Annotated in this window: 48 protein-coding genes and 1 riboswitch (1 of these 49 cut by a window edge); all 48 genes read right to left on the bottom strand. The window is 48.8% G+C overall.

Annotation, left to right across the window (positions count from 1 at the left end; translation table 11 throughout):
* Nucleotides 1-2,588, bottom strand: partial view of a stalk domain-containing protein gene (locus tag ACAN54_RS16420; protein ID WP_379157212.1) — the 5' portion only. It extends 142 nt beyond the left edge of the window; 2,588 of the gene's 2,730 nt are visible here — the first part of the coding sequence; it begins with the start codon at nucleotides 2,586-2,588; its stop codon lies beyond the left edge, outside the window.
* A gap of 208 nt (nucleotides 2,589-2,796) precedes the next feature.
* Nucleotides 2,797-6,828: an Ig-like domain-containing protein gene (locus tag ACAN54_RS16415; protein WP_379157209.1), complete on the bottom strand. Its 4,032-nt coding sequence runs from the start codon at nucleotides 6,826-6,828 to the stop codon at nucleotides 2,797-2,799.
* Nucleotides 6,829-7,014: 186 nt separating this feature from the next.
* On the bottom strand, nucleotides 7,015-8,217 hold the full coding sequence (gene metK / locus ACAN54_RS16410; protein WP_379157206.1) for a methionine adenosyltransferase: 1,203 nt from the start codon (nucleotides 8,215-8,217) through the stop codon (nucleotides 7,015-7,017).
* 255 nt (nucleotides 8,218-8,472) lie between these two features.
* Entirely contained in the window at nucleotides 8,473-8,742 is a 270-nt protein-coding gene (locus ACAN54_RS16405) for an alpha/beta-type small acid-soluble spore protein (protein WP_379157203.1), read from the bottom strand.
* A 178-nt stretch (nucleotides 8,743-8,920) separates the two neighbouring features.
* On the bottom strand, nucleotides 8,921-9,472 hold the full coding sequence (locus ACAN54_RS16400; protein WP_379157200.1) for a hypothetical protein: 552 nt from the start codon (nucleotides 9,470-9,472) through the stop codon (nucleotides 8,921-8,923).
* Between the two features lie 87 nt (nucleotides 9,473-9,559).
* Nucleotides 9,560-12,352: a hypothetical protein gene (locus ACAN54_RS16395; protein WP_379157197.1), complete on the bottom strand. Its 2,793-nt coding sequence runs from the start codon at nucleotides 12,350-12,352 to the stop codon at nucleotides 9,560-9,562.
* A gap of 510 nt (nucleotides 12,353-12,862) precedes the next feature.
* Nucleotides 12,863-13,204 (bottom strand): hypothetical protein, encoded by a 342-nt coding sequence (locus ACAN54_RS16390; RefSeq protein WP_379157194.1) that lies wholly within the window; start codon nucleotides 13,202-13,204, stop codon nucleotides 12,863-12,865.
* 288 nt (nucleotides 13,205-13,492) lie between these two features.
* Entirely contained in the window at nucleotides 13,493-17,326 is a 3,834-nt protein-coding gene (locus tag ACAN54_RS16385) for an S-layer homology domain-containing protein (protein ID WP_379157191.1), read from the bottom strand.
* A 290-nt stretch (nucleotides 17,327-17,616) separates the two neighbouring features.
* Nucleotides 17,617-18,744 (bottom strand): glycosyltransferase family 4 protein, encoded by a 1,128-nt coding sequence (locus ACAN54_RS16380; RefSeq protein ID WP_379157188.1) that lies wholly within the window; start codon nucleotides 18,742-18,744, stop codon nucleotides 17,617-17,619.
* A 116-nt stretch (nucleotides 18,745-18,860) separates the two neighbouring features.
* On the bottom strand, nucleotides 18,861-19,616 hold the full coding sequence (locus ACAN54_RS16375) for a WecB/TagA/CpsF family glycosyltransferase (RefSeq protein ID WP_379157186.1): 756 nt from the start codon (nucleotides 19,614-19,616) through the stop codon (nucleotides 18,861-18,863).
* A gap of 7 nt (nucleotides 19,617-19,623) precedes the next feature.
* Entirely contained in the window at nucleotides 19,624-20,760 is a 1,137-nt protein-coding gene (gene csaB, locus ACAN54_RS16370) for a polysaccharide pyruvyl transferase CsaB (RefSeq protein WP_379157183.1), read from the bottom strand.
* Nucleotides 20,736-22,772 carry a DUF5693 family protein gene (locus ACAN54_RS16365; RefSeq protein ID WP_379157180.1) on the bottom strand — a complete coding sequence of 679 codons (2,037 nt, stop codon included), beginning with the start codon at nucleotides 22,770-22,772 and terminating at the stop codon, nucleotides 20,736-20,738. The genes csaB and ACAN54_RS16365 overlap by 25 nt, the downstream gene beginning before the upstream one ends.
* 115 nt (nucleotides 22,773-22,887) lie before the next feature.
* Nucleotides 22,888-24,606, bottom strand: coding sequence for a phospho-sugar mutase (locus ACAN54_RS16360; RefSeq protein WP_379157177.1), 1,719 nt, complete (start codon nucleotides 24,604-24,606; stop codon nucleotides 22,888-22,890).
* Nucleotides 24,607-24,655: 49 nt separating this feature from the next.
* The gene (gene fabZ, locus ACAN54_RS16355; RefSeq protein WP_379157174.1) at nucleotides 24,656-25,078 is read right to left on the bottom strand and encodes a 3-hydroxyacyl-ACP dehydratase FabZ; all 423 of its coding nucleotides are present in this window, start codon (nucleotides 25,076-25,078) and stop codon (nucleotides 24,656-24,658) included.
* 283 nt (nucleotides 25,079-25,361) lie between these two features.
* The gene (locus ACAN54_RS16350) at nucleotides 25,362-25,601 is read right to left on the bottom strand and encodes a DNA-directed RNA polymerase subunit beta (RefSeq protein ID WP_379157171.1); all 240 of its coding nucleotides are present in this window, start codon (nucleotides 25,599-25,601) and stop codon (nucleotides 25,362-25,364) included.
* 8 nt (nucleotides 25,602-25,609) lie between these two features.
* Nucleotides 25,610-26,425 (bottom strand): flagellar hook-basal body protein, encoded by an 816-nt coding sequence (locus ACAN54_RS16345; RefSeq protein WP_379157168.1) that lies wholly within the window; start codon nucleotides 26,423-26,425, stop codon nucleotides 25,610-25,612.
* Between the two features lie 17 nt (nucleotides 26,426-26,442).
* Nucleotides 26,443-27,318, bottom strand: a complete 876-nt coding sequence (locus ACAN54_RS16340; RefSeq protein WP_379157165.1) for a flagellar hook-basal body protein — start codon at nucleotides 27,316-27,318, stop codon at nucleotides 26,443-26,445.
* A gap of 50 nt (nucleotides 27,319-27,368) precedes the next feature.
* Entirely contained in the window at nucleotides 27,369-28,367 is a 999-nt protein-coding gene (locus tag ACAN54_RS16335; protein WP_379157162.1) for a rod shape-determining protein, read from the bottom strand.
* Between the two features lie 130 nt (nucleotides 28,368-28,497).
* Nucleotides 28,498-28,785, bottom strand: coding sequence for a sporulation transcriptional regulator SpoIIID (gene spoIIID / locus ACAN54_RS16330; protein WP_019915029.1), 288 nt, complete (start codon nucleotides 28,783-28,785; stop codon nucleotides 28,498-28,500).
* A gap of 210 nt (nucleotides 28,786-28,995) precedes the next feature.
* Complete coding sequence (locus ACAN54_RS16325) at nucleotides 28,996-29,739, bottom strand: peptidoglycan DD-metalloendopeptidase family protein (protein WP_379157159.1); 744 nt, start codon at nucleotides 29,737-29,739, stop codon at nucleotides 28,996-28,998.
* A 61-nt stretch (nucleotides 29,740-29,800) separates the two neighbouring features.
* A complete protein-coding gene (gene spoIID / locus ACAN54_RS16320; RefSeq protein ID WP_379157156.1) occupies nucleotides 29,801-30,766 on the bottom strand; it encodes a stage II sporulation protein D in 966 nt (321 codons plus the stop codon).
* Between the two features lie 375 nt (nucleotides 30,767-31,141).
* Nucleotides 31,142-32,524, bottom strand: coding sequence for a UDP-N-acetylglucosamine 1-carboxyvinyltransferase (gene murA, locus ACAN54_RS16315; protein ID WP_379157152.1), 1,383 nt, complete (start codon nucleotides 32,522-32,524; stop codon nucleotides 31,142-31,144).
* 190 nt (nucleotides 32,525-32,714) lie between these two features.
* Nucleotides 32,715-32,972 (bottom strand): DUF1146 family protein, encoded by a 258-nt coding sequence (locus ACAN54_RS16310; RefSeq protein WP_379157149.1) that lies wholly within the window; start codon nucleotides 32,970-32,972, stop codon nucleotides 32,715-32,717.
* Between the two features lie 268 nt (nucleotides 32,973-33,240).
* Nucleotides 33,241-33,657, bottom strand: coding sequence for a F0F1 ATP synthase subunit epsilon (locus tag ACAN54_RS16305; RefSeq protein WP_379157146.1), 417 nt, complete (start codon nucleotides 33,655-33,657; stop codon nucleotides 33,241-33,243).
* 59 nt (nucleotides 33,658-33,716) lie between these two features.
* Complete coding sequence (gene atpD / locus ACAN54_RS16300) at nucleotides 33,717-35,114, bottom strand: F0F1 ATP synthase subunit beta (RefSeq protein ID WP_379157143.1); 1,398 nt, start codon at nucleotides 35,112-35,114, stop codon at nucleotides 33,717-33,719.
* A gap of 131 nt (nucleotides 35,115-35,245) precedes the next feature.
* Entirely contained in the window at nucleotides 35,246-36,121 is an 876-nt protein-coding gene (gene atpG, locus ACAN54_RS16295) for an ATP synthase F1 subunit gamma (protein ID WP_379157140.1), read from the bottom strand.
* Between the two features lie 193 nt (nucleotides 36,122-36,314).
* Nucleotides 36,315-37,826 carry a F0F1 ATP synthase subunit alpha gene (gene atpA, locus ACAN54_RS16290; RefSeq protein ID WP_379157137.1) on the bottom strand — a complete coding sequence of 504 codons (1,512 nt, stop codon included), beginning with the start codon at nucleotides 37,824-37,826 and terminating at the stop codon, nucleotides 36,315-36,317.
* Nucleotides 37,827-37,837: 11 nt separating this feature from the next.
* Nucleotides 37,838-38,389, bottom strand: a complete 552-nt coding sequence (locus tag ACAN54_RS16285) for a F0F1 ATP synthase subunit delta (RefSeq protein ID WP_379157134.1) — start codon at nucleotides 38,387-38,389, stop codon at nucleotides 37,838-37,840.
* Nucleotides 38,386-38,874, bottom strand: coding sequence for a F0F1 ATP synthase subunit B (gene atpF, locus ACAN54_RS16280; RefSeq protein WP_379157130.1), 489 nt, complete (start codon nucleotides 38,872-38,874; stop codon nucleotides 38,386-38,388). The genes ACAN54_RS16285 and atpF overlap by 4 nt, the downstream gene beginning before the upstream one ends.
* A gap of 99 nt (nucleotides 38,875-38,973) precedes the next feature.
* Nucleotides 38,974-39,198, bottom strand: a complete 225-nt coding sequence (atpE, locus tag ACAN54_RS16275; RefSeq protein ID WP_025709067.1) for a F0F1 ATP synthase subunit C — start codon at nucleotides 39,196-39,198, stop codon at nucleotides 38,974-38,976.
* 105 nt (nucleotides 39,199-39,303) lie between these two features.
* Nucleotides 39,304-40,146: a F0F1 ATP synthase subunit A gene (gene atpB, locus ACAN54_RS16270; RefSeq protein ID WP_379157127.1), complete on the bottom strand. Its 843-nt coding sequence runs from the start codon at nucleotides 40,144-40,146 to the stop codon at nucleotides 39,304-39,306.
* A gap of 31 nt (nucleotides 40,147-40,177) precedes the next feature.
* Entirely contained in the window at nucleotides 40,178-40,555 is a 378-nt protein-coding gene (locus ACAN54_RS16265) for an ATP synthase subunit I (protein ID WP_379157124.1), read from the bottom strand.
* Nucleotides 40,548-40,802, bottom strand: a complete 255-nt coding sequence (locus tag ACAN54_RS16260; RefSeq protein WP_379157121.1) for an AtpZ/AtpI family protein — start codon at nucleotides 40,800-40,802, stop codon at nucleotides 40,548-40,550. Before ACAN54_RS16260 ends, ACAN54_RS16265 begins: the two co-directional genes overlap by 8 nt.
* A gap of 194 nt (nucleotides 40,803-40,996) precedes the next feature.
* Complete coding sequence (gene wecB / locus ACAN54_RS16255; protein ID WP_379157117.1) at nucleotides 40,997-42,151, bottom strand: non-hydrolyzing UDP-N-acetylglucosamine 2-epimerase; 1,155 nt, start codon at nucleotides 42,149-42,151, stop codon at nucleotides 40,997-40,999.
* 79 nt (nucleotides 42,152-42,230) lie between these two features.
* Nucleotides 42,231-42,860, bottom strand: a complete 630-nt coding sequence (upp, locus tag ACAN54_RS16250; protein ID WP_087918508.1) for a uracil phosphoribosyltransferase — start codon at nucleotides 42,858-42,860, stop codon at nucleotides 42,231-42,233.
* Nucleotides 42,861-43,334: 474 nt separating this feature from the next.
* Nucleotides 43,335-44,585, bottom strand: coding sequence for a serine hydroxymethyltransferase (glyA, locus tag ACAN54_RS16245; protein ID WP_379157532.1), 1,251 nt, complete (start codon nucleotides 44,583-44,585; stop codon nucleotides 43,335-43,337).
* An 84-nt stretch (nucleotides 44,586-44,669) separates the two neighbouring features.
* Nucleotides 44,670-45,263 (bottom strand): TIGR01440 family protein, encoded by a 594-nt coding sequence (locus ACAN54_RS16240; RefSeq protein WP_379157113.1) that lies wholly within the window; start codon nucleotides 45,261-45,263, stop codon nucleotides 44,670-44,672.
* Nucleotides 45,264-45,418: 155 nt separating this feature from the next.
* Nucleotides 45,419-45,501, bottom strand: a riboswitch (ZMP/ZTP riboswitch).
* A gap of 51 nt (nucleotides 45,502-45,552) precedes the next feature.
* The gene (locus ACAN54_RS16235) at nucleotides 45,553-46,140 is read right to left on the bottom strand and encodes a low molecular weight protein arginine phosphatase (RefSeq protein ID WP_379157110.1); all 588 of its coding nucleotides are present in this window, start codon (nucleotides 46,138-46,140) and stop codon (nucleotides 45,553-45,555) included.
* Between the two features lie 61 nt (nucleotides 46,141-46,201).
* Nucleotides 46,202-46,774, bottom strand: coding sequence for a manganese efflux pump MntP (locus ACAN54_RS16230; RefSeq protein ID WP_379157529.1), 573 nt, complete (start codon nucleotides 46,772-46,774; stop codon nucleotides 46,202-46,204).
* A 177-nt stretch (nucleotides 46,775-46,951) separates the two neighbouring features.
* Nucleotides 46,952-48,169, bottom strand: coding sequence for an L-threonylcarbamoyladenylate synthase (locus tag ACAN54_RS16225; protein ID WP_379157106.1), 1,218 nt, complete (start codon nucleotides 48,167-48,169; stop codon nucleotides 46,952-46,954).
* A gap of 156 nt (nucleotides 48,170-48,325) precedes the next feature.
* Nucleotides 48,326-49,084, bottom strand: a complete 759-nt coding sequence (spoIIR, locus tag ACAN54_RS16220; protein ID WP_379157102.1) for a stage II sporulation protein R — start codon at nucleotides 49,082-49,084, stop codon at nucleotides 48,326-48,328.
* A 93-nt stretch (nucleotides 49,085-49,177) separates the two neighbouring features.
* The gene (locus tag ACAN54_RS16215; protein WP_379157099.1) at nucleotides 49,178-50,344 is read right to left on the bottom strand and encodes an FtsW/RodA/SpoVE family cell cycle protein; all 1,167 of its coding nucleotides are present in this window, start codon (nucleotides 50,342-50,344) and stop codon (nucleotides 49,178-49,180) included.
* A 234-nt stretch (nucleotides 50,345-50,578) separates the two neighbouring features.
* Nucleotides 50,579-51,763: an FtsW/RodA/SpoVE family cell cycle protein gene (locus tag ACAN54_RS16210; RefSeq protein ID WP_379157096.1), complete on the bottom strand. Its 1,185-nt coding sequence runs from the start codon at nucleotides 51,761-51,763 to the stop codon at nucleotides 50,579-50,581.
* A 418-nt stretch (nucleotides 51,764-52,181) separates the two neighbouring features.
* On the bottom strand, nucleotides 52,182-53,270 hold the full coding sequence (locus tag ACAN54_RS16205) for a N5-glutamine methyltransferase family protein (RefSeq protein ID WP_379157093.1): 1,089 nt from the start codon (nucleotides 53,268-53,270) through the stop codon (nucleotides 52,182-52,184).
* 4 nt (nucleotides 53,271-53,274) lie between these two features.
* Nucleotides 53,275-54,342 (bottom strand): peptide chain release factor 1, encoded by a 1,068-nt coding sequence (gene prfA / locus ACAN54_RS16200; RefSeq protein WP_379157090.1) that lies wholly within the window; start codon nucleotides 54,340-54,342, stop codon nucleotides 53,275-53,277.
* A gap of 362 nt (nucleotides 54,343-54,704) precedes the next feature.
* Nucleotides 54,705-55,805 (bottom strand): redox-regulated ATPase YchF, encoded by a 1,101-nt coding sequence (gene ychF, locus ACAN54_RS16195; RefSeq protein ID WP_379157086.1) that lies wholly within the window; start codon nucleotides 55,803-55,805, stop codon nucleotides 54,705-54,707.
* A gap of 221 nt (nucleotides 55,806-56,026) precedes the next feature.
* Nucleotides 56,027-56,497: a GNAT family N-acetyltransferase gene (locus tag ACAN54_RS16190; protein ID WP_379157083.1), complete on the bottom strand. Its 471-nt coding sequence runs from the start codon at nucleotides 56,495-56,497 to the stop codon at nucleotides 56,027-56,029.
* A 40-nt stretch (nucleotides 56,498-56,537) separates the two neighbouring features.
* Nucleotides 56,538-57,665: a type 2 isopentenyl-diphosphate Delta-isomerase gene (gene fni, locus ACAN54_RS16185; protein ID WP_379157080.1), complete on the bottom strand. Its 1,128-nt coding sequence runs from the start codon at nucleotides 57,663-57,665 to the stop codon at nucleotides 56,538-56,540.
* Between the last annotated feature and the right edge of the window lie 6 nt (nucleotides 57,666-57,671).

Here is a 57,671-nt window from a genome sequence, read left to right as displayed (position 1 = left end):
AGTATGAATTCCTTCTTGTTAACCGTCAGATCAAGCGCTTTGGCCCCGCGAAGCACCAGAATCTTTTTGGTCATCTGATCCCAAGAGGCACTCCCGCCAAATGCATCCAGGACTACTTTTATCGGCACATAGGTACTTCCATTTTTAACAATAGGAGCCACATCAATCGCCTTCTTTACACCGTTGACCGTTATGGACTTAGACCCGATACTCATCGCAGCAGTTCCCGTTGGAAGTCCGGCTTCACTGGACAGAGAAGGCATTACGAATGACAAGTTGTCAAAAGCAACCGTTCCTGTCTTCGCCCGTTCATCCTGGCCTTCTTCTACATTCACTACATACAAGCGTTTCAGCGTTGCCGGGAACTTGATCCCTGAGCCTGACAGATCAATATTGAGACTCTTCCAGCCGTTCCAGTCTATTACTTTGGCCAAATCAATGTAGGAGGTAGTCCCACTACCATCTACAACTTCAGCCCGGAGCCAGTTAAGACTCATATCACCCATCACATCAAGTGACATCGACGTTGCCGTTGCTGGAATCTGTTTACCACTCGTCCCGTTCAATTGGGCATAGGCATACATCTTCCCACTGCCTGCAGTCATATCATAGCTGAGTGACAGTACCTTAGAGCCAGCCTTTTCAGCGTTACCGGCCACAACTGCAGCCGTTCCGGTCACACTGCCCACATTGGATGTGAAGGCAATCGGATAACCTACACTTTCGAAGTTCTCCCATGGCGTAGCCGCTGCTGCAGACAATACAACTGCCGTGCTGAAGCCGTCATAACGGGCGATTGCATATCCTGTCGTGACACCTGCATCTACCGAATCCACCTTCAGTTTGCCATCCTGAACACTACCCTTGAAACCGATAAGCTCCCATTTCAGTGATGCTGGCGGAACGGTAAGCGACGCGCCGTTTTTAGCCAAAGCAGTCACAGGCACGTATACTGATGTCCCGACCGTCAGCGGCGCTGTAGCTGTGGCTACCGTTAGACCTGACAGGTCTTCTCCACCCAGTACTGTAATCCTTGTCGAGGCTGTGGCGGCACCGCTGGCAGCTGTCAATGTAGCTGTACCTGCTTTGACCCCGGCAGCAATCCCTCCGCTTACAGTTACACTGCCATTACTAGAAGTCCACGAAGGATTCCCTGCAGCTACATCAATAGGATTGTAATACGTATCATAGCCCTTTAGAGAATAGGATGCCTTTTGTCCGATCAGCATTACCGTGCTGCCGCTAATCTTGATCCCTTTCACTTCGCCTTGCGGAGCGGAGGTGTAGACACCCACTCCGTTGACAATACTCCGCTGTTCGGTGCCATACTCGGTATTGAAGGTCAGGCTCGTAGAGGTTTCGGCAAGCGGCCGGTCTACCATAGTTGTAGATCCGCCTCCATCCAGATTTAATCCTTTCCAGACCCCAATATTCTTCATGAAGGATTGAAGCTCGGTCAGTGACATGCCCGCACTGTTGGCATTGTCCTCGACAGCAATCACGTACACATATCTTCCATCTTGTGAATAGCCGAGTGCTGTACGTGCGCGGTAGCCCCCAATACTGGAGATGGAGCGGGAAAACGTTGCCGCTTGGCCGTTATTCACCAGAATGGTATGCCCGCCAATCATCATCTGCAGACTGGCAGGGTCAAGCTCCTGCTGGGTGGTTTTGGAACGAAGGGTATAGACACTGCTCAGCTTTTGTCCTACAGTCAGATGAGCTTTGACGAACTGGGCTCCCAGCCCATGTGTCCGCAGAATGTAGGCTCCCTTGGGCACCGCTATAGGTAAAGCTTTGTCTACTGAAATCTGGGTAATGGTGTCATTCTCCACAAGCACCTCGGTAGGTGTAGTCGAGCTGTTCTTTGGCCGGTCCAGAGCAGACCAGGCATCCGTATAGATATAAGCCGCATTGGCATGGCTATAAGTCGAACTACCGCCTTCTGGGCTGTATGCGCCTTTATTGATACCAGACAATGGAAACTGAGCTCCGTCCTCCGCAGTAACCAGCCCTTCGAACGAATACTCATCGATTACAGGTTTGCGGTCTTTGGTAACGGCAAAAGCATACATGCCTTCAAGCTGTGAAGGTGTGGATACCACAACTCCGCCAGAAACCTGACCACCGATAGGAGCACCCTCTCCTCCTGTATTAAAATAATCTCCGTTCACTGCGGCTACCGCCCCATTCTCTGCCGCCATTCCACCGGTGCTTTGCCGTGTGGTTAATTGGCCTTTCTTGCCTGTCATTACATCCAGAGATACATAGGGATTATTAAGATCTACGCGGATAACATCCGCAAGACCTGTTACGTTCTTTCCGGAACGGGCTGTTGTATATTTGTATTTCATCATAATAGCGCCTGAAGTAATTACTTCTTCACCCAGCTTGGTCACGGCAAAGGATGAGGCCGCCTTCGCGATAGGTGCCTTTCCTAAGCTTAATTGCGGCAAACCTTCACTGCCCAAAACAGGCATGATCCATAATACTCCTGCTAATGATGCCGCAATCCACTTTTTGGCTTGCAGCTTCTTCATTCCCTGCAACTGCTCTTTACTCTTCTTCCTCATGAAAACTTCATTCATTTCAGCGTAACTCTCCCATCTCTTTTGTACTCACAAACTTCGTAATCAAAGTCATACTATTAGTTCCTGTGTTACCATTACATCTTTAATAGACTGATTCCAGACCAGAAAGTTGCGATTCTGATAGATTCTTCAAGAAACTGGACAAGGTAAAATAAGCGTCCAGGGACCATTCCCCGGACGCCATAGCAACAATAGTCTTTTGAATTTATAGAGATTCTGCTTGCTTCAGCATACGTTCTAACATCACAGCTGCCTGGGCACGTGTAGCATTGCCTTGCGGTTGGAACTCCGTGGGGGTCATACCCAGGATAATACCTGCTTGTATGGCCTTGGCTACGAATGCTGTATTTTGACTATGAATCTTAGAACTATCCTTGAACTTTAACAGAGAGGATGAAGCTGTTCCGTTCAATGTAATCGGATGTTTCGTATAATCCATAGCTCGGACCATCATGATGGCCATCTGTTCCCGGGTAATATAATCTGCCGGCCGGAACGTACCATCTGTATTCCCCATGATGATACCTGCTGTAACAGCTGCATCAATGAAATCACTGGTTTGATTAAAGGGCTGAACATCTCTGAACTGCTGCACTGATCCACGCACCGTCTGTAGTCCAAGGCCCCGGCTTAGCATCACAGCAAACTCGGAACGGGTGATTTTTTGATCCGGCTTGAATGCTATCCCATAGCTACTATCAATGATGTTCTTGGCAGCCAGCTCTGCTACAGTTGTTCTGCTCCAATGCGAAGCCATATCTGAAAAGGTGCGTAAGGATATAAATATTCCAACAACCTGATTTCCGTTTGTACGTGTACCAATCACAGTATAATTGCCAACTCTACTGATTTGGGCCGGTAAATGAATAGCATCATTATACGTTGAATCTACACTGGCAGCCATCGTCTGCGCACTATTCAGGATAGCTGCATTACGCACTGTATAGTCAACTTTTACATTCGTTTCCTTTGCATTGGAGTAATTATCTTTAAGGGATCCCGTCAAACGCAGATCGACAAGACCAGTAACGCTGCGTACAGCCTGACTTTCAATTTTTTGTTCAAATGAATAGAACGTTCCGCTCGGTACATTCTCCATCCGCATAACAAGTGATACTTTATTAATATCTGATCCCAAATTAGTAGCTAGTGCATTCATATCAATATCGCTTAGCGCTACTTTAAACATATTGTCACCATAACGGATGACCAGCTTGGCATTTTTATTGCGATTCACCGCATCAGATAAAGTTTTTAGCGCTACGGTAACATAGGCCGACTTTTCGGTAGAAGGAACCTCAAATGCTAATGTGTCCGCCCCGGTAAGATTCAAATATTCATAACTGGCGGCCACCCGATCGGCATTCAGATCATATCTTTTAACCAATTGCTTGTAGACGGAAAGATCGGATACTGCCAGTGCAGAATCGCTTTTCAGAAGTGGATACTCCTGACCAAACTCACCGGATGCCAGACTTCCAAGATAGGACGGGCGTCCTCCATTCCCGGAAGATTCGGTTGTCAGATTTTGAACAGTCAGTGTGTTAAAGGAGGGAAGTGAATTGCCGCTTGAGTCTGTAATCATCCCCGCACCAGACAGGTAAGACAGATCAACCTTCTGCCCCGCTTTCACTGCTTTTGAGAGCTTAATCTTCAGGGTGGTTCCTGACAAAGTGAAATCCTGAATATCCACACTGCTGCCATCTGCTTTTATGCCAAATTGATTAGCATATAATTTCGAAGAAGCCTGCATGCTCTTGCTGAACGTAACGATAAGTTCATCGGCATTCACCACAACCCCGCTAATTTGAGATACTGCCGTGTCTGAAGTTACCGTTACTGGCTGCAGATCAACATATGCTGCACGATTTCCGTTTAGATCACTTAGCCCCAGAGTACCAGGAACATAAGATATAGTAACTGCCCCGTTAAGCGGCAAATTACTTTGAAGAGTTAAGGTAACCTGCGCACCATTCACTGCTACATTGGTTACATAGTTTGCTTTGCCGTCGACAAGTACTGAAAATTGACTATTCATCGGCAGATTACTGCTTGCCAGACCCTCATTATAAGTCAGAGTCATTTTATTCCCGGCTCCGGAAGCACTTTGGAAGACAGGTGCGACGGTATCATTACTATTCCGGATGTTAAAGTCTGAGAAATTGGCGATATTTTGACCTAGTGTACTGAGCAAAGGATAAGAACCGGCATAATAGGACACCTTCACAGGCTCTCCGTTACCCGCCTCACTACCAACTGTTAAATATACATTACTCCCGCTTGATCCGATAGAATCCACTCTGAGGGAATATCCACCTGATGTCACCACAAATTGTTCTCGGGCATAGGTAGAGACTGTTTTCAACGAATCATTAAAAGTCAAGGTTACGGTTCTGCCTGAGATCCTGCCTTCTTTTGGAGTAGGAAGTGCTGAATCTATACTATTAGTAACCTGTTTTGCTGAAAATGTAGAAGCTGCATTCCCGCTAGTATCTTGGATCGTTCTTAGTCCTCCAGCATAGCTTACTTTTACATTTTGACCAACTGCTATACCTGTACCAAGAACGACTAAGACACTGTCACCCTGGACATAGGTACTGTCTATTGTTCGGCTTTCATCATTTACCGTAACTCCAAAACTCGAAGTAAGCAAAGCTATGGATGGATTGAGTGTCTCATTATATTTCAAGCGGATCGTCCGATTATTGTCCAGTGTAGCTGAGGTAAACACCGGAGCCGTTTTGTCTACTGCCACTGTCCGGAAACTCCAGGCTTTCGCACCTGACAGCCCTTCATATTGCGAGGTAGAATCAATTGCATCCGAGAAAGCGCCTTTGGCAATATCCACATAATATATGGTATCCGGTTCAAGCGCTGCTGTCGGCTTAATCACAAAGTCTTTAGCCGTGGCACCCGCCAGTACAGATGCAGCAACTTTTGTCCCACTGCTTTTATACAGATTAACTCCATTGGCAACTCCACTATTGAATACTGCATCCCGATTGAAGCTAAGGGAGATGGTTTTTGAGATGTCTACCGATTCGCTCCGGTCCGCCGGGGTCATCGAAGTTATCAATAGACCTGTAAGGGAGGCCGTTGTGAACGTCCATTTATACGATCCCGAGGCAGGAAATACATTTCCATCCTGATCATAAAAGGCCCCCTGCGGAATTGTAACCGTATATAATGTACCGTTTAAAAGCGGCGAGGTGGTGGTGGCAGGAAGAAGTGTAATGACCGTACTTCCGCCGCCCGTGACACTTGTTGAGTTAACATTAAGCCATCTCGTTCTGGAGTCATCCTGCGCACCTGGGGAGACAGAGATATACCCGGATGCCGGGCTCATTGGACGATCAAAATACAGTTTTAATGCTCCACTGACCGGTACGCCAGAAGATGCATTCACTGGAGAGGTCGATGCCGAAATGGCGTTGCTGCCGATCGTCGAGAAGCTCCAGGTGCTCCCGCTGGAAATTCCCTGGAAAGTCTTATTGCTTGCATCTTTAAACGCATAGGAATCGATTAATACATAGTAATTCCCGCCCGCCGGAAGTTTGTTGGATAACGTTAGTGTAACTGTAGTTGAAGTGGCGTCGCTCTGCAAATCTACTTTGGGTTCGCTATCCTTAATTATAAATTCCTGAATGACTGAGTTATCCGCAGAAGATAGCAGTTTAACAGAACCTCCGCCTCTCGTAAGGACTCCTGTCAATTTCATTGTCAGCTGTGTTAAAGTCCCCGCATCTACTCTAGTATTGGCAGCAGGGGCATAGCTGGTTGCTAATATAGCAGGATTGATTTCTGGAGCGGTAGTGAAGGACCAATTGGTCTCCGCTGAAACATTCCCTGAAGCATCTATGAACAACCCTTTAGGAATGTTTACACTATACGTCATATTTGGAGCATACTTCAGTGCAGCGTCTAATTTTATCTCATATCCTGTCGAATTCCCAATCAATCCAGAACTGCCTACAGGGATTTCTGCAAAAAGAGCGCCTGAATCGCGGGTAGTGATTGTTATTTTTCCGTTTTGCGGTATAACCTGCCGGTCAAAGCTTAGTCCCAAGGGTGATCCCACATTCACAAAAGATGCACCTGCAGTTGGCGATGTGTTTATTCCAAATTCAGATGCGGCGAATACTGCTGATGTATGTACTCCGATAGTTGGACTGCCCAAACCGAATAGCAAATTGCTTGCAATGATCATAGCTGCCCCTATTGTTACCTTCTTCTTCATCCCGTAAAAAGCTCCTCTCAAGCCATTCTATCATCCAACCTATATTGTTATATTTCGGCTGATGGGCTTCCAAAGTTTAGAAAGGGGAGATCAGCGGTTAGTGAAATCTACCATAACACAAATAAGCCCGCTTGAGCGGCCCTCATCTGTGAGGTCCGTTCGGCGGGCTTACTTATAAATTTATGATTAAATACCTGCTTGAGCTTTCAGCATATCCGCTCTGTCTACGCGTTCCCAAGGAAGATCCACATCAGTCCGTCCAAAATGGCCGTAAGCAGCAGTTTGTCTATAGATCGGCTTGCGCAAATCCAGCATCGAAATAATACCAGCTGGACGAAGATCAAAGTTGTTGCTGATTAACTCAACCAACTTTTCTTCACTGATTTTGCCTGTTCCATATGTATCCACATTAATCGATACAGGACTTGCTACACCAATGGCATAAGCCAATTGAATCTCACATTTTTCAGCTAAGCCGGCAGCGACCAGATTCTTAGCCACGTAACGAGCTGCATATGCCGCAGAACGGTCGACTTTGGTTGGATCCTTACCAGAGAACGCACCGCCACCATGACGGGCATAGCCACCATAAGTATCGACAATTATTTTACGTCCGGTCAGACCTGCATCACCTTGTGGGCCACCAATGACAAAACGGCCTGTAGGATTAATAAAATACTTTGTATTCTCATCAAGCAACTCAGCAGGAACTACCGGCAGAATTACATATTCCTTAATGTCCGCTTGAATTTGTTCGAGAGAGATTTCTTCTGCATGTTGTGTAGACACAACAATAGTGTCTACCCGAACCGGTTTTTCATTATCGTATTCAATGGTTACCTGTGTTTTGCCATCGGGACGCAAATATTCTAAAGTACCATTCTTACGGACCTCAGACAAGCGGCGGGCAATACGGTGAGACAAGGCAATAGGTAGCGGCATTAATTCTGGAGTTTCATTGGTAGCAAACCCAAACATCAATCCCTGATCACCCGCACCAATATTAGCTGTCTCTTCAGCAACCTGTGCAGGGTCGCGATTCTCCAGTGCAGCATTGACTCCTTGGGCAATGTCTGCGGACTGTTCATTCAATGAACTCAATACAGCACATGTATTATAATCAAAACCGAATTTTGCACGAGTGTAGCCAATTTCCTTGATGGTATTGCGAACAATTGCTGGAATATCCACATATTCCGATTTGGTACTGATCTCCCCAATGACCAACACCAGACCGGTTGCAACAGCAACTTCACAAGCCACACGGGCATTAGGATCATTAGCCAAAAAAGCATCAAGCACTGCATCGGATATCTGATCACAGATTTTATCCGGATGCCCTTCGGTTACGGATTCTGAAGTAAATAAATGACGTCCTTTAATAGACAATACAACAACCTCCCATATGGTTGATCTGACACTGTAAGGGGATTATTCGCGGATACCAGACCAAATGATTTCCAGATAACATTAAGACCGGTTTGTCCACCTAGACTAGCATTAGCAAATCTTCCGGCTCCATAATCATAGTTAATCTTGTCAGATAAGTTCAAAAAATGAACCTTTCCCGATTGGAAAAGGTTTATGTCTTTCCTCAAAAGTCATATTATCTTATTTGCAAGATGGTGTCAATTAAAGGCACTCTTATTTGAAAAGAGACTGCTCGGCCTGCTTCACAAGCCTCTTGGTTATTTCTCCACCAACAGATCCATTATCGCGGGAACTAAGATGTCCCAGATAAGAAGATCCATATCCCATTGAACCACCTGTTACACCAAGCTCAGACGCAAATTCAGTATCTGCCCCCCCACTATTAGGAACACTATACAACCCAAACTCCGAAGCAATTTCATACTGCATTTGTTTGAGCATTGCCCGGCTTTCCGGTACTACTGTGCGATTAGCACGTGTCATATTCAAGCACCTCCTGATAATTTTTAAGATTACAGGAAGTATTGTGCGCCTGATCCACCGCTTTGAATCGCCTCAATGTTTGTCAGACGTGGTAATCCGTTCCGAAGGTATGATCTAACCATTGCTGGGGCATTCTATTCTACAGATAGTTTATTTTGAAATTCAATTTATTCTTACATTATTTCAAAGTATAAGTGCCGCGTACCATTACAACCAGCCCTAAAGTCTGCCCATCTTGAACTGTTATACCCCGGCCCGCACGTGGAAAAGATAATAAATGGTTGGTCGGTGCTGAAGCACCATTGGTAAGATCTACGCCATCTGTTAAATCACCTACGCCATTGCTATCCTGCGTAGTGATTACTGCTTTGCCAGCCCGAACTATAAATTCAGCCCCTGCTCCGGCAATAAGAGTTTGACCAGGTTTTACATCAACGATAACAAAGGCAGTAGAAGCACTCTGTGCAGGAGTACTTGTTGGAGCGCTGGTTGGAACGCTTGTGGGTGCAGGAGTAGCTGTTGCTGAAGGAGCTTGAGTGGCAACAGTTCCTCCTTGTAGTGCTTTCTGAATCTGTTGATCCACATAACTTTTGGTGACAACTGGATCATCTGCCGTACCTGGTTGAGAACCAATACTTGCACCTTCGGCCGTAAGATTAAGTAAAGACCCTGCCCATACTCCACCAGCGACTACCATCGTAGTCATTGTAATTTTCCATGCTGTTTTCAACAAAGTTCCTCCTCTTATAGGGATAAATGGCTATAAAAAAAGAATAGCCTCCGAAGAGGCTATTCTTTGCTTCGGTAAGGAAGCTAATTATTTACCGGATACTTCAGTTCCAGTAGTAATTACATTTCCTTCAAGGTCAACAATGGTGTTGGTGATAGTGTCATTAACCTTAACAGTGATAGTGTTAATATCGTTAGCGTTAAGATCCTTAGCACCAGTGTCAGTAGCTACACCAGTAATAAGTGCTTTACTGAATGTGAAGTATACTTTGCCTTTATCTGTTCCACTTGCAACTGGAGTAATTGTACCAGTTTGCAGCGGAGATACGAGTTTGTCGTTGATTTTGAAGACAAGGTTACCAATATCGAACGACTTAACATCTTCAGAGAAGGATACTACCAGTACTGTAGAATCGCCGGAAGAAACTGCAGCGGATGCAAGTTTAGGACTTACTCTGTCTTTCAAGTAAGCTTTTGTTGCTACAGCTTCAGCGCCGTTACCTGCAGTATCAGCGATACCGTTGATAACAAAGTCATATTCCTTAGATTCACTGATTGTGGATTTAGGAATATTTACAGTAGCTGTTGTGCTAGTACCACCAGCAACTGTTCCAGCACTCAATGTTACATAAGCACCAGATGGAAGTGCTTTGCTGTTCAATGTGTAGCTGTTGATATCGCGGATTGAGGAAATGTTCAATCCACTAGCATCGTACACATTAAAGGTAAAGGTGATATCAGCAGGTGCTGCATCAGTGCGAAGAGGCAGATAAGTTACACCAGTAACAGAAGGTCCAGTAGTGTCTGCATTGGTTGCAGAACCAAACGTTACAGGAACAACTACAGATGCCAGAGCATTAGTTGCAAAGGAATCATCTGTTACAAAACCGGAATCAAAACGCAGGGAGTGCGATCCAGTCAATCCAACCAGACCAGCTGTAGTTGGAGCAAAAGTAACAGTGTCACCGGATACAGCTCCAGCACTGGAATACAGTGTAGCTGTAACAACACCAGTAGCATCGTTAATTACTTTAATTTCTTTGCTAGTTCCCTTAATAACTGCTTCAGAGAACTTCACAACCAAACCTCTGCTAGTTGTGTAAACAGCACTTGTTACAGTAGGTGCAACACTGTCTTTAGTGAATGTAACTGCTTGAGATACGGCAGTTCCCAAAATGTTACCCAAAGTATCCTTCACACTTGTTCCGAAAACGATAGAACCAGTGAAAGTACCAGTGCTAGGCAGTGAGCCCAGTGGGGATCTCAGTTTGAAAGTAGTACCATCAGCCGTTGTAACAACTGTGAACACGCCTTTGCTTTCTCCGTTAGAATCAAGCAAACGAACATTACCTACCAGGGAATCGCGGGTAATTTTCTTGTCAAATACTACTGAGACATAACGATCGCCAACTGGTGTTACGCTCTTGATTACAGGAGCCGCTACATCAGAAACAACTGTTACAGTAGTTTTGATTGGGTTAGGGTTTGCACGGTTTCCTGCAAAGTCAGTAGCGTTCAAGAGTGATACATCATAAGTTTGACCGCTTGTCAAAGTACCAGTAGTCAGAACGTATTCAGTATAAGTACCACCAGTTGCTGTCACTGGAGCAACAGAAGCTGCGGAACCATTAACATAAGCAATCAGGCCGGCAGTTTTCACTGGCTCGCTGAATTTAACATACACTTTAGTAGTTGTTGCTTTTGCAGTAGAAGTTACAGATGCCAAAGTTGGGGCAGTTGTATCAGCTACAGTCAAAAGAGTTGTGTAAGCTGGAACCGTTTCGCCTGCTGTTGTTTTAACATCATCGCTTACGATTACAGTATACTGACCTTTAAGGTATTGAAGGGAAGAGAATGTGATAGTTGCTGCTGTTCCATCAGCATTCAATTCAGTTGTAGCACCGTTAGGTGTTACAGCCAAAGCACCACTAAGCGGAGTAACTTTGACGATATCGTCAAGCAATACACCATCAGAGATCAAACTATCTGCATCAACAGCACGGTTGAATTTAACAACCAGTTGTTTAGCGTTAGGAGCTTCTACAGAAACAACCTTAGGCGCTTGAAGAGTTACTTTTGCAGTGTAATCTTTTTCAAGGTGTTTGAAGTTGATTGTAGTCTCAACGCCTGCTACCAGAGCAGTTGTCAAAGTTACAGTTTGTGTTGTTTTGTCAGAGAAAGTTACTACAACGCTTGTTGGGCTTACTGCTTCAGCAGAAGCAACAGTCAGTGTAGGAACAGAAGATTTCTGATCAACTGCATAAGCTGTTTCTACTACCAAAGAACGAGTAGCGTTAGCTTTGAAGTTAGTTGTTTGAGCAACCAGACCAGCGTTGATTACTGCTTGAGCATAGCCCTTAGCCCATGCGGATGCAGTGTTGTCAGTTGTAGCAGGAGTTTCAAGTTTCAAAGCGCGGAACAATACAGCCGCAACTTCTTCAACTGTTACTTTGCCGTTGTAATCGAAGATACCTTTAACAGTATCTTTACCTTGCATCAAGTTAGCTGCGGTAACAGCTTCGATGTAAGGAACTGCCCAGTTGCTGGCTGTGTAACCTTTGTCTTTGTAAGAAAGTTTGCCAGTTACTTCAGTAAGACCGAACAATTTAGTTACGATCTTAGCGAATTCAGCACGAGTCAGATCTTTTTCAAGATGAGCTTGACCGTCTGGGTATCCGTTAAGAATACCTTTAACTGCCAAAGCATCAAATTTCGCTTGCGGAGTTGTTGCAGTTTCACCAAATGCTACAGAGGCAAACATCGAGAATGCCATTGCTGTAGATAATGCTACGGATAAAATTTTCTTCATAACCTTTTTTTCTCCTCCTTGGACGTTCATGAACTGAGTTTCTTCTTTAGTTGGGTAGCTCATGTTACTCATTAGCCGATGCACCCCCTTTCCCGAGTTGAGCATGTTAAGTATAAATAATGTCTGTGACGGGTATCACAGAAACTTGTAAACAGGTTTTGGACAGAGTAATACTAGATTCCTAATTCTACCTAAGTATTATACAATGTGCCTCAAGTCACGTAAAGCTAATTTTTCCATTCGGCATTTTCTTTCACCCTTTTTAGGTGATTATTCCAATGCCTTGTGTAAATGACTCTACACCTTAAACGCAGAAGTTTCGAGAAAGTTGCGCTTTACCGAAAAATTATTTTTTTATCTTATGCCCTGCCCCGTTCCAATAGAAGATACTTATGTATTTTCTACTAAGTATTGTTAATGCTCAGTGTCTACGGGAATCAGTATAGCATAGACAGTTTCTAACCGTCATTAAGCAATATTTGTTAAGTAAATAAACACAGTTATCCTATTTTAAACCATTACTTTTCCCTTCAAGACAAACAAAAAGCGCCGTTGCCGGCGCTTTTCTCTATAGATATTGGTCTAACGAATTTTCATCGATAGTTGAATCAATTCCTGACGCTTCTCAGGGCTGGCATTTACGTTCTCGTACATAGCATCAATTGCCTCTCGATTCTCGCGGTAGCTCTTCTCATGCTTGATTGTAGTATGCGACCATTCGATTAGAGCATTCTCGGCAATGACAAGATCATTGTATGCATCATGGAACCCTGTAGCCTGCACAAGCTCCTCCATAACCTCTTGCGTGATCTCCTGCAGTGCACGTTTTGCAGCAATTTCCTTTTCCATAACCTTTGCTCTATTCTCAAACGAATTCTTTGCTTTCATGTAATCCAGCTGTGCTTTTGATAAAATCGGTTTCATCGATAGCAAACACCTTTCAAATAAATATTATTTTCTATAATTATTGTAACGTAAATGGGAGCGAATTACAAAGATGTCTATATGGTAATTAACCTGTGTGAAGTCATATCCCCCAAAAACAACAAGAACCGTAATTCATTATATCTAAAGAGGTTTGATTAATAAAGCTTATCCTGAACATAGTTGATCATAAACAAACGGAGGGCGATTAAATCGCCCCCCTGTAATCCAATTGAATCCATTAGATTTTGCATTTGAGTACAGTATCTGCTTTTATGAAATGATTCTTTAGCTTAGAGTTTTAGGGAAGATAGTGGTACTCTTCTTCAGCAACTCAACGGCAATTTTACCAGCCTCTGCTCTAGTCATGTTGGACTTAGGATTAAAGTTGTAAGATGGCTTCTTTTGACCGCTGATAGTTACTTCAGTTCCGTTCATAATCTTAGCCTTCGAAACCGCTTGGACTGCGGACAAGGCGTAAGATTCGATTTTACCGGAGTCTACAAACGATTTGGCTACCGCATCTTTTAATTTCTGATCGTTAGTCGCAAGCTTCAACTTCAGCGCTCTGGCAATCATTACGGCTGCCTGCTCCCGTGTAATCGGCTGATCCGGACCAAACACACCATCGGTAAGACCTGTCACTATACCTGCTCTGGATGCCGTTTCAATATGCGCATAGTCCCAAGTAATTGAACTTGCACCAGGAACCAGGTCAGCATAAGTCTTGTTATCGTCATAGTTAAGTGGAAGATTCAGGCCCTTAACAAGCAGGGTAGCGAATTCACCTCTTGTCGTTTGATCATCCGTTCCGAATTGCTCAAAACGAAGATTGTTCATAATACCTTTGGAGTACAAGGCGTTCAAGATATTTCTTGCCCATTGATGATTAGTAACGTCATTATAGCCGCGGCTCATTTTCATAACCTTGTAGTAACCAAATTCATCAAAAGGAACCGAGATCGTATGCTTACCGGTATCTACTGTACCGCCGATATTTTCCCATTCCCGTTTATTGCTGTACTTGAATACCGTAATCACAGTTCCTGCTTCATCAACAACATTGGGATCAAAAGCCAATTTCAGCGTCCCGCGTTTAGAAGGTGTAATAATACGCTCTGCAGGAGTCGCTGGATCACCGAACAATCCATCTACTGAATAAGGCGCTAAACCATTCGTAGCTGGCACATAGCCTGCTGCTGATGAGCTCCCCAGTTCGCCCAATCCCCCGCTGATCCAATACACATTCGAAATGCGGCCAAAGTTGCTGCTCTCATAATTTGAACCGAAGCGAAGCATAAATTCATCTGGAATACTCCAGGTTGGTATGCCACTCTCTGTAAAGGTTTCCGGGAAGCCGATGACGTTCCCGTAATCATTACGCCGCTCAACGACACCACTGGTTGGCTCCGCTATCCCGAACCGCAGCTTGGTATTTGGATAGAACTTCGTCAAATTACGTGTATCCGTAGTTTCCATGACTGTTCCTTTAGGGAAGCTTAATTCTAACGCCTTATCGAACACACTGTATTTATCCGCTACCTTAGGTGCCATATACTGTGCATCAACTGCTACTGTACCGGTATAGAATATTGAAATCGTATCTGTACTTGTGGTAGCACCGCGGACAATTTGAATTTTGATCGTGTTCGCCTTATTTGGCTTCAATCCTACATAGTCGAGTGCAAATCGTCCTGGTCCCAAATCCGTACGTCTGACTGCTGGATCTTTATCAATAATGACACCAGTAGCTCCCTCAGCATCAATATCAAAATGAACAAAGTTTTTATTGACAACATACTGAGTACCAACAGAAGGTTGCGGAGAAAGAATACGATAGGCACTTACCTCTCTGACAATCTCCAACTTCTGGCTGGTCTTGGCTCCTGTACTATTAATAAGCTCAAGTGTATAAATGTACGTTCCTGGTGTTTCGTTCACAAAATCCTGAATCCGCATGACAAAGTCTTTTTGGCTTCCGGCAAAACTCGTGGTATAGGTTGTACCTGAAAAAACCGGGCTTGGTGTAGTTGATGTACTCGCATTCGCTGGAATATCGAGTGAGAGTATATTTTTGGTTCCCAAGTTCAAATTGAGTTTAACCGCACCGCTACCTCTGAACACCAAATCATATGTTTTCAAGCTGGTAGTATACTTATTGTCTTTATAAATAAAATCAGGAGTTAAGTTAAAGAGCTTGGTCAGTGCAATATCGGTAGGTCCATAAGCCGGGTCAGGGAATGTACTTCTGCCCGTACTCACAGCCGGTTGAAACTTACTGATCGTAGATACGTTCTCGTCGAGAATGTAAATGATCAATTCCTTGCGCACTTCACGGGTTTGCCCTTTGGCGTCCGTCCCTGTGCCTGTAAGGACAATTTTATTCTCCCCAAACACTAAGGGTCCATTGGTTGCATCAATAGCTAAAGGAACATCAAATCCACCTTTAGGATCAAGCCAGCCGGTGGTAGCACCTGTAGCAGAGTTAATTTTTATTCCATTTACAAACATTTCAGCTAGGAAATGGGTGCTAGTCAAATTAAAATCAATGTATTGGCCCTTAACATTTAGGATTTTGCTGGCTTTAGAATCAATAACAATAGTCTGTCCATCTGTAAGGTTGGATACATAAATATAATTCTTAGAAGCAAAGGAAATATTAACATCTTTATAGGCAGTTGAACCTTTAATATTGAATCGGACGGTCTGGTTACCATTTTGGAAATCCGATATTTTAAAGATATGCTGCGTAGCGGTTAAAGACTGCACCAGTACCGGTGTCAATCCTGTAGTGGAAATAGGCAGATAGCTTGCAACCAGTTCCGCTGGAGCTGTAACTGCGGTATTTGTTGTAACCTTGATGTAGAATGAGCTGGAATCGACCTTCGCTCCATTCAATGTAACTCCGGGTGGAATAACACCTGTTCCATCGTATCCATTCAGATATTTCATATCTGTGATTACGATTTTACCCTTCATATATTGAAAATCAAAAGATCTGTTAACGGTCTTGGTGCCATAGCCGACGGAAAGATTATGTGTCTGTGTCTCTAATCTGTTGCCTGAAGCATCTTTGTTGAGGGTCAAAGGAATCTCAAAAGACACCAGCCGATAAGAAGGGGCGTTCTTGATTGGAGAAGGCACCATAACTTCTGTTCCGGGAGTTAATGATATCAAACCAGTGGAACTATCAATTGTAATTCCGCTCCCATAAGTTACACTTGTTACCACTGCACTATCCAAATTCACCCCTGCAGACCCTTCAAATGGAATCCCTGCATTGTCAGGCCACATCATTTGAACCATTACCTTCGCAGTATCCTTATCTTCAGTCATCACCGGCTGATCCCCGTACAGCAGATCTTGCCCTTGTGCTAACGAATCCACCAGATACATTTTGACTATGGGATTCTTGTCATCGTAATAAAAGATCGAATATTCAAAGCTTAAGCTATCTGAGCCATTCTGTACTACTAACTTCAGGTTATTGACACCCGGATTAAGCTTCATGCGCTGTGAGAAGAATGTTCCATCCTGCAGCAAGGAAGTGCCTTGTGCTGATCCGTCATTGATGGCAACAGTAACCTTCGTTGCATTCATTGCTTTACCTTGAAGAGTAATTTCTTCGTTGGCTACAACTAATTGTGCCCCTTCGTTCAAATTAAGCGTCGATGATCCGCCTAATACTTGAAGTTTCTCTACATAAGGAACCTGATCGAACAGCACATAAAAGGACTCGGAACGGTCGTTGCTGCCCTGAGATCCCGTTAAAGTGATACGGTTCATCCCTGGAAATAAAGTCAGATTTGCGCTAAATCGGTTGTCAGGGCTGTTAACATCTAATTGGACAACACCAGGTGTCACATGAGTAGCATCCTCTACCCAAGCCCCACTCTCCCAGTTCAAACGTTGCACACTCGCTCCCAACGTAGAACTGGTCACTTTCGTGAACGTTCCTGTAACGACTAAACTAGCATCCGTTACGGGTAATACATTCGTTCTTGTGATTTGATTAGTTGAAGGCAGTAATGTCAGATCGACAGTGTTGCGCAGTGTCGTATTGTCCGGTGTGAAATAACTGGTAGGCTTAAGCACAACGGTGGCAGCCACTGCAGTATTCATAAGGCCAGTAGGTATTAAAGATACTAGTAAAGCGAAAAGAAGCGTCCATACAAATGTTTTTCTCATGCGCTGCATGTCATTAATCTCTCCCTTTTTGATGATATTAATTATTTTATCGGTCCAGCAGCAGATTATTTGAAGGAATATCTCGAATTTCCTAAACACTCCTATTTCTTACTTTGTCAGCTTCCTACAATATTAACCTCTATAAATGCAAAAAAAGCCCATCCTATTATAGGATGAGCTCTTCATATGAAATAATAATTGCTGCACTAAATCACATACAAAACCTAAAGCTTAGAACCGCGTTCCTGAGTTACCTTCAACCGGAGTCTTGCCAAGGAGTTGAGAACTGGACGTTTGGTCTTGCTGATGACACCCGTAATCTCTGCACCGATCTGCAGGAAAAAGAGCATTACGCAAATAACGACGAAGGTTACCCAGTTGGCTTCATATAACGATGCGGACGTTTGAATTACAGCCAAAACTCCAAAGAACGCGGCAATCCCATAAATAATCAGAACAGTCTGGCGGTGGCTGAAGCCAAGCTCGCGAAGGCAGTGATGCAAATGTCCTTTGTCCGGAGCAAAGATTGGTTTCTTCTGCAGCTTCCGGCGGACGATGGCAAAAAACGTATCTGATAACGGAACTCCAATGATCAATAGCGGTGTAATAAAGGAAACCACGGCAATCTGTTTGAATCCCAGCAAGGCAAGCAGTGCCAGGCAGAAGCCCAGGAACAGTGACCCTGTATCACCCATGAAAATTTTGGCGGGATGAAAATTAAAGAATAGGAACCCAAGAATACTACCCAGCAAAAGCAGGCAAAGCAGTGCGACCATCGTATTACCCATCAAAAAGGCCATGACGGCAATCGTAGCAATCGCGATCCCGGAAACCCCGGCTGCAAGCCCGTCCAAACCATCAATCAGGTTAACGGCGTTCGTGACCCCAACAATCCAGAAGATGGTCAGAGGAATGGCAATCCAGCTCTCCAGTGAGGAATACGTATTATTAAATGGAATGTTTACAAAATCAACGGTAATTCCAAATCCGAAAACAACAATACAAGCTGCGGCAATTTGGCCCAACAGTTTCACTTTTGCTGAAAGCTCGAACCGGTCATCCAGTGCACCTATAAGAACGATCAGTCCGCCACCCGAGAGCAGCGCTTTGATGAAACTTGCCTCCCGCGGAGTAAAATCATAAGGGACAAGCGGTAATACGGCAAGCAGACCTAACACAAACGCCAGAAAAATACCTAGTCCGCCGAGGCGGGGCATAATTTTAGTATGCACTTTACGGGCATTCGGCACATCCGTGGCACCAATCTTAATTGCGAATTTCTTCACCAGTGGTGTCAAAAGCAGTGCAAGTCCCATGCACACAATGAATCCGGCGATGTATATGATTAACATTTGACCAGTCGACCTCCATTTCTCTACCGCATTGAATTATACGCTGAACGTAATACAAATTCCAATTCTGTTTCTAGGCTATTAAACGTATTTTCACACTAAAAAACCGCGTTTTACTAAGCTTTTGTCACTTTATCTTTCTCGCGCAGTACTTTTACTGCGAATTTCGGCAGCGCAAGCATTCTTTTGTAGCGGGTCGGCTCCTTAAGAAGACGATATAGCCACTCTGCACGAAGTTTCTGGAAGGCTAGAGGGGCTCTGCGGCTCTTGCCGGAGATCACATCAAAACTCCCGCCGACACCCATCATAACCGGTATGTTCAGCCGGGATTTGTATTTCGCGATCCAAGGCTCCTGACTATCTGCTCCTCTGGCAACAAAAAGCAGATCGGGCTCTGCGTCGATGATCCCACTAATAACCTCTTCATCTGCCTCAGGACCAAAATAACCGTCGTGATATCCTGCGATGAGGATACCCGGATACTGAGTTTGTAACCGGGAGGCCGTCTCGCGAATCACTTCAGGAGTAGAGCCCAGAAGATATACCTTCCAATTGTAGCTTTCTCCACGGTGCAGCAATTCATGTAGCAGATCAAAACCAGCAACACGCTCAGCTACGGGCTGTTTGCAATATTCCGCTGCCCACACGACACCTGTTCCATCGGGAACAACCAGTTCTGCTGATTTCATTATTTCCATATATGCGGGATTCTCCAACGCCGTCATTACCATGATTGGATTAGCTGTAATTACCTGATGCGGCTCACGTTGTTGGATGGCATCGGTCAAATAGGACACGGTCGCCTTCATATCGATTTTGGATACCCGGATGCCAAAAATCGGCACAGTAGGAATCACGCTGTCTGCTCTCATGTATCAATCACCCTTTACGGCGGAAATATTCAACAATTTGCCGGGCTGGTGCCTCGGCCTCCTGGACAAGTGAAGCAATAAGCGGTTCACGTGTAAGCTTCCACTCATCAGCTGATGCCAAAAGTCCCAGCACTTCCGCAGCAAGCTTGCCGCTGTCCAGTGAAGACGTGGTTCCAATCGGCTGGCAGCCGACACGTTCCAGAAAATGATCTATCTTCGGATCATAAGATATGCCAATGAGCGGCACACGTCTACCCGCAGCATAAATCAGGCTATGCAGCCGCATTCCGATCAGGACATCACATCCCTCTACTTCCCGCAGCATTTGCTGAGGGTGCTGGGCATCCTCACGGATACTGACCACTCCACCGTACTGAGAGATTTCCTGCTCCAGCTTCTGCATGATATACCGTGAGGCTTCAATATCAGAAGGATGGTGGAACGGCAGGAATCTCAGATGAAGGGGAGTCTGTTCACAAGCTTTTAGCAAGCCATCCGCAATTGCATCCAGCTCACCCCGCTCCTGTTCCCAAAAGCGGACCGAAATCCCGACTGTCTGAGTTGCAGGCTGTGAACCATCTCCCTTGCTTTTGGAACCTTCATCTTCCGGAAGACTTAAACCCATCACCGGGTCAGGGACCACTTCGATCTTATTCTTGTCTAACCCCATGGACTGCAGCAGCTGACGCGACTGCTCATCCCGTACAGAGATATATTTGCATTTTCGGAAAGCCGATTTGATCAAAGGGTAAAACAGTTTGCGGTTGACCGGGCCAATTCCCTGAGCGTAAATAAAGGTTGGTTTGCCCATCCATTGCGCCAATTTGATGATGCCCAGGTAGTATGGAATCGTTTTGCTCCCGGTCACATCCTGAAGCAGGCTGCCTCCCCCGCTGATTAACCCTGCACTCCCGGCAATGGCACTTCGTACCTCTCCAAGCTTCATTCGGTGCACGGACTTCACGCCATAGGTCGCTGTCGTCCATTCAGGGTCTATCGATAAAACAACCGGCTCAATGACGGTTCCCGTTGCCAGGGAGTGTTTATGCAGTGCAATAAGAATAGACTGCAGCACTGCCTCATCCCCGCTGTTCCGGAAACCGTAGTAGCCAGAAATTATTATTTTTTGAGAAGTGGTGACCATCGTTTCCAACACCCTTCCACAAGCTGCCATACCCCTACTGCAATCAGACCCATAATCAGTCCCAGTGCCAGTCCCAGCACTCCACGGACCAGTGAAATCAGCACAGGGGAGTGAATGTGGGCAAAAGTATCCACCATGGAGAGCTGCCCAATCACAGCAATAATCATGATAAATGCGGCATTACGGTATTTATAAGCCATAAAAGCACCCAGGATAAATAGCGGATGGGCCAGCAGGAACTCCTTGTTGCGAGGGCGGACTCCGACTGCATTCTCAAGGAAGTTGCGGAATGACATTTCCAAAGAGCTTACATTACCGTTATTACCGGTCCGGCTCAGATAGTACATCCCCATCACCCCAAGTACAGCGGCAGCAATCACCCAAGCTAAAGTAATCGGCGTCCGGAGAAGTTTTCCGGTCTTGCTCAGGACGAACTCACCTCGGTATAGCAACACATATACAGCAATCAGCGCAATAGGCGCCAGATGCAGCAGACTGACTCCACGGAACTGATTAAGCACCAGACTATAGGTGATATTGTTTAGCAGCGCGATCACAAAAGGCACGGCACTCAGGGAGATCAACGCTGTTTTGATATAGAGTACTAGACTGTGGGTCAGGCGGCGCTGCGGTGTCATCACTGCAAAGGTCAACGGATTAACCCTAAGTGGAGGACCCATTTCATTGATTTTGCGTATAGCCAATATGGTTGCCACAGTCGGTGCGCTAATAGCTACGGCAAGTGCCAAAGCCTGCTCGAATAATTGCGGCTTCAATAACATCAGCCCGGCACTTCCTACCAGGCCAAGTGCCCATGCAGGCAACGTGAGCCAAGGTATAAAATAAGAAACCAATAGGGCCACCATTGCCACAGCACCTATTACTGCAATCAATTTAAAATAACGCTGGAATGAGGAATCCACAACATCAAAGGCGGTGGCTTGTCCCAATGTAAAACCATTGCTCTCAATTTTCTCCACCGCACCGCCGGGATCACTGAGGCTCGTAATGAGATTATCCAAAGTGTCTTTAATCTGAGCCTTGGATGTGTCACGCGACGGAATGGTGTTAAGATAGATCATTCGGATGTTGCGGTCTTTGGTTGCAAGGGCAAAACGGTCGGCGATCGTTTCCGGAGAAAGGGTTGAATCCCCTTCACTGAGCGAGTATAGCCGGGTTACATTGTAATCCAGCAGATACGCTAATTTGTTAAAGCCCTTTTGCTGTGCTTTGATATTCTCAATGGCGGCAATTCCCATTCCGCGTTCCTTAAGAAGATCCGCAAAGGCTGTAATGCTATTCAAATCAGCATCATCATTAAATCCTTTGACAGACTCGCCTTCAAAAAGCAGACGTTTGACTCCAAGCTCCTCATATCTATCCAGCAGTTTGGTAACGGCGGCCTCATTGTAAGGCAGGGAATCCACCAGACGAGGTACAATATTAAATCCTTTATCGTGAAGCATCTCCAGAGTAAAAGGATCCGGCTGCAACGGCTTGAGTGTGGCATCCTCCAGCGGAGTTTTGATAATTAGCCCCTTTTGTCCGCGAAGACTCCAATCCTCAGTAGCTATCTCCAGACTGCCGAAGCCATCACGGATGATGGGTGCAAGAGCTTCACTGTTCTCCGGGCTGGTAAAGAGGACATATGTATAGTTCTCATTCTCCGGAATCACGGTGTTCATAAGGTTGGCGATATCCGCCGCTCCCCATATCATCAGCCGGCGGGATTTGCGATAATCCTCCAGCGTATTCTCGTAAATAGCCATACTGCCTACCCCGGCAGCCTTCAAACGGTCAAGCTGCTGCGAGATATAATCCTGCGGATTCGCCTGGTAGCTGGCCACCTCCACCAAGTCACGATAATCAAAAACAAATTCCACAGTTTTGGAAGATTTCTCGGTCTGCAGACGGTCATAGACGACAGGCAATGCAGCAAGCACACCAATCACCACTATGATCCATAACCACTTCCGTGACGCGATATTCCAACGTTGCCATTTCTGCTGCACTTCAAAGTACCTCCTCTTTCACTTAAAGCCTGTTCAAGGCTAATTTCAAGCAGAAACGGATGCGCGTCCTAAGAGGAGCGGTATCCGTTTCGCTTGAATCCTGTTCTTCTATTATTTATTTCCCGTCTACACGGGACATAACCTGTTCTGTGAGCGTAGCAACCTTGTCTTTGGCGTTCTGCAGAGATTCACCGCGAACTGCAAAGTACACTTTAATCTTCGGCTCGGTACCCGATGGCCGCAAGCAAAACCAGGAACCGTCAGACAGCAGATATTTCAGGACATTTTCCTTAGGGAGGCCGTTAAGTCCCAGAGAATAATCCAATACCTCGCTTACTGCCGCACCAGCAATTTCCTGAGGCGGATTGCTGCGCCAGTCATTCATAATACCTTGAATCTGCGCCACACCGTCCTTGCCCTTCAATGTACGTGATTCCAGGCTTTCCAGGAAATACCCGAATTGCTCGTACAGCTCCTGAAGGACATCATACAGTGTCTTGCCTTGGGCTTTGTAATAAGCGCCTGCTTCAGCAATGAGCATCGAGGCAAGCACGGCATCCTTGTCACGGGCATAATTGCCGGCAAGGTAACCATAACTCTCTTCATAACCGAACAGATAGGTGTATTCGCCGGACTGTTCAAATTGAGTCATTTTTTCACCGATATATTTGAACCCGGTAAGCGTATTGAATACAGTAGCACCGAAATGCTCTGCAACAGCTGCACCCATTTCACTCGTTACAACCGTTTTAACAACTGCACCATTGCTAGGCAGCTTGCCCTGCTCCTGCAGACGGCTCAAATAGTAATGAATCATGAGCGCTCCAGACTGGTTGCCAGAGAGAACGATGAAATTGCCTTCGTTGTCGCGCACTACTGCACCCATACGGTCTGCGTCCGGATCCGTACCAATCAGCAGATCAGCGCCCAGCTTCTCGCCTAACTGTATCGCTAGGGTGAAAGCTTCCCGTTCTTCAGGATTAGGGGATTTCACCGTAGAAAATTCCGAATCCGGCTGTTCCTGCTCAGGCACCACATGCACTTCTGTGAAGCCGATTTTCTTCAGGACACTGCGGACTGGCAGATTGCCTGTCCCATGAAGCGGGGTGTAGACAATTTTGAATTCACGTCCCAGCCCCGATGAAATCTCATCACGAGCTACACTCACAGACGCTACTGTATCGGTGAATGCTTCATCTTCTTGCTCGCCCAGCCAGTGCAACAGCCCTCCGGCCTCTGCTTCTTCCTGCGACATGCGCTTTACGCCATTAAAAGAGTCTACCTCCATAATGTAGGAAATGACTTTTTCAGCCTCATGCGGAACAAGCTGTCCACCTTCGGCATTATATACTTTGTAACCATTATACTCCGGAGGATTGTGACTTGCCGTAATTACTATGCCTCCAGTAGCCTTCAGATGACGCACGGTGAAAGACAGCTGCGGGGTAGAGCGCAAGGAAGGGAACAAATGAGCCTCAATACCGTTTCCAGCCAATACCAATGCAGCTTCAAGCGTGAACTCCGGCGAGAAACGGCGGGAGTCATGCGCAATTACTACAGAAGGTCTGCCTGCTCCATTGTGCTGTTCAAGGATATAATTCGCGAAGCCTTGAGTCGCTCTGCCTACAGTATACCGGTTAATCCGGTTGCTGCCAGCTCCGATAACCCCGCGCAAACCGCCTGTACCGAATTCCAGATCTCTGTAAAAGCGTTCTTCCAGTTCCTGCGGCTCATTCTCCAATGCATGAAGCTCTGCTTTGGTATTCTCGTCAACGGATGGGTCCTGCAGCCAGCGTGACAGGGTCTCTGCGGCCTTCGGGCTTAACTGGGTCATATCAAAATCTCTCCTTCTCCATCTATGATATATGATTTTATAACAGGTATTAGCTGAGTGCGAACATTATTTCCCCGGAAGCAACTACTTTGCCTGCAACCTTCGCTGTAGCTTGGCCTTTCCCTATACTGCCCTTAAGTCGCGTAATCTCTACTTCCAGCTCAAGCGTGTCACCCGGCACAACCTGACCACGGAAACGGAACCCGTCCAAGCCTGCCAGAAAACCAATTTTCCCCTTGTTGGCTTCCACGCCAAGAATCGCTACAGCGCCTACCTGAGCGAGTGCTTCCGTGATTAGTACACCAGGCATGACCGGATATCCTGGAAAATGTCCTGCAAAAAAGGGCTCATTCACCGTAACATTCTTGATACCAACTGCCCGCTTGCCCATCTCTATTTCGGTAATTTTGTCCACCAGCAGAAATGGGGGCCGGTGGGGGATTATTTCTTGAATTTCATTGATATTCAGCATGGATACAAAGCTCCTTTCGGATATAAGCCACATCTTCTATACTGCCCTGCTGCTGCAGCATTTCGTTAAAATTCTTCACCATACTGCATAAATATGAACAGTTACGGGGAAAATTATATTATCCTTCACCACCTGCAGCAGTGGAGGTTGAGATAAGGGGCTTTCTCCACCATAATGGCGGAGATGGCCCTTTTTGTCTCAGCGGCCTCCATCATTATACATTTTCCAGTATAAAAAAGAAAACTCCCCTGTACAACAAGGGAGTTTGAATATTAACGTTAATTCATGGCGCAAATACCAAATCATAGACATGCTTCCAGGTACTCCATTGAAGCACATCACTGAAATCTTTTTTGCCGAGAACCACGTAGCCAACCACCATACCACCGGACAGTGCTGCTACCAGCAGCACGGGAATAAGAAACCATTGAACAATTGTCCATTTGGAAATCCCCCGGCGTCTTACTGGCTGCTGCAGTTCTTCTTCGGTTGATTCCGGCTTACCATTGTTCTGACGAGCCATTCCTTCACCTACCCGCGCATGTTATTAGCCAGACCTTGCATCTGATCACTAGATGATAGTGCTCTTGCGGCAAGCTGATAAGTGCGCTGAATTTGCATCATTTCTGTCATTTCTTTATTCAGATCCACGTTGGATTGTTCCAGATATCCGGACCGTACACCTATTGTCGAAGGTACTCCAGCCGCTTTAAAAGCCTGCTGTGTGGTAACTCCGTCAGCGAGCACATAGAAATTTCCGTCTACAGCTTGAAGAGCACTCTTGCTGAGAGGCTCTACAATCATTATAGTACCGGCTACCTGGGCAGGCGCATTCTCATCCGTCTTAGTCAGCACCCGTCCGCTCTCATCAATAGCCGCACTTACATTCACCGGTACAGTCAATGGTTTGCCCTCTGTATTCAGAACAGGATTACCCGTGTTGTCCACCAGCATCATTTTATCCTTATTCGCACTGTCGGGCACAAAGTGAAAGTCCCCTTGGCGGGTATAGGCAGTAGCACCGTTCACCTGAACTCCAAACAACCCGTTACCTTGAATGGCCAGATCTGTCGGATTCCCAGTTTCTCTAAGCGTGCCTTCCTCCCAGTTGCTTGTGACCGTGGGCACACGGACCCCAAAGCCAATGTTAAAGCCAAGCGGTGTGCTGCGTCCAGGCTGGTCATAATCCTTGGACTGCTGCTGAACCCGGGTCAACACATCCTCAAAAGAACCTTCTTTGCTCTTATAGCCATCAGTATTCATATTGGCGATGTTATTAGCAATAATATCCAAACGCTGCTGGAGACTGGACAAAGAGACAGATGCACCAATTGTTGAGTTATTCATTAGCTACTCCTCCTGTCCTAGACTCTGCCGACTTCATTTACAGCCTTTTGCAAGCTGCTGTCATAATACTGAATTACCTTCTGATTCGCTTCATACGCCCGGTAAGCCGCATTCAAATCCACCGTTACCTGAGTCGCATCAACGTTGGAATTCTCCAGATATCCCTGACGCACCTGAAGATTATCCGTACCGTTGGCGAAGCGGATCTCTGCATTTGCAACATCCTCCGCATGGAAAACACCGTTACCATCCCGAACGAGTTCCTGCGGTCTTGTAACTACACTGATACCCATCTTGGTTCCAGAAGGAAGCCCCGTTGCAGGATTTAGCAGATTGCCCTGTCCGTCTACTTTAAGATTGTCCTGAGGACCTGTCAAGACTAACGGGTTGCCGTTACTGTCGAGCACTTTAAAACCGCCCGCGCTAAGCACTTGTCCTGTTGAATCAACTGTGAAGCTACCGTTGCGTGTATATAAGTTATTACCATTATTGTCCTGTACCGTAAAAAACGCCTGCGGCCGGTAAATAACCTCACCTTCCGGAGTTATATACTTGCCCGAGCCGTCAAAATTAATATTTCCGCCAGTAGCCGGGTCTGCCACCTGCAGATCCGTGGATAATGCAAAATCGGCCGGCTTGCCGCTTTCAATGAGATCTCCCTGCAAATATTGGGAAACCGACTGTTCGGCAAATACACCTGTATTCAATTTACCAACGGGTTTGACGATGCCGCCGCTCATTGCAGAAATGAGCACCTCGGGAAAAGCATGGCTGACACTATCTACCTGCTTGTACCCTGTTGTGTTCAAATTAGCAATGTTCTGCGTTGCCGTATCATGTCTGCGCTGCTGTGTAACCATTCCGGCAGCGGCCGTATATAATCCTCTAAGCATGAGGGTAAGTCCCCTTCCTGATTGTGCTGTTAACTACTATTATCGGCAGACTAGAATTTTTTCTTAACATTCTTGTCCAATTGATCAAGCATAATCCCGGTTCCCTTAACCACACAATGCATAGGATCCTCCGCTACCCAGACTGGAACATGCAGCTCCTCCGAAAGCAGCTCGTCCAATCCGTTAAGCAAGGCGCCGCCCCCGGTTAATACTACTCCACGGTCTATAATGTCTGCTGACAGTTCGGGCGGTGTCCGCTCCAATACCGATTTGGCTGCAGCCACGATGGAAGAAACCGGATCCCACAACGCTTCCTTTACCTCACCAGAAGTAATGGTCAGCGTCTGGGGAAGTCCGCTTACCATATCGCGTCCGCGAATATCCATTTCGGATTTCATGCCGCCCGGACGGACGGAGCCGATGGATAGCTTAATATCCTCTGCCGTACGCTCGCCGATCAGCAGCTTGTACTTCTGTTTAATATATCTTAAAATGGCCTCGTCGAACTTGTCCCCTGCAACTTTGATCGAGGAGGCGGTAACAACGTCGCCCATGGACAACACGGCTACATCCGTCGTTCCGCCGCCAATGTCGACGACCATATTTCCACTAGGCTGATAAATATCCATACCCGCTCCGATGGCTGCGGCTTTGGGTTCTTCTTCCAGGAAAACTTCTTTTGCCCCGCTGCGTTCCGCCGCTTCCCGGATTGATTTCTGTTCAACGGAGGTAATATTAGTGGGGGCACAGATCAGAATACGGGGCCTTGCATACCACGAGCGGCCACCTACGCGGTCAATGAAATACTTCAGCATCATTTCCGTAATCGCAAAATCCGCAATAACACCATCCCGAAGTGGACGGATCGTAATAATATTTCCCGGTGTGCGGCCTACCATGCGCCGCGCCTGTTCGCCTACTGCAAGGACTCTCTTCGTATCACTTTCGAGCGTGACCACGGAGGGTTCATCCAGAACGACTCCCCTTCCCTTGACATGTATGAGCACATTGGCCGTGCCGAGATCGATTCCGATATCCTTGCTAAGCATAATGAAAGAGCCCCCAAAGTGTTATTTTAAATGAGAATATAGTAAGTTAGTCCCAAATTTAAAAATACCATACTTTAGGGGAAGGATACAATGTAATAAAACTGAATTATCACTTAAATTTCCGAAAATCTTATGGCTTTGAGGCTACGGCAACCTCGCGCTTTTTCCCCGTTGTTTTTTTATATTTAATTTTTGTGGCTTCTCCCCCCCGAAGATGGCGAATCGATTTGTGATATTCGAGAATGTGCTTCACCTGATCGGCCAGATCAGGGTTGATCTCCGGCAAACGCTCCGTTAAATCTTTATGCACCGTGCTCTTTGAAACGCCAAATTCTTTGGCTATGGTCCGGACCGTGTGCCTGGTTTCCACGATGCAGCGTCCGATTTTGATCGTACGTTCCTTGATGTAATCGTGCACGCTCCCGCCTCCCAACTGTGGATAGTTTGGTACATTATATGAGGGGCGGGCCTATATATTCGCGCTTTCAGGACGTGACAAGCTTCCGAAGGCTCATTTTATTTCCTGGACAACCTAAATATGACCTTACCTTACAGGAATGTGGATGGAAAAGGAGCTTCTCAGGCAAAAAAACAGGAGGCCCTGTGGCCTCCTGCGGAATTCTCATGCTTAGCGTTGCGGCAGTAAATCGGAAGGATTGACTGGCTTGCCGTTCTCATACACTTCAAAGTGCACATGATTGCCAAGATTCTTCTCGATCTCACTGCGGCCAGCTGTTGCCAGCGTGTCGCCCTGTTTCACTTCATCACCCTGCTTCACCTTGGTATCACCAAGGCTCTGGTAGACCGTCTTCAAATCGCCTGCGCTTGTGACCTCAACCACTTTGCCGAATACCGCCACATCTTCCACACGGGTGACTTCACCGCTGAGTGCAGCTTTGACGTCGAAAGCCTGATTGTCCTCACGGGCAATGTCGATTCCTGCGTTAGGCACAAAGGTGTCATTATACTGCACCATGGCCGCCACATGATTCTCCTCGGTCCCATTCTCATCATAGAACGGTTTAACCACTTCCACATCTGCAGGACTGGCTACCGGCCAAGCCATGCTTTCTGCTGAAGCAACGACTTCAAGTGCGGCAGGATCATCTTTTGCTGTACCTGCTTCAGCACCTGTACCAGCGGATTCCTGTGAAACGACGGCGGCGTTGTCTGGTTTCAGCGGCTTCTGGCCTGCGTCCTGATAGACCCACACCAAGGTTAGTATAATTGCCGCTGCCGCCGTGTAGACTGCCGGAAATACCCACCGTTTGGACAACAGCCTGTTCCATGAAGAAGGCTTGACGCCTGAATCTCCCTGCTTATTTTTGAGAGATTCATCATGGTTTGTTTTGTTTTTGTCTTGTTCATTCATATGTTTATCACCTCAGTAACCAGTGTTACCGGGCGCTTCGCTTTTATACGTATCTTGCAAGTTATTTTTTCAGGAGAGTTGAGACTTGGTTAAAAGAGACGCCGCTATAATAGTGTTTGAGAATTTGCGTAGCCGTGCTTCCCTCCTTGGCCATGCCGTTCGCCCCCCATTGGCTCATGCCGACACCATGTCCGTTTCCATAGGTTGTAATCACTATTTTGCCGCCCTGCCGCTTCCAGGTGAACTGGCTGGAGCGCAGCCCAAGCTTCTCGCGCACCTCCCGTCCAGAGAACACGGTGCCTGCAATGGAGATTTCCTTAACCCTATGTCCTGCTGTCATGGACAGTACTTCCACAGGCAGGCTAGAAGCGGAGGATACAGGTTTTACAAGAGAAGAAGCAGCCAGATTGCCGGAAGCCGGGATGTCCTTGTCTGCAATCCCCAGCTTCTGCAACAGCTGGGAAGATGTGAATGTATATGTCACCGCCAGATTCGGCGTTATTTCCTGATCCCATGGGCTGGCCACACTGCGCAGGTAAGGTACTGCCGTATTCCAGTAATCTTCGGAGTTTTCGGTATAGCCTCCGCTGGAGGCGAAGAAGGAAGCCGTGATCGGCTGTCCTTGATAGGTCATCACTACGCCGCGCGTCTCCAGGACCGCGCGGCGGATCTTGGCCAGCCCGGCGCTCTTGCCGCCGCGCATCCACTCCCGTTCCAGTGCGGCCTTCGATACGTAAGCCTGGTGGCTTACCGTATCCGTTACATCCGCACCCGGAACGGGCACGCCGCTGTGGTCGCCGGCCAGCAGGCGGCGGACAATGAAGGTGCGCGCCGCGACGGCTTGCGCTTTGAGCGCTTCCAGCTCAAAGTCGGCCGGCATCTCGGCCGCAACCACGCCGCTGACGTAGTCCTCCAGCGGCAACGTCTCTATTTGTCTGCTATGCGACAAATAGACGGCGACCTTCGGCTGCGGGGCTGCCTCCGCTGCCGTACCCGGCGCCGCCGGAGAGGCCGTGGCCTGCGGCACGGCCGGAGGCGCATGTTGTCCCCCGCGCAGCGGGACAACGGCTAGCGGCAGCAGCAGCGCCGCCAGCAGGGGCGCTGCGAGCCAGGCGGCGGGGGCCAGCCGCCTGAGCGGGGGCCCCGGGCGCCGCGCGCGCGCGAAGCGGCGCGGCGGTTTCATTTTACGCCGCAGCAGGTAGCGGTAATCTTTCATCTCTATGTCTCCTTCCGTCAGTCACTGTTGATTCTTATAGATATGAATCACGTGCAACTGCTAGAACGCTATTCTGAGAGAAAGAGAGACGTTCTTTAGATGGAGGGACTCTATTGTAGCAAGCATTAGAACAAAGAAAAAAGGCCACCTCCGATAGAGGTGACCTTGGAAAGTTATGAATGTTTATTATACCCAGGTTGGCTGAACCTGAAAGCGGGGCTTAACCTCTTCGCTTTTGAAGGATTCGCCTTGTGCCGATTCCGGTTTGACGACTTCTTCCTTCGCAGCTGCAGCAGCCACTTCAGACTCTTCCATGGAAATCCGCCATATGTCCGCACCAAGGCCCGACAGCTTCTCGGCCAAATGCACATATCCACGATCAATATGATGGGTTCCGCCAACTTCCGTCGTGCCTTCTGCAACCAGTCCTGCCAGAATCAGTGCAGCGCCTGCACGTAGATCTGTAGCTGTTACTTTGGCTCCAACCAATGCTGCATTACCGGTTACAATCGCGGAACGTCCTTCGATCTTAATCTCAGCATTCATATTGTGGAACTCATCCACATGCATAAACCGGTTCTCAAATACTGTCTCCGTCACAACACTCGTGCCTTCGGAACGAAGCAGCAAAGCCATCATCTGTGATTGCATGTCGGTTGGGAAACCCGGATAGGGCAATGTCTTCAGATCCACAGCCTTGAGCGGCTTGTCGCTGATCACCCGAACCCCATTCTCGTCAGGGATAATCGTCACGCCCATTTCTTCCATCTTGGCAATCACAGGACCGAGGTGATCTGCAATTGCGCCCTCCACGTATACATCTCCACCTGTAATCGCAGCAGCAGCCATATAGGTGCCTGCTTCAATCCGGTCAGGAATGACATGGTGCTTGACGCCATGCATGCGCTCAACGCCTTCGATGCGAATCACTCCGGTTCCCGCACCGCGTACAATACCGCCCATCCCATTCAGATAGTTGGCCAAATCCACGATTTCCGGCTCTTTTGCCGCATTCTCTATTACAGTTACGCCTTCGGCGAGTGCCGCGGCCATCATTATGTTTTCGGTCGCTCCTACGCTGGCCACATCCAAATATACCTTGGCCCCGCGCAGCCGTCCGTTTATTTTCGCTTCAATGTAACCCTGGCCCAGACTAATCTCAGCGCCAAGCGCTTCAAACCCCTTCAAGTGCTGGTCAATCGGTCTTGTACCGATGGCGCAGCCGCCTGGCAAGGAAATACGTGTATGACCCAGTCGGGACAAAAGAGGGCCCATTACCAAAAAAGAAGCCCGCATTTTTCGCACCCATTCATATGGTGCTTCACAGGACGTAAGATTTCTGGCATCCACTTCGATAATATCGTTCTGGTATGTAACACCCGCACCCAGAGATTCCAGTACTTTGCTGATTGTCATTACATCGTCTAGCGGAGGTGCGTCCACAATGACGCTGACTCCTTCTTCTGCCAATAGAGAGGCGGCTATGATCGGTAGTACGGAATTTTTTGCGCCGCTTACTTTCACGCTCCCGGTCAATCTGTTGCCACCGCGGACGATAAATTTGCTCATTTCGGTTTCCCTCCGCGTCCATTATTTCTTAAATTAAGGATTAGTTAGAATACTTGCATTACCATGGTTTGACTTGCGCCCGAGGTGCGGACACGCTCCTTAAACATCAGTGTTGACATAATAAAACCGTATTATTCGACACTTTTTTCACTGCTTTGGCCTAAGAGTGATATAACCAAAGCGCTTATTCTTAAAACATGTTGCGGATCTGCCCGCTCCAGCCGAGATAATCCAGAAGGAACCCAGCCACGAAGTGACCCAGTACAATAGCCAGCAATAAATGCAACAGCCTTGCCTGAGGGCTCTTGGGATATCTTATGACCAAATCGAGCTTAAGGTTCTGAAGTGCCCACCAAGATATTGCAACACAAAACAAAGAAACAACCATTGAAACCAAACCGCTGCTGCCGATTGAGCTTGACAACTCATCATATAGCCCTGTATCCATGTTAGCCCCCTGTTTATTAGGTTACTCGGAAATCGACTCTTATATCATACTTGCGCAGGGGAAAAGAATCCAGTACTTTTACAAACTTTTAAACTTTTCAAGCAATGTAAGCTGCGATGTTTACGAGATGTTCACTTTACTTGCAGAAAATAGTCATACTTTCCAGCAATCAGGCAGGGCAATTCAGCAAAGGAAGTGGGCATAGCCTAAACGATACTTTAGTATACCCTCAAAAAAAACGGCCAAGCCGCAGGCTTGACCGTAATTATTATTGTTGTCCTTTTCCGGTGGACACTTTGATCCGTGTAACGGCGCGTTGAAGCGCCAGCTCCGCACGGCGGTGATCAATATCATCCTGTTTGCTGCGGGTCTGAAGTCGGCGCTGGGCGCGTTCCTTCGCCGCTTCGGCGCGTTCAACATCGATTTCCGTAGGCAGTTCGGCACTTTCGGCCAGAACGGTCACCTTGTCTTTATGCACTTCCACGAAACCGCCATGAACAGCGATAGTGATTGTAGCACCATCCGCTTTGACGAACATTGGAGCAACCTGAAGTGGAGTTACAAGCGGAATGTGTCCCGGTAAAATACCCAGATCACCATCGGCACCCTTTACCGTCAAGCTGCTAACCTGCTTGGAGTAGACAAGATGCTCCGGTGTGACAATTTCCAACAGAAAGGTATTCACTTTCATTCCTCCTCAGAGCTTTACGAAATAAAGCTCGCATCGAAAGCCATAGTTCAGGGTTACATCGTTTTCGCTTTTTCCACTGCTTCTTCGATTGTTCCGACGAACAGGAACGCTGCTTCCGGAAGATCATCATGCTTGCCTTCCAGAATTTCCTTAAAGCTGCGTACAGTTTCTTTGATCGGCACGTATTTGCCTTTGAAACCGGTGAATTGTTCAGCTACGTGGAATGGCTGCGACAGGAACCGCTCAACCTTACGGGCACGGGATACAATGATTTTATCTTCTTCACTGAGCTCATCCATACCCAGGATAGCAATGATATCCTGAAGCTCGGTGTAACGCTGCAGCAGCTGCTTAACGCCCTGTGCTACGTCATAATGCTCTTCACCAACAATCTCCGGAGCCAGCATGCGCGAACTGGATGCCAGCGGGTCTACAGCCGGGAAAATACCCTTTTCGGAAATCTTACGCTCCAGGTTGGTAGTTGCATCCAAGTGGGCAAACGCCGTTGCCGGTGCAGGGTCAGTGTAGTCATCCGCAGGCACGTAGATCGCCTGAATGGAAGTAACCGAACCTTTTTTGGTTGAAGTGATACGCTCTTGCAGCTGACCCATTTCTGTTGCCAGAGTAGGCTGGTAACCTACGGCAGAAGGCATACGTCCAAGCAATGCGGATACTTCGGAACCCGCTTGAGTAAAGCGGAATATGTTATCGATAAAGAGCAGCGTATCGCGGCCTTCCACATCACGGAAATACTCCGCCATGGTCAGTCCGGTCAGAGCTACACGAAGACGTGCGCCCGGCGGCTCATTCATTTGTCCGAATACCATTGCTGTTTTCTTAATAACGCCGGAATCGGTCATTTCATGATAAAGGTCATTACCTTCACGGGTACGTTCACCAACGCCTGCGAATACGGAAATCCCGCCGTGCTCTTGGGCAATGTTGTTGATCAGTTCCTGAATGGTTACGGTTTTACCTACGCCGGCACCGCCGAAGAGGCCGATTTTACCACCTTTTGCGTAAGGAGCCAGAAGGTCTATAACCTTGATCCCGGTTTCCAGAATTTCAGCCTGTGTAGACAGTTCATCAAATGTCGGAGCCAGACGGTGAATCGGATTTCTGTCTGCAACCACTTCAGCGCCGTTATCAATTGGATTCCCCAGTACGTTAAATACCCGTCCAAGTGTAGCTGCTCCAACCGGAACCGAAATCGGTCCTCCCTGATCAAGTGCTTCCAAGCCCCGAACCAGACCGTCTGTAGAAGACATGGCGATACAACGTACCAGATTGTCACCCAGGTGATTGGAAACCTCCAGGGTCAAATCAATCGTGCGGCCGTTTGCCAGACTGGTTACAATCTTGATAGCGTTGAAAATCTCGGGCAGCTGGCCGCGTTCAAATTCAATATCGACAACCGGACCCATAATGCTTACAACGCGTCCTTTGTTCATTATAATATTTCCCTCCTCGAAAGCTGTTGCATTAAAAAGAAATCACCGCACCGCATAAGCGGAACAACTCTCTTATACGGCACCCGTTTCCTGTGAAAATATAAGCTGAAGAGTTTGGCTTCGCATATATTTTAAGACTGCGCGTTTGCTCCGGCCACGATCTCGGTAATTTCCTGCGTAATAGCCGCCTGACGGGCACGGTTATACGTAAGCGTAAGTTCTCCGATCATTTTTGACGCATTCTTCGTTGCACTGCCCATTGCTGTCATTTTCGCACCCAGCTCACTGGCCTTGCCATCCAGAATAGCGCTGTAAATCAGTGTTTCCGCATACTTCGGCAGCAGTACTTCTAACACGCCTTCAGCTGAAGGCTCATATTCGTACGTGGCTTGTAAGCCTTCTGCCTTACCTTCATGCTGTTCCACCGCTTCCATAGGCAGCAGCCGATCAACAGTAGGCACTTGACTGATCGCATTTACAAAACGGTTATAGCAGACGTACAGTTCATCGTACACGCCTGTTTCAAACTGCTGTACCGCAGAGTAAGCAATCGACTTAATGTCAGCAAACTTAGGTGTATCGGAGAGCTCGGTAACTTCCTCCACGATCGGATATTCACGGCGGCGCAGAAAGTCACGGCCTTTGCGGCCGATAACGAACAGAGCATACTCATCCTTTGATTTATGGCGCTCCGCCAGCAGCATGGTCACTTTACGCAGAATATTCGCATTGTATCCGCCTGCCAGACCTCTGTCAGAGGTAACAATCAGATACGCAGTTTTCTTCACGGGACGGCTGACCAGCATTGGATGTGTAGCATTCTGTGAGCCGGAAGCGATACTCGTTACAACCTCTTTCAGCTTTTCTGAATAAGGACGGGCCGCTTCTGCCTTTTCCTGTGCTTTGCGCAGCTTGGAGGCGGCAACCATCTCCATGGCTTTAGTGATCTGTCTGGTGTTCTGAACGCTCTTGATTTGACGTTTAATATCACGCATGCTTCTTGCCATGATTTCACCACCTTAGAGCTTTGACGAAGTCAAAGCTAACTTCGTAAGCATAATCTGAGCTTTGACGAAATAATGCTAACTTCGCAAGCTTTATCTGAACTTTGACGATATTCAAAGCCCGTTCTTAAGCATATTCCAGAGCTTTGGCTAGGCCAAAGCTCGGTTTGAAATATCCATAGAATGACTGTAGAGCTTAGCTGGTTGCGAAAGCTCTCTTGAACTTATCGATAGCGGCCTTAAGAGCAGCTTCGTTATCGGCAGTCAAATCCTTGGTGTCGGTAATGGATTTAGCAATATCAGCAGCATTGCTGTCCACATAAGCCAAGAATTCCTTTTCAAAACGTCTAACGTCTTTGACAGGAATATCATCCAGATGTCCTTTGACAGCGGTATACAAGCTGATAACCTGATGTTCAACGGAGAGTGGCTGGTTAACACCCTGTTTCAGAATCTCCATCATGCGCGCACCACGGTTCAAACGGGCTTGCGTAGATTTATCCAGATCGGAACCGAACTGGGAGAACGCCTGAAGTTCGCGGTATTGGGCCAAATCCAGACGAAGTGAGCCGGCAACCTTCTTCATCGCTTTGATCTGTGCCGAACCACCAACACGGGATACTGAGATACCCACGTTGATCGCCGGACGTTGACCGGAGTTGAACAAGTCGGATTCGAGGAAGATTTGACCGTCTGTAATCGAGATTACATTCGTAGGAATGTACGCCGATACGTCAGAGGCCTGTGTTTCGATAAATGGCAGAGCGGTTAATGAACCCCCGCCAAGTGCATCGCTAAGCTTAGCTGCACGTTCCAGCAAACGGGAGTGCAGATAGAATACGTCACCAGGGAATGCTTCGCGGCCCGGTGGACGGCGGAGCAGCAAGGACAATTCGCGGTAAGCCGAGGCTTGCTTCGAAAGGTCATCATAGATAACAAGAACGTGTTCGCCTTTGTACATGAAATATTCGCCCATTGCGCACCCTGCATATGGAGCAAGATACAGCAGCGGTGAAGGCTCGGAAGCGGACGCGGTTACAACGATTGTATAATCCAGCGCGCCGTGGCGGCGAAGGGTTTCAACAACTTGTGCTACCGTGGATTGCTTCTGGCCGATGGCAACATAGATACATTTCATGCCGTTGCCTTTTTGGTTGATAATCGCATCAATAGCGATTGCTGTTTTACCTGTCTGACGGTCACCGATGATGAGCTCGCGTTGTCCGCGGCCGATTGGCACCATCGCATCTACGGCCTTAAGACCTGTCTGCATGGGCTCATGCACCGATTTACGATCGATAACGCCTGGTGCATTGTTTTCCACAGGACGGAATTCCGTTGTTGCAATTGGACCTTTGCCGTCTACCGGCTGACCCAATGCATTTACTACACGGCCCAGTAGAGCTTCGCCCACGGGAACCTGCATAATTTGTCCTGTACGTTTTACTTGATCGCCTTCACGAATTTCCGTGTACTCACCCAGGATAACAACACCGACGTTGCTTTCTTCCAGGTTGAGCGCCATGCCCACTACTCCGTTGGAGAACTCCAGCAGTTCCCCTGCCATCGCGTTTTCCAGACCGTAGACACGGGCGATACCGTCGCCGACTTGAATGACGGTGCCGATTTCGGCCACTTCGATATCGGCTTTATATTGCTCAATTTGACTTTTGATCAAACTGCTGATCTCTTCAGGTCTAATGCTCAATATCCTCACCCCTATCTTCTATGCTTCTCATTAAAAGATTTCTCAAGACGCGTAAGTTTGCCGGACAGGCTGCCATCATACAGCGTATCGCCAATGATGACCTTCAGTCCGCCAAGCAAGCTCTTATCAATCACATTTGTGATACGGATATTCCGGCCAGACAAACGGCCGAATTCCTCGGCAACCTGGGTTAGCTCGCTACTACTGAGCGAATAGGTTGAATAGACGGTGGCATCTGCCAGACCAAGACTATCCCCTTCAATCTTGATATAGCTGTCCAGCAGATCCGGAAGAATATCCATTCTGCCCCGCTTCATCAGAATTTCCAGAGTGTTGATAACCGCCCCCGACAGCTTGCCTTCCAACGCTTTTTTCAGCACAGCAAGCTTGTCATCACCGGAGATTCTCGGAGAGCTGATAAATCTCTGAAGCTCTGCATCTGTATTCAGTGCAGTAACCAGGCTTTTCAGCTCCTCTTCGATTTCCAGGGTCTGCCGTTCTTCAAAAGCAACCTCGAACAATGCCTTCGCATATCTTTTGGCGACTATCGTATCCTGACTCATGACCGGCCTCCGACCTCTTTGAGGTATTGGTCAACAAGCCCTTCTTGCGCAGGATCAGTGCTGACTTCTTTTTGAAGCAGCTTGGATGCGATTTTGACAGATGCCGCTCCCAGTTCGCCGCGCAGTTCTTCAACCGCTTTGTTCTTCTCGTTCTGGATATCACGAACTGCCTCGTCCTTGATGCGTGAAGCCTCGACCTTAGCCTGACCGATCAACTGTTCAGTCTGCTTGCTGCTGGTCTGTCTGGACTGCTCAATAATCTCAAGAGCCTCTTTGCGGGCAGTTTGAAGCGCCTGTTTCTGCTCTTCAACATAAGAAACAGCCTGTTCGCGGGTCTGAGCAGCTTCATTCATCTGCTGCAGCACGAGCTCGCGGCGTTTCTCCATCACGGAAAACAACGGCCCGAAAGCATACTTGTTGAGCAAAAAGTATAAAATCCCGAAGGCAATAATTGCCAACACGGAAGATTCCCATACAAAAGACAATGTTAGACACTCCTTTCTGTTGCACGTTCATATCTTAGGTCTTTTCTAAAAAGAAGGCGCGGAGGGCTGTGGCCTTCCCCGCCAAACATGTGTAATTAATTAAGCTCCAACATAGAACATGAACGCAAGTACTACACCGATGATCGGCAGGGCTTCTACCAGTGCGACCCCGATGAACATTGTAGTCTGCAGCGTGGATTTCGCTTCCGGCTGACGGGCGATACCTTCTACTGTTTTACTTACGATCAGACCGTTACCAATACCGGCGCCAAGCGCTCCCAAACCTACTGCAATTGCAGCTGCCAAATAAGCCATAACTCCCATTGTGTAAATCCTCCTCAAAGATATGTTTTAGTGTGTATTAATGAGCCAGACTCGAAAATTGATTCCGCCTTGGCATAAATCTAGTATTCGTAAATCTTTTGCACCCTAATGCTCGTCATGGGTTTCCAGCATTTGCGAGAAATACACCATAGTCAGCATTACGAAGATGAAAGCCTGGATGGTACCGATGAATATACTGAATCCCTGCCAGACAATCAAGCCAAGCACAGAAGCGATCCAGCCCCCTACACCCAGCGCCGCCAATTTGAGGATAACGGATATCAGAACCTCACCGGCAAAGATATTACCGAAAAGACGCATGCCGTGTGTCAGCAGCTTCGATACCTGCTCAATCAAATTGATCGGGAAGAAGAACGGGTAAGGTTCAAAATAGTGTTTGAAATAGTTTTTGGTATTGCGCGTCATACCCACAATGTGGGTCATCAGGAAAATCATAACCGCAAGTCCCATTGCTACCGCAGGGTCAGCTGTAGGGGATTTCCACCAAGCCACACCTACTTCAATCTCTTCATGGGAGTCGGTAGAAACCGTTCCCGATTCAGCATCAGCATGAAGTTTGTCCAGTTCTTTGGTTACGGAAACAATCTCCTTGCCAAACACTTTGGCATGCTCCGCATCATGATAATCTGTGACAATCCCTAACGGAAGTCCGAGAAGGTTGCCTACAAACAAGAACATGATCAGCGCCAAGCCCAGAGAAAGAAACGGTTTGCCTTTTTTGAGGTCCATTGTACTTGAAATCAGGCCCTGTACAAATTCAACTGCCCATTCCAGGAAATTTTGCAGTTTGCCGGGATTCTCAACCGATAAATTGCGCGTTGCCAGAAGCGCGAGCACAAAAACAATGGTACAGGTCACTAATAGCATAAACACGATAGATAGGTCAATTTGAAAACCGGCCAAATCAATAATTGGTGATTTATGCATTTTATTCTCACCCCTTTCTCCGTTGCAGCCTTTAACTTTCTCTACGCGAAAACCCAATTCCTATTATAATAAGAAGAATTGGAGCCAAGAGCAAACTGCCAGCCACCGCAACCATATTGAAGATCTGCGGTGCTTTAAAGGCTACCATTACACCCAAGAGACTTAGCGCAGCACGGGTTAGATAACCCAGGCTTACACGTCTCTTGCCTTCACCTGCCATAGTATCCGCCACTTGCCGGACTTTGTAGCCCAGGTAGGTCACATTAATGCAGCCAATGGCTCCGCCGAGCGCCATACCAAAGCCTATAGTCCGAAAATCCGGGAGTACAGACGCAGCAAGAACGCATACAACCACGAAGCAAAGTGTTGCCAGTGCCAATACCTTGCGGTATCGAGACAAATCATCCATCACTTTCCTCCATGACAGCTTTAATAATGAAGATGACACCTGCTATCCCGCACAGCACACCCAAAATGACACCAAGTGCCACACCGAGACCGGAGCTGTTCCACTTCTTGTCGAGCCACGCTCCCAAGAAATAACCGCCCAATGTAAAGGCGGCCAAATCAATACCGACAGCGCTGACAAGACTCATGGCTTTCAGCGCATGACCCGTTGGTTTATGCGGTTTCTCAGGCTTATCAGGGCCCTTCATTTCAACACATCCTTAGAAGTCCCATTCATTTTACTGAATGTTACAAGAGTTTGTCAATCCAGCGCAAATCATGGGTTTTTCGGATGAAAGTATGAAAATAATCACAGCAAAAGATTCCAAAACCATATAAACCGTACAGTTTTACTGTATGTTGATTTTGGTGTGTTCAGAATATCGTTTTCAAGCTTTGCTGTTCATTTTGTGAACATTCTGTGAAACTCTTCCGGACGGTCTTCGACAACACCGAAATGATGCAAAATCGCATTGACAATTCTCTGTGAGGCTTTACCGTCTCCATACGGGTTGGCGGCCCGGCTCATCGACTGATAGAGATTCTGATCAGTCAAAAGCGCATGTGTCCGTTGATACACCTTCTCTTCGTCCGTCCCCACAAGTTCCAGTGTTCCGGCTTCAATCCCTTCCGGGCGCTCGGTTGTATCACGCAGCACAAGCACAGGAACCCCAAAGGAGGGAGCTTCCTCCTGCAGGCCGCCGGAATCGGTCAATATCAGGTGGGTATGCGGATAAAAATTATGCAGGTCAACGACATCCAGCGGATCGATCAGCTTGATTCTTGGGTGTCCGCCGAGTATCTCATGAGCCGGTTCCTTGACTGCTGGACTCGGATGCACAGGATAGACTATGGCTACATCTTCAAATTCATCAGCGATTCTTTTGACAGCACGGAAAATATGACGGTGCGGTTCGCCTTGAGATTCTCTGCGGTGCGCCGTCATTAAAATAAGTCGTTTTCCTGAAGCAAAATCCAGTACAGGATGCCGGTAGTCCGGCTGTACGGTATATTGAAACACATCGGTTACAGTGTTGCCTGTGATATAAATACTTGATTCTTTTTTGTTCTCGTGTCTCAGATTTCCTGCTGACCAATCCGTCGGAGCAAAGTGCAGGTCTGCAAGAACTCCCGTCAACTGACGGTTCATTTCCTCAGGATAAGGAGACAGCTTGTTCCAGGTCCGAAGTCCCGCTTCCACATGGCCTACCTGAATTTGCTGCAGGAATGAAGCATAGCTGGCAAGGAAGGTGGTAAGTGTATCGCCATGCACCAGCACAAGGTCCGGCTTAGCTTCCCGAAGCACCGGCTCCAGTCCCTCCAGTACCCGGATGGTAATCTCATTCAGCGTCTGGCGGTCCTTCATCACATCCAGATCATAATCAGGAGTGATGCGGAAGACCTCCAGCACCTGGTCCAACAGCTCACGGTGCTGCGCCGTTACGCAAACAACGGATTCAATGTGTTCAGGATGTCTGGCAAGCTCCAGCACCAAAGGCGCCATTTTGATCGCCTCGGGGCGCACTCCGAAAATCGTCATCACTTTAATTTTGGACATAACCCCTACCCTTTCTTCATAAACACTTCATTATACTTCGTCTGTTTAGTTAATCTATACTACTGCTCTTGATAAGGCTTTACTTGGTTCCATACAACCGGTCACCGGCATCTCCAAGCCCTGGCACAATATAACCGTGTTCATTCAGGTGGTCATCCAGCGCAGCAACATAGATATCAACATCAGGATGGGCAGCTTGTACAGCAGCAACACCTTCGGGAGCCGCTATCAGGTTCATCATCTTGATCTGTGTGCATCCGCGGTTCTTCAGCGAGGTGATCGCGGCAATAGCAGATCCGCCTGTAGCCAGCATCGGATCAATCACAATCAATTCACGTTCTTGAACATCGGTAGGAAGCTTGATGTAATATTCAACCGGTTGAAGGGTATCGGGATCACGGAACAATCCGACATGTCCTACCTTGGCAGCAGGAAGCAGCTTCAAGACACCTTCAAGCATTCCAAGCCCGGCACGCAGAATCGGAATCAATCCCAGCATTCTTCCGGAAATCACTTTACTCTCTGTTTCTGCTACAGGCGTCTGCACAGTAATGGTCTCAAGCGGAATGTCACGCGTAATCTCATATGCCATAAGTGTAGCGACTTCATCAACATGCTCTCTGAACTCTTTCGTGTTCGTCCGCACATCGCGAATAAATGTTAATTTGTGCTGAATCAAAGGATGATCGCAAATCACCAATTTTCCCATTCTTGTCCCTCCGGTAATTGTGAGTCTTATTTATAGCCGCAGAAAGCGCTTTTGCTTTCTCCCCTGGCTAAATCTTGTCTATTATATCATCACCCGAGGTGTATTTCACCTAAGAAAGGCTGGTTCCAAAGAACGGAATTGCCTTACTGTTCGACCCGGCTTGGGCTAAAGGGCAGGAAAATGTCCTTTTTCGTTAAAAATGTAATCCGGCTTAGTTTATGCTATTTTAATCAATTCATACTTTTCACATTTCTTTCACCAATTTTATTGAAAATTCCATGAACTTTCATGATTTTTTCATGAGTATTTTCGGTAAAAACACGTGTAGCAAATGTGAACATTATGCAACAACTGAATTAGCCACATAGTATTATTTCTCGAACCATAAAAAAGCCTTTACAGCACCGGAGACCGATGTCTGTAAAGGCTTTTGGTACCACAAGCTGGAGACGTTACTCCGCTGTTATCTTTTGTTTAGTATTGCAGACCTGGATAGATCGGGTATTGCTCAGTCAGTGCAGCCACTTCACGTGCGGCGTCAGCGAGCTTTCCTTCATCCGATGGATTCTTCAGAACGTTCGCGATAATGCGGCCGATAGTAACCATCGCCTGTTCGTCCATTCCCCGTGAAGTGACAGCAGGTGTACCAATACGGATTCCGCTAGTCACAAATGGGCTGGTTGGATCAAACGGGATAGCATTCTTATTCACAGTAATTCCGATAGAATCGAGAACCTTCTCGGCATCCTTGCCTGTGATATTGAGATTGCGGGTATCAAGCAGCATTAAGTGGTTGTCAGTACCGCCGGATACAATGTTAACGCCCTCACCCATCAGTGTTTCTGCCAGTACCTTGGCGTTCTTCACCACATTCTCGGCATACGTTTTGAAGGAAGGCTGAAGAGCTTCCCCAAAGGAAACCGCCTTGGATGCAATCACATGCATGAGCGGTCCGCCCTGCGAACCCGGGAATACAGCCTTGTCGATTGCAGCTGCCCAAGGCTGTCTGCAGAGAATCATCCCTCCGCGTGGACCGCGTAGGGTCTTGTGCGTGGTTGTAGTTACAAAATGGGCATGCGGAACGGGGCTCGGGTGAAGGCCGGCAGCCACCAGTCCGGCGATATGAGCCATATCCACCATGAACAATGCGCCTACATCGTTCGCTATTGAGCCCAGAGCTTCAAAGTCGATCGTACGCGGATATGCACTTGCTCCCGCAACAATCAATTTTGGACGATGCTTGAAAGCAGCCTTGCGGACTTCATTATAATCAATCAGGAAGGTATCTTCCTGTACGCCATAAGCCACAAAGTTATATAAGAGGCCGGAAGCATTCACTGGGCTGCCATGTGTGAGATGACCGCCATGTGCCAGATTCATCCCCAGGACAGTGTCGCCGGGATTCAGTGCAGCTAGATAAACGGCCATATTGGCCTGGGCACCGGAGTGTGGCTGTACATTGGCATGATCCGCACCGAAGAGCTGCTTGGCGCGGTCACGGGCCAGATTCTCAACAATATCCACATCTTCACAACCGCCATAATACCGTTTGCCTGGGTAACCCTCGGCGTATTTGTTTGTGAGCACAGAACCCATCGCTTCCATGACTGCTTCGCTGACGATATTCTCCGAGGCAATAAGCTCAATGTTGGCACGCTGACGGCTAAGCTCCAGTCCCATCGCTTCCAGTACTGCCGGGTCATTCTTACGCAATTGTTCCATGATTTTCATTTCCTCCCTAGTGCTCTTTAGTGTATGTTGTGAAAAGACTAACTCAATATTCAGGAGCGTTCCGTTAAGCAAGACGGATTAATCGCAATTGCCTGTACCGCTGGTCTCCGGAGTCCGATAGACTGCTCGTTCCCCCCCGATCAGCGGAGGCCTGCTCCAGGCCGCATTCACCCGGGCTGAGCCAATGTAACGCAAGCTTGGCCGGAAAGGCACCGCTACCCGGCGCAAATGCATACCGATTAGCGTCTCACCGATATCTATACCGGCATGGGCCTCCACCGTTTCCGCAAGTACCGGATCAGACATCGAGCGATAAGCTGCTGCTGCCATAGACCCCCCAGCTCCCGGAATTGGCACAGCCGATACTTCCCTTAGCCCCAGCTTCTCCAGCAATGAACGCTCCATAACCAGCGAACGGTTCAAATGCTCACAGCACTGGTATACCGGGTAAAACCCTTTCTCCACAGCAACCTGAACAATTCCCTCCAACAGCTGCTGCGCCACCTCCAGTGCACCGCCGGTACCGATATGGACCCCGGCTACCTCACTTGTGCTTGCACCAACGACTAGGATTTTTCCAGGTCCCAGCTTCCCGGCTTCCGCCAATTCCCGCACCACCGTAGCGGTTGCAGCTGTTAGTGAATCCGAGTGCTGCTTCATGACTTGATCCATTACTTCCGCCTCCCTCAAGCAAGTTGAAACGGCTTGGCCATCCCTTTACAAAGACAGTCCCGTTTCAGCGAAAAGTATAAAGATGATTCCTAAAGCCTAACCGCAGTCCTGCAATTTAAACAAAAAAGAGCAGTCCGCAACCTACTGCGGATGTGCTCTTTTGCCCAGGCGACCGGCCGTTTATTCCAGTGCTCCATCGTGGTTTGATCCACATCTGTCGCCAGTTACACCGGAACCGGATAATATTTAATATCATCTTAAAGGAATGGCTGCGAAAAATCAACCACCATTACAAACGGCGTAAGGACTCCAGCTTATCCAGAAGACTGTACAGCGCCGTCCGGATCTCGGCAGCAGCCAGCTCATAATCTTCCCTGGGACCTCCAAAAGGATCGGAAATATCAAAGCTTGGAATCCGCTGACGGATTTCTATGATCCGCTGCAGATCAGCAGATTTCGGTTCTGCCCCCAGTGCAAGACTAAGCTCTGCGTCCGCATACAGGCTATCCAGCTCGCGGATATCCGCATTCACGGCTTCTTCATCGTAGACATATTCTTTTAGCGTATATGTCTTCGCAACGGCTTCCGGAAAATACTGCAGCAAATGGCTTTTGTGCCCTCCCGTGAGGGTCAGCACCAGATCCGCCCATGCTACTGTCTCTCCACTCAGTTGCGTGGACAGGATATGATCATGAATTCCTTCGTCCCGCAGAATCGCTGCGGCATGTCTGGACAAGGGAGTACCGGAAATGGCGGAAACGCCTGCAGACCGCACTTCCACGTCGATTCCCCGTTCCTTCGCAAGCTTCCGGAGAAGCCCCTCAGCCATAGGACTACGGCACGTATTACCTGTGCAGACGAATAAAATATGCAGCATACTTTCCACCTCCATGAACAAATGAATTGGATATATAAAATATTGTTGTGCCGTTATTGTATCAGAAGATGAACAGCAAGCCAAACGCGAGCAAGATCCCTCCGCCCAGTGCCTCGCCGTAATCACCAAGCCCATGGCTGACTCTTCTACCCAGCAGCAGGCCGGATATTGACATCAGCCCCCCGCAGGCGCCAAAGGCGAGCACGGTTAACATTATGCTATTCACAAACATTCCCAGGGAAACCCCTACCGAAAATGAATCTATACTCACACTGAGCGAAATCAGCAGCATCCCCCAAAAATTGCGGTGATTCATTGGCTCCTGCCGGGTATGAACCGGCCGAAAGGAGTTAAATACCATATGCCCACCGAGTAGAACGAGCAGCCCTCCGGCTGCATAAGTGGCAACTTGTCCGAGAAAATGTCCGACATAACTGCCGGTGAACAAGCCAAGCAGGGGCATCAGCACATGAAAAAAAGCAATCAAGAGACTGAGCTGCAGCACATGCAAAAGGCGGATCCCCTTCATCCCGATGCCTACACCGAGTGAAAAAGCGTCCATCCCCAGCGCGATTGCCATAATGGCTATCGTTACGATTTGGCCCCAGCCAGCATATACTCCCCCTACATCCATGTCTATACCCCCAACGTCCGAAAGTCTTGTACCATAACCATATGCGGACAAGGAGGGATTCATGACTGCGAGTGGAAGCAAGCGGCCGGAGATGCCGATAAGAAAAGGAATGTGCAGCGAATCCGCATGCAGATCTAAGTACAAATCACAAAGTACAGCGGCAAAAAACAGGGCCGTTTATCCGGCGTCGATGACGGTTCCGCCGGCGGCCTTCATCAGCCGGTTCATGATCGCTGCGCCGAGGCCGGTATCCGGGCAGGCCTCGGCCAGAATGTAGGTCGCTCCCGCTTCATCGAAGTGCCGCAGCGCGGCATACAGGGAGCGTGCCCCTTCCTCCGGCGAGGCCAGCGAGCCGAGGGAAACCATGCAGGCAGCTACGCTGGCGGGATATAGGGCCTTATGCTCCTCGAAGAGGAGCAGGCCCGTAATCTCGCCGGCGCGGTGCGCCGCCTGCAGCAGACCCGCAGCAGCTTCCGCCACGCGCTGCGCGGAAGCCCCGCGCACTACGCCAAGCGCTCCGCGCGGGGCGTAGTGCGTGTACTTCATGCCCGGTGCGCGCGGCGCCGGGCTGCTATCCCCGGCGTCATGCGCCGCGCCGGGGGCATGAGAGGAAGCGGCCGCAGGCGCTTCCGCAGAGGCCGGGGCCGCGGTGACGGCCCCGGGACCGAGCACCGCCGCGAGCTGCTCGGCGGTGATGCCGCCGGGACGGAGCACGGCTACCGTCCCGCCCGGCTGCACCTGCACGACGGTCGACTCCAGGCCGACTCCGGCCGCGCCGCCGTCAAGCACCCCGCCGATGTATCCGGCGAGATCTTCTAACACATGGGCGGCCAGTGTAGGACTCGGCCGCCCGGAGCGGTTGGCGCTCGGAGCAGCCACCGGACAGCCCGCCGCGCGGATCAGTGCCAGCGCAAGCGGGTGGTCCGGCATGCGCACGCCAACCGTATCGAGGCCCGCCGTCACCAGCGGAGACAATACGCCCACGCGGACAGGCAGCACCACGGTAAGCGGGCCAGGCCAAAAGGCGTCGATCAGCGCCGCCGCGGAAGGGTGTACCTCTGTAACCAGCCTGTCCAAATCGCTCCGCTCGGAAATGTGCACGATCAGCGGATTATCGGAAGGCCGCCCCTTGGCGGCAAACACCGCTTCTACTGCAGCCGTGCTGCGGGCATCTGCTCCCAGACCGTATACCGTCTCGGTCGGGAAAGCGACGGTGCTCCCTCCGCGCAGCAAAGCCGCCGCCTCTTCTATGGCTTCCCGGTCTGCCGCACTTTGCGGATAAGTTGCGCAATCTGCTTCGCTTTCTCCTGCAGGAGACAGCTTCCAATACTGGGTTGCTTCGATGGATCCGCTGTGCCGCTGGACCGCAAACATGGAATCTTGAGGTTCTGTCATTCTTATCACAAGCTTTCTAAATAGGGTGACTGTATAGCATTCAGCCTTTAAAGCCTTATAGGTTCAACAAAAGCGGCCCCACCAGGGTGGCGCCGCATGAAATCCGATTCAGTTCACATTATATCGTAACATAGGCCGTTATAGATTCATAGAATCTCAGCTGAATAATCCGCTAATCCAGCTCCAGAACGACTGCAGCAGATCCCAGAAGAAGAACCGCACCTTCGGCGCTTCCGCTTCTCCGCTTCCAGCAGATGCATTTGAATTAACAGTAGCTGCAGATACCGCCCCTTGATCCGCAGCCTTCACTTTGGCCCCGTCTCCGGCTGCAGCGGCCGAGACGGTCTTGGCCTTGGCCGGAGCAGGTGCCGCAGCATCCCCGGACCCCGCATCAATGAAGCACAGCGGCGGAAACAGCACGCACCACCAGTTCTGTCCTTTGCCGGCGCCCAGCGTAATGCGCACCGCTTCATACTCTCCGGCCGGATAGACCGTGCCGCCGTACATTTTGGTCGGGAACGGAACAACTCCCAGCTCTACTTTATAACCATAATCAATCCCCCGCTTCTCCAGCTCCCGGGCCACCAATGCTTCAAGCTCCGGCAAATGGCTCCGGATCAGCGTCCGGGCCTGCTCCAGACTCTGCGGATCTTCCAGCAAAGCCACCCATTGGTTCATCTGTTCGACAATACTGTCACGGATCTGGCGTTTGACGAGCTGATCGCCTGCCGCATCTGAATTCGCTAGAATCCGCAGCCGGATGGAATCCTGTGGAATCGCCCCATCTGCTACGGCGGCATCAGTTTTTTGCCCTTCCCAGGCCATCATGAGAATCATAAAAAAGCAAATAAAAATGGCAGTATACTTAAAAGTTACACGCAAGGAATCCTGTCTTCCAGTCTTATTCTGTTCCATCTCCAGCAGCCCCTCTCCCTCAAAACGCTTATGTCCCCAGTATGCCCGGGAAAGAGAGACTGCAAACCTATCAATCTATTAAATTAACAAAATTCAGAAATGCACCACAGGCAACGGCAGGTCGTCCTCTACATCCTGGCCATACAGCAGCACACTCATCGCAATGCCCATACTGGCCATATTGATCAGAATGGAGGTCCCCCCATAGCTGATGAACGGAAGCGTAATTCCAGTCAGCGGCATCAGGCCGATATACGCGCCGATGTTCTCAAGAATCTGATACAGCAGCATAGCCACAATCCCAATAATCAGAAAAGGCCCCGCACGGTCCCTGCATCCCAGGGCGATCAGAATCATCCGGTGGATGAGAATAAAAAACAGCAGCAGAAGCAGCGCTGCTCCTATGAAACCGAATTCTTCCGCAATCTGTGCAAAGATCGCATCCGTATACAGTACCGGTATTTTACCAGACTGGACTGATCCGCCCTGCATGTATCCTTCCCCGCTAAGCCCGCCCGAGGCAATGGCTATTTTGGCATTGCGCGTCTGGTAGCTGTCATCACTGCTTGCCAGCTCCGGCACCAGCCAGGGATCAAAGCGGGCCACAAAATGCTTGCGGCCAATGGTTTCACTGAGGAAATGAGTCATTTGCTCATGATAATGAATGTAGCTGTAAATAAAACCTCCCACTGCCACAGCGCCAACAATCAGGCCGATTAACGCATGAGACCCTTTGATCCGGCCAATCCAAAGCAGACCTAAGAGGATGACCATATAGCTCAACGCATTGCCCAGATCATTCTGGCTGATGACAATCACAAATGGCAGCAGCGCAATCATACTGAGCGGCACGACATCCCGCCAGAACAGTAGCTCTTTTTTATTTTTGCGGACGAGCAGCGCGGCCAATGCCAGAATCAGAATCAGCTTGAACAGCTCCGCCGGCTGAACGCTTAATCCTCCTACTTCCAGCCAGCCCCGCGCACCATATTTTACTTTCCCGAAAAAGCTGACCACCAGCAGAATCATCACGCCCAGCATATAGATATAATGGGCATACCTGACCAGAAGACGATAATCAAACAGGGACAATCCGAAGAAAACAAAGAAGCCCAGTCCATACCATTTCAGCATCTGAATGTGCAGTCCGTCGTCATCCCTTCCGTGCGTGACACTGTATATCGATAAAATACTAATGACCATCAGCATTAGCAGAACTACGACAATGACACCATCGATCCTTTTGATCCTCTGCAGCATGGAGCTAACCCCTAACTGTACCTGGATTTGGCTTGCCCGCTGGAGTATGCATTCAGAGGAAAACCGTTAATTTCCATTTTAAAGCAAGCTGCAATATAAATACAATTTTTCAATCGCCGCCCATGAATTCGCGGGGCCGTATCGGGACTATCCCTGCAATCATCGCTGCAATACAAAAAACCGCCGGAGCCCATCATCAGATGTGCTTCAGCGGTTTCTGTTTCTTCTTAAATATTATCCCTGCTTCGCCGGAGGACTGTATAAAGAAGGAGCCGGCAGATCCTCTTCTACTTCCTGACCATGCAGCCGGACACTCATAACCAGGCCAATGCTGGCCATGTTGATCATCAGTGAAGTTCCTCCGTAGCTAATGAACGGCAGCGTAATCCCGGTCAACGGCATCAGGCCGATAAATGCACCGATATTCTCGAAGATCTGGTACAGCATCATGGCAACAATGCCGACGATCAGGAAGGGTCCACCCCGGTCTTTAGACTCCAGCGCAATCAGAATCATCCGGTGAATCAATATAAAATAGAGCAACAATACCAGCGCAGAACCCACAAAGCCAAATTCCTCGGCTATCTCTACAAAAATAGAATCAGAATAGGTGTACGGCACCCGGTCCGTCTGTACGGAGCTGCCTTGCATGTAACCCTCACCGCTCATGCCTCCCGAGGCAATGGCCAGCTTGGCATTTTTGGTATGATAGCTGGCTTTGGCCGTTGCTTCATCCGGGACCAGCCACGGATCAAAGCGCTCCACCCAGTGGGAACGTCCGATATCAGTAAGGAAATCCTTGATTTCATCGTGATAATGAATGTAGCTCATAATTCCCCCGGCTGCCGTCCCGCCTATCACCAACAGCCCGATCAGCGCATGGGAAAACTTGATATTGCCGATCCACAGCAGCCCGATCAGGATGATAATATAGGAAAGGGCATTACCCAAGTCATTCTGGCTGATGACGATCAGGAACGGGAGCATAGTAAGCAGGCCGAGCGGGACGACATCTCTCCAGAACAGTAGCTTATTTTTGTGCTTACGGACAAGTACTGCTGCCAGGAAAAGAATCAATATCAACTTAAACAGCTCCGCCGGCTGAAGACTGAAGCCTCCGGCCTTAATCCAGCCCTGGGCTCCGTTCTGCTCTTTACCGATAAAACTGACCAGCACCAGAATTCCCACTCCCGCAATATACACATAAAGTGCATATTTCACGAGCAGACGATAATCCACAAACGTTAGGCCGATAAAAGCAATAATACCCAACACATAGAACTTGATCATCCGAAGATGCGCCCCATCCAGCTTATCCCGTCCATGCGTGACGCTGTATATGGAAAATATGCTGACCACCATCAGCAGCAATAGAATGAGTACGATGACACCGTCGATCTTTTTAATCTTCTGAAGCATAATCTGTCTCCTTACTCCGTACTGGGTCTTCTTCATTTCTGTCTGCACCGAAGGCCCGTCAATTCCATTGTAAAGGAAGGGGCAGTAAAAATACAATTTCAACCGATAGACTACGCGTTCACGGCCAAAAAGCTTGATTTCACTCTTCAACAGGAGTATTTCACATATTAATGAATGGAGGAGATATCCTCTGTAACTTAAGTGGAAAAAGTGAAACTAAATCAGCGTCTACGGCCTGTATCTGAGTCATTAGTGGGAAAAGGGAACCTAATTGGGGCCTGATTTCAACAAATTAGCGGTAGAAAATCCACTTATCGTTCCCGTGCTCATAAATTCAGATATGATATTTACCGGCTGGGAGATTAACCGTTAACTTTGCACCCGGTGACTCCCTCATCCGGTAACGGCTTCCCTGCTGCTACCTGGCGATCCCCAGCACATGGCGGGGAATACCAGCGAGATCGTCAATCGTGATGATCTCATTCCAATGGCCTGCCGCCCGCAGCAGCCCGGCGACTTGCCCGGCCTGACCCTGGCCGAGCTCGAAGCCGACCAGACGCGGCGGCGCCGGAAGCAGCGCCAGCTGTTCCATCATGCGGCGGTACGGGTCCAACCCGTCGTCGCCGCCATCCAGAGCAGTGCGCGGCTCGTGATCGCGCACTTCGCGCTGCAGCCCGGCGATCTCTGCGCCGGGAATATATGGCGGGTTGGAGACGAGAATATCCGTCTCCATCCCCGCAAACGGCTCGAGCAAGTCGCCGAGCCGCAGGTCCACTGCCGTGCCGTGCCGCTGCGCATTGCGCCCGGCCACGGCCAGCGCGCCGGGCGAGATGTCGCCGGCGCAAACCCGCCACGCCGGCGCTTCCGCCGCCAGCGTGACGGAGATCGCTCCGCTGCCGGCGCCGATATCGACGGCGGTCAGCGGACGCGGCGCGCGCTGGCCTGCTTCGCCGCTCTCCCGGCGGGCTGCCGCATTGTCCTCCGCCACTTCTCCCGCAACCGCATTGTCCTGCACCGCTTTACCCGGCTCCGCTTTGTCCCGCACCGCTTCGCCCGCTGCCGCATTGTCCTGCGCCGCTTCGCCCACTGTCACATTGTCCTGCGCCGCTTCACCCGGCGCTGCCACAACACCATCCGGCCACAGCTCCGCGCCGTACTTCAGAATCGCCTCGACGAGCAGCTCCGTCTCCGGCCGGGGAATCAGTACATCGGGTGTCACCTCAAAAGCCCGCCCGTAAAACTCCTGCTCTCCGATGATATACTGCACCGGCTCGCCGGCCGCACGGCGGGTCACCGCGGCCTCCCAAGTCTCACGCACCGCAGGCGGAAACGGATCGGCCAGCGCCATATAATAGGCCGCCCCGGACAAGCCCAGCACATGCTCCAGCAGCAGCTGGCTGCTGCGCTGGGGCTCATTGCACCCGGCTTGGTCCAAAAAAGAAGAAGCCTCCGCAAAGGCTTCCCGGATGCTTTGCACGTTAGGCATGACATAAGCGTCGTGTTTCAAAGCATTATTCTCCTTTTTCCATCAATTCCGCTTGCTCCGCAATCGACAGTGCCGAGATAATTTCTGTAATATCCCCGTTCATTACCTGCTCCAGGCGGTGCAGTGTAAGACCGATACGGTGATCGGTTACACGGCTCTGCGGGAAGTTGTAGGTGCGAATCCGCTCACTGCGGTCACCCGTGCCGACTTTGCTCTTGCGTTCTCCGGCGTATTTCGCTTCCTCTTCCTGGCGTTTCATATCCGAGATCCGGGCCCGAAGTACCTGCAGTGCCTTCTCCTTGTTGGAGTTCTGGGACTTGCCGTCTTGGCAGGTAGCCATAATGCCTGTCGGGATATGGGTTACACGTACAGCTGACTTGGTAGTATTAACCGACTGTCCACCTGCACCACTGGAACAGAAGGTATCGACGCGAATATCCTTATCGTGAATTTCAATTTCAAATTCTTCCGCTTCGGGCATCACAGATACCGTAGAAGTCGAGGTATGAATACGTCCGCCAGACTCCGTAGCCGGAATACGCTGAACACGGTGTGCTCCGCTTTCGAATTTCATTTTGCTGTATGCACCGCGTCCGTTAATCAAGAAGATAACCTCCTTGAATCCGCCGAGGTCATTGGTATTGACATCCATTAGCTCAATGCGCCAGCCCTGGGCATCAGCATAGCGTGTGTACATCCGGTATAGATCAGATGCGAACAATGCCGCCTCATCCCCACCGGCTGCGCCGCGGATTTCCACAATCACGTTCTTGTCGTCATTAGGGTCCTTCGGCAGCAGGAGGAGACGGATCTTCTCTTCCAGTGCAACCTGACGCGAGGAAAGGTCGTCAATCTCCATCTTGACCATTTCCTTCATTTCTTCATCAAGCTTTTCGCCCTGCATCATCTTAGCGGCTTCAAGCTCTTCCATAACATTTTTATATTCGGCATACGCCTCAAAGGCGGGCTGCAAATCGGATTGTTCTTTGGAATAGTCCCTCAGTTTCTTACTGTCGCTTGCAACATCCGGGTCACAAAGCAGTTCACTGAGTTTCTCATAGCGGTCCGCCAGGGATTGCAATCGGTCCAACAAGGGAATTCACCTCTCCTGATTCAATTTCAGATTCAATATTAAAACTTTAAATTGTTTATACAATAAAAATAGATATACGACTTTATATTATACCACCGAACCCGCCAATTGGCTACAGGGCTGCGAACAGAGCCGCGTATATTTTTGCAGCCCGCCAAATTCGCTCCTTATTATGTAAGTACAGCAGAAATGTTATGCATATACACAGTCCAACAGGAAGAGCAAAAAAGCCATCCGCCAGTAGAACCTCTAGCCCGGATGACTTCCTCTTGCTTCTATAACTTAATTAACTATTATGGAGTACTAACAATCTATCCAGTAAAACGATGAACTCCTGTAAAACAAGGGTTTCATCAGGCAAGTTATACGTTGAAACGGAAATGCATAACGTCGCCGTCCTGCACCAGATACTCTTTGCCTTCCAGACGCAGCTGTCCGCGTTCCTTGGCGCCGTTCATCGAACCGGCAGCGAGCAGATCGGCGTACGCAACAACCTCTGCACGGATGAATCCGCGCTCGAAGTCTGTATGAATGACACCAGCAGCACCAGGCGCTTTGGTTCCCTTGCGGATTGTCCAGGCACGAACCTCCTGTACCCCAGCAGTGAAATAGGTGTAGAGCCCGAGGAGCTTGTAGGCTGCTTTGATCAGACGGTTCAGCCCGGATTCCTGCAGGCCCAGCTCCTCCAGGAACATCGCCTTATCTTCGCCTTCGAGCTCAGCAATCTCTGCTTCCACTTTGGCACTGATTGGCACCACTTCGGCGTTCTCGGCAACGGCAAACTCGCGTACCTGCTGAACATAAGGGTTCTCTTCGGCTGTAGCCACTTCATCCTCGCCAACGTTAGCCGCATATAATACCGGCTTCAGGGTCAGCAGGTGAAGATCACGCACGATCAGACGCTCGTCATCGGACAATTCCACGCTGCGCGCAGGTTGGTCTTGATAAAGAGCTTCCTTAAGGCGCTCCAGAACTTCAACTTCCTGGGCGTATTTCTTGTCGCCGCCCTTGATGTTTTTGCGGGAGCGTTCGATCCGTTTCTCGATACTCTCCAGGTCAGCCAGAATCAGCTCCAGGTTAATCGTCTGGATGTCGCTGATCGGATTCACTTTACCATCGACATGGGTAACGTTCTCATCCACGAAGCAGCGCACAACATGAACGATCGCATCCACTTCACGAATGTGGGCCAAGAACTTGTTGCCGAGGCCTTCACCTTTGCTCGCACCGCGCACCAGACCGGCAATATCCACAAACTCAAAAGCCGTTGGGACCGTCTTGTTCGGCTGCACCAGCTCAGTCAGCTTATCCAGACGTTCATCCGGCACTTCCACGACACCTACGTTCGGGTCAATGGTACAGAAAGGATAGTTGGCGGATTCTGCTCCCGCTTGTGTAATTGCATTGAACAATGTGGATTTCCCTACGTTCGGAAGTCCTACGATACCTGCTTTCAAAGCCATTTATATGACAACTCCTATTTTCGGTTGGATTGATCACCGCATAAATTCCAGGGCTTGATCTCAACCATTATATATTAGAACAAAACTGCCAGCAACAGGCGGATGTGTCTGTTAGTGGGCGGCCTGCCAAGGATGATCCGCTTCACCCCTGCCTTAATGTATGAAAATACCAAAAAGACCCCGCCTGGGGTCTCTTCCCTGCCAGCTTAGGCCGGACCATTCTAAAGTTCTTTCGACATGGTGATATCCGTTACGAGAAAGCCCATTTTTTTGTACAGCTCAAAGGCCCGGTTATTCTGTCCGAACACATGCAGGCCGATTTTGGTAATGTTCAGCTTGCGGGCTTCCTCATCCAGCGCAAGTAGTGTTTGCTTGCCGTAACCTTTGCCCTGGTACTGTTCAAAAACATAAAAATCATAAATAAAAGCCTCACGCCCGCTTCGTCCCTCGATCACGTTGAACCAGATATACCCGGCTTGAGTATCCGAATCCGTCTCTACTATGGAAAAGATATATGCCCCTTCGGTATGGAGACCATCGGGCAAAGTTTTGTTCATCTCATCTTGTGACAGCTGCATGGCCGTCTCGGTATCCCAGGCCCCAGCCTTTATTTTATCCTCTGCATAATCCCTGGTAGATTGGCTCATGAAAAATTGAAATGTGGTCTCGTCCATTTGGACCAGTCTAATCATCGTTTTGTGCCCTTCCTTGTTTCCGTATTCTCTATTCACTTCAATGCTTGACTAGGCGATTTGTATTGCGCAGCGCAGCTAGGTTAGGTGCACCGATACCGAACATTGCAGTCCGCAGCTCCAGCTCCACCTGAGCCAGCGCTTGATCCAGCGCCTCCTCGGATTCCACTGCAGGACCGAGTAGATTCCGTCCGAAGCCGGCCAAATCTGCTCCAAGTGCGAGTGCTTTGGCCGCATCCACGCCGTGTCTAAGCCCGCCGCTGCCGATGAGCGCACCGTGCTTCGATGCCGCCCGAACCTCCACAATGCATTCGGCGGTGGGTATTCCCCAATCGGCGAATGCCTCAGCGGCGGCCCGCCGGACCGGGTCACTGCTGCGGAACTTTTCTACCTGACTCCATGAAGTTCCACCAGCCCCTGCCACATCGACAAAAGCAACGCCGGCATCATACAGCCGGGAAGCCGTTTCCCCGTCAATTCCCCAGCCGACCTCTTTCACCCCGACAGGGACCTCCAGTGCCCGGGAGACTTGCTCAATCCGCGACAGCAAGGAGGCAAATCCTGTGTTACCCTCAGGCTGAAAGACCTCTTGAATCCCGTTCAAATGAAGTACCAGCCAATCCGCACCGGCAATATCTACAGCACGCCGGCATTCATCTACGCCAAAGCCATAGGACAGCTGTACCGCTCCAATGTTGGCAATGACAGGAATTCCCGGGGCTTGATCACGGACCCTGAAGGTAGAGGCAAGCTCGGAGCGTTCCACAGCTGCCCGGATGGAGCCAACCCCAAGTGCCCAGCCCCTGCGCTCGGCTGCCGCAGCCAGCCTGGCGTTAATAGCACCGGTAGCGCTGCTGCCGCCGGTCATGGAGCTGATCAGCAACGGGGTCCGCATTTCCCGCTCCAGAAAGACCGTCCGCAGGGAGATATCATCAAAATTCAGCTCAGGAAGCGCATTATGGCGGAAGCGGTAATGCTCGAAGCCAGTTGAAATTCCACTGCCGCCAACTTCCTCATTCAAGCAAAGCCTCACGTGTTCAATCTTGCGTTCTCCCGTTGTGGATGAAGGCAGCAGAGACTGATGCCCGGCAGGTTGTGCAGCTGGCGGGGTGGAGCCGGATTTCTTTTGTACATTATATAGTGATTCATCCTGCGGCATCTGATTCATACTGTC

Source organism: Paenibacillus diazotrophicus (genome assembly GCF_042610465.1).
This window is presented reverse-complemented; position numbering and strand designations above follow the sequence as displayed.

What these genes read in the sequence shown, in the direction of transcription:
- spoIIR (WP_379157102.1), bottom strand. Translation starts at nt 49,084, where the DNA reads ATGGAACAGAATAAGACTGGAAGACAGGATTCCTTGCGTGTAACTTTT.
- upp (WP_087918508.1), bottom strand. Translation starts at nt 42,860, where the DNA reads ATGGGAAAATTGGTGATTTGCGATCATCCTTTGATTCAGCACAAATTA.
- ACAN54_RS16215 (WP_379157099.1), bottom strand. Translation starts at nt 50,344, where the DNA reads ATGCTGCAGAGGATCAAAAGGATCGATGGTGTCATTGTCGTAGTTCTG.
- ACAN54_RS16235 (WP_379157110.1), bottom strand. Translation starts at nt 46,140, where the DNA reads ATGCTGCATATTTTATTCGTCTGCACAGGTAATACGTGCCGTAGTCCT.
- ACAN54_RS16285 (WP_379157134.1), bottom strand. Translation starts at nt 38,389, where the DNA reads ATGAGTCAGGATACGATAGTCGCCAAAAGATATGCGAAGGCATTGTTC.
- csaB (WP_379157183.1), bottom strand. Translation starts at nt 20,760, where the DNA reads ATGGTCACCACTTCTCAAAAAATAATAATTTCTGGCTACTACGGTTTC.
- ACAN54_RS16345 (WP_379157168.1), bottom strand. Translation starts at nt 26,425, where the DNA reads ATGAATAACTCAACAATTGGTGCATCTGTCTCTTTGTCCAGTCTCCAG.
- atpE (WP_025709067.1), bottom strand. Translation starts at nt 39,198, where the DNA reads ATGGGAGTTATGGCTTATTTGGCAGCTGCAATTGCAGTAGGTTTGGGA.
- ACAN54_RS16240 (WP_379157113.1), bottom strand. Translation starts at nt 45,263, where the DNA reads ATGGATCAAGTCATGAAGCAGCACTCGGATTCACTAACAGCTGCAACC.
- ychF (WP_379157086.1), bottom strand. Translation starts at nt 55,805, where the DNA reads ATGGCTTTGAAAGCAGGTATCGTAGGACTTCCGAACGTAGGGAAATCC.
- ACAN54_RS16265 (WP_379157124.1), bottom strand. Translation starts at nt 40,555, where the DNA reads ATGGATGATTTGTCTCGATACCGCAAGGTATTGGCACTGGCAACACTT.
- ACAN54_RS16260 (WP_379157121.1), bottom strand. Translation starts at nt 40,802, where the DNA reads ATGAAGGGCCCTGATAAGCCTGAGAAACCGCATAAACCAACGGGTCAT.
- ACAN54_RS16335 (WP_379157162.1), bottom strand. Translation starts at nt 28,367, where the DNA reads ATGCTTAGCAAGGATATCGGAATCGATCTCGGCACGGCCAATGTGCTC.
- ACAN54_RS16395 (WP_379157197.1), bottom strand. Translation starts at nt 12,352, where the DNA reads ATGAGTAACATGAGCTACCCAACTAAAGAAGAAACTCAGTTCATGAAC.
- ACAN54_RS16380 (WP_379157188.1), bottom strand. Translation starts at nt 18,744, where the DNA reads ATGTTAATCATATACATCGCCGGATTCATTGTGTGCATGGGACTTGCA.
- fni (WP_379157080.1), bottom strand. Translation starts at nt 57,665, where the DNA reads ATGAATCAGATGCCGCAGGATGAATCACTATATAATGTACAAAAGAAA.
- wecB (WP_379157117.1), bottom strand. Translation starts at nt 42,151, where the DNA reads ATGTCCAAAATTAAAGTGATGACGATTTTCGGAGTGCGCCCCGAGGCG.
- ACAN54_RS16360 (WP_379157177.1), bottom strand. Translation starts at nt 24,606, where the DNA reads ATGACCCAGTTAAGCCCGAAGGCCGCAGAGACCCTGTCACGCTGGCTG.
- ACAN54_RS16210 (WP_379157096.1), bottom strand. Translation starts at nt 51,763, where the DNA reads ATGCTTCAGAAGATTAAAAAGATCGACGGTGTCATCGTACTCATTCTA.
- ACAN54_RS16225 (WP_379157106.1), bottom strand. Translation starts at nt 48,169, where the DNA reads ATGACAGAACCTCAAGATTCCATGTTTGCGGTCCAGCGGCACAGCGGA.
- ACAN54_RS16385 (WP_379157191.1), bottom strand. Translation starts at nt 17,326, where the DNA reads ATGAATACTGCAGTGGCTGCCACCGTTGTGCTTAAGCCTACCAGTTAT.
- atpD (WP_379157143.1), bottom strand. Translation starts at nt 35,114, where the DNA reads ATGAACAAAGGACGCGTTGTAAGCATTATGGGTCCGGTTGTCGATATT.
- fabZ (WP_379157174.1), bottom strand. Translation starts at nt 25,078, where the DNA reads ATGCTGAATATCAATGAAATTCAAGAAATAATCCCCCACCGGCCCCCA.
- atpG (WP_379157140.1), bottom strand. Translation starts at nt 36,121, where the DNA reads ATGGCAAGAAGCATGCGTGATATTAAACGTCAAATCAAGAGCGTTCAG.
- ACAN54_RS16310 (WP_379157149.1), bottom strand. Translation starts at nt 32,972, where the DNA reads ATGGATACAGGGCTATATGATGAGTTGTCAAGCTCAATCGGCAGCAGC.
- murA (WP_379157152.1), bottom strand. Translation starts at nt 32,524, where the DNA reads ATGAGCAAATTTATCGTCCGCGGTGGCAACAGATTGACCGGGAGCGTG.
- ACAN54_RS16405 (WP_379157203.1), bottom strand. Translation starts at nt 8,742, where the DNA reads ATGACACGTGCTAATCGCACAGTAGTACCGGAAAGCCGGGCAATGCTC.
- ACAN54_RS16190 (WP_379157083.1), bottom strand. Translation starts at nt 56,497, where the DNA reads ATGATTAGACTGGTCCAAATGGACGAGACCACATTTCAATTTTTCATG.
- ACAN54_RS16390 (WP_379157194.1), bottom strand. Translation starts at nt 13,204, where the DNA reads ATGAAACCGATTTTATCAAAAGCACAGCTGGATTACATGAAAGCAAAG.
- ACAN54_RS16350 (WP_379157171.1), bottom strand. Translation starts at nt 25,601, where the DNA reads ATGGCTCGTCAGAACAATGGTAAGCCGGAATCAACCGAAGAAGAACTG.
- ACAN54_RS16415 (WP_379157209.1), bottom strand. Translation starts at nt 6,828, where the DNA reads ATGAAGAAGAAGGTAACAATAGGGGCAGCTATGATCATTGCAAGCAAT.
- ACAN54_RS16375 (WP_379157186.1), bottom strand. Translation starts at nt 19,616, where the DNA reads ATGAGAGCAGACAGCGTGATTCCTACTGTGCCGATTTTTGGCATCCGG.
- ACAN54_RS16340 (WP_379157165.1), bottom strand. Translation starts at nt 27,318, where the DNA reads ATGCTTAGAGGATTATATACGGCCGCTGCCGGAATGGTTACACAGCAG.
- atpB (WP_379157127.1), bottom strand. Translation starts at nt 40,146, where the DNA reads ATGCATAAATCACCAATTATTGATTTGGCCGGTTTTCAAATTGACCTA.
- ACAN54_RS16325 (WP_379157159.1), bottom strand. Translation starts at nt 29,739, where the DNA reads ATGAATGAACAAGACAAAAACAAAACAAACCATGATGAATCTCTCAAA.
- ACAN54_RS16230 (WP_379157529.1), bottom strand. Translation starts at nt 46,774, where the DNA reads ATGGATGTAGGGGGAGTATATGCTGGCTGGGGCCAAATCGTAACGATA.